A 57,671-nucleotide genomic window follows, 5' to 3' on the forward strand; every position below is an offset into this window, starting at 1 on the left:
CCACCGCTTGGACCGCGCCGTCATCGATGAGCAGCGCGCCGCGACTGTCGGCCGCGTGCCGGACCCAGAATTTGCGGGCGGACAACCGGACCGGGCGGGCAGCGAACGCGGTGCCGACCGTACCGGTGGTCAGTGCGGTGGCGGCCGAAGACGCGGCGGCCAACAGAACAGGTACGCCCGCGTCGGCCGCCAAACGGGCCGCGGACAATTTGGACGCCATCCCACCGGTACCGAGCGCACCACCGCTGCCAGCGATCACACCGTCCAAATCCGCACTACTGCGGACCTCGGGAATAAGCGTGGCCGCGCCCTTACGTGGGTCGCCGTCGTAGAGGCCGGCCACATCGGACAGCAGCACGAGGGCATCGGCGCCGACCAGATGCGCGACCAGCGCCGCGAGCCGGTCGTTATCGCCGAAACGGATCTCTTCCGTCGCGACAGTGTCATTTTCGTTCACCACCGCGATCGCACCGAGTGAACGCAGGCGATCCAGTGTGCGCTGCGCGTTGCGGTGGTGCTCACGGCGGGCGAAGTCGTCGGCGCTCAGCAGCACCTGCCCGACCGTACGACCGTACCGGGCGAACGACGTTCCCCAGGCATGGGCGAGAGCCAGCTGACCGACACTCGCAGCAGCCTGCTTGGTAGCCAGATCACGTGGACGGCTACTCAGCCCGAGCGGCGCGATCCCCGCGCCGATCGCTCCCGAGGACACCACGACCACATCCGAGCCCGCACGCATGCGCGCCTCGACCGCGTCCGCGAGCTGATCCAGTCGCGCGGTATCCAAACCGCCCTTCAGACTGGTCAAAGCGGACGAGCCGATCTTGACCACGACGCGTCGCGCCGAGGAAATCGCCTGCCGGGCCGCGCTGGAGCCGAGAGAATCCGCTTCCGCGGTAATCGAATTCACCTGCATGCCCACCCAACTCCCTGCAGCACGAACAGAACCATAGTAGCCGGGCCGGATACCAGGACCGAAGCGCACGATCCAGCCCACCGAGCGGGCCCACACCGTGGCACCGGAGCTGCTCGATCGCCGAACACCCGCTATTGCCTATCTTCTCGATCTTCTCGGTCTTCGGCCACCAGTCCGCGCCGCACCCGAGAAGCGTGCTTGCGTTCGGCCGCACTCACCCGATCGGACTGCTCCAACCGGATATCGGTACCACGCCCGGTAGGCACCATGTCGATCCCCGCTGAGATCTGTGGCTCCCACTCGAAAGTAACCTCACCGATCGTGACCGGCGCTCCTGGTTCGGCACCGAGTCGCACCAGCTCGTCCTCGACCCCGAGCCGGGCAAGGCGGTCGGCCAGATAGCCGACGGCCTCGTCGTTGTCGAATTGAGTCTGCCGCACCCAGCGCTCGGGCCGGGGACCGCGGACAAGGAAGCCGCCTGGCTCAGTCGGGTCGGCGACCACGCTGAATCCGGCCTCGTCCACCGCGATCGGACGGATGACCGGGCGCTTGGGCGCCGCCTTCGGATGCTCCTCGCGGTACCTGCGCACCAGATCGGCGAGGGCGAAGGTCAAGGTGCGCAGGCCGGCCCGGCTCACCGCGGAGATCTCGAACACCGGCCAGCCCCGCTCGGTGAATTCCGGGGTTACCATCTCGGCCAGCTCGGCGGCATCGGGTACGTCGATCTTGTTCAAGATCACCACCCGTGGGCGCTCGGCCAGATCACCGAGTCCGGCGTCGGCACTCAGCGCCGGAGTATAGGAGGCGAGTTCGGCCTCCAGCGCATCCACATCGGATACCGGATCACGACCGGGCTCCAAGGTGGCACAGTCCACCACATGGGCGAGCACCGCGCAGCGCTCCAGATGCCGCAGAAAGTCCAGTCCCAGTCCCCGGCCCTCGCTCGCACCGGGGATCAAACCGGGCACGTCGGCGACGGTGAACGTGGTATCGCCGCTGGCGACTACACCGAGATTGGGCACCAGTGTGGTGAACGGGTAGTCCGCGATCTTCGGCTTGGCCGCCGACAGCACCGAGACCAGCGACGACTTACCCGCCGAAGGGAAACCGACAAGCCCGACATCGGCGACCGATTTCAGCTCCAGCACCAGTTCGAGCTCTTCACCGTCAGAACCGAGCAGTGCGAAACCCGGTGCTTTGCGTGCCTTCGAAGCCAGCGCTGCGTTGCCGAGACCACCGCGCCCACCGCGGGCGACGATGAAGCGGTTACCCGCACCGACCAGATCGACGAGCACCGCACCGTCGTTGTCGAGCACCATGGTGCCGTCCGGCACTTTCAGCACGAGTTCGGCACCCCGCTTACCGTCCCGGTGGCCACCCTCCCCTGGCTTGCCGTTGCCCGCCTTGGCGTGCGGATGGAAATGGAAATCCAGCAGAGTGTGCACATTGGGATCGACCTCGAGGATGACGTCTCCGCCATGACCACCGTTGCCGCCGTCAGGACCACCGAGTGGCTTGAACTTCTCGCGATGCACCGAAGCGCACCCGTGGCCGCCTTTACCCGCACGCACATGCAGTACGACACGGTCGATGAACTTGGACATACGCCGGATCATCCTCCTTCAGGACTGGTCGTACTCGGCAGCCAGTTGTTCGGAAACACGAAAACGGGCCAGGGTTTCGAGACCCTGACCCGCTCTTTGTTGCCCGGAAGTGGTTAGGCGGTCAGGCCTGAACCGGCTCCGGAACCACGATGTTGACGGTCTTGCGTCCACGCTTGGTGCCGAACTCGACCGCGCCCGCCGCCAAGGCGAACAGGGTGTCGTCGCCGCCACGGCCGACGTTCACGCCGGGGTGGAAGTGAGTGCCGCGCTGCCGCACCAGGATCTCGCCCGACTTGACCGTCTGGCCGCCGAAGCGCTTGACGCCGAGTCGCTGGGCGTTGGAATCGCGTCCGTTCCTGGAACTGGACGCACCCTTCTTGTGTGCCATGGCTGGTTCTCCTCGGGGTGTCTTACTTGATGCCGGTGACCTTCAGGACCGTCAGCGGCTGACGGTGACCCTGGCGCTTGTGGTAGCCGGTCTTGTTCTTGAACTTGTGGATGCGGATCTTCGGGCCCTTGGTCTGCTCGACCACCTCGGCGGCCACGGAGACCTCGGCCAGCTTCGCGGCATCGGTGGTCAGCTCGGCGCCATCGACGACGAGAACCGGATCCAGCGCCACAGCGGTGCCCGGCGCACCCTCGATCTTCTCGACCTTCACCAGGTCACCGACCGCGACCTTGTACTGCTTTCCGCCGGTCTTGACGATCGCGTACGTTGCCATCGGTCGGCTACCCTTCTTCCTGTAGTGCTCGGCACATGTTCACATGGCAGTTGTTCCGGTCTGATACCACCGGAAGCCGCCATATGACTGGTCTGGTGACGCCACTGCCTCGGTACCCGATAAGCCTCGGTACCTCATGGCTCTCGGTATCCGATGACTCTTTATCGAGCTGTCCAGAACCGGGCCACGAAGACAAACACGTTGTCACCGGGCAGCGACTGTCCAAGATTACAGGACTGATACCGCCACGACCAAACCGGCATCCCGGCGCATACTGTGCCCGCGCCACCGGATACAGCCGTGGCCCCCGCTGGGCGAACCAGCGGGGGCCACGGCTCCGAACCATCCGATCAGTTCGACGTGTCCGGCGCACCCGCGGGCCTGCCGACCGCTCGCCGCCGCGGCCGATTGCGCAGTGGCACCTCCACCGGCTCCGGCTGGGAGTAGTCGAGGGCGGCCGCGGGCACAGGCTCCTCGGCGGACAACACGAACACCGCTCCCGCACTATCGGCGGAAGGCGCGGCGGCCGACCGGGCGACCCGACGGCGCCGGGCAGGCAGGGTGGACGCACCATTGCTCGTCGCCGAAGTACCGGATTCGGCAGCCGGGGCAGGCTCTTTCACCGGTTCCTCCGCGGTCGGCTCGACAGGCTCGGCCCGCTCGGCGGACGCAGTCACCGGCTCCTCGGCAAGCGGCGGTGTCCCGACTCCGCCCGCCTGCTCCGCGCCCGTGTCCCCCTTATCGGCTGGAGCACCGGAATCGGGTTCACCGGCGACCTCGGCCGCGGCAGTCCGTGCGGCCGATGGTTCGGCGACCGCCACCGCAGCGACCTCGTCCGCTGTGTCCACTGCCTGTTGCGTCTGCTCGTCCGCCTCCTCGGACTGGTGCGCGGCCATCGCCAGCGCTACCGGATGGGCCCGCTTGACGGCGGCATCCTCATCGGGGTGCTCGACCGTGGCTGCGGTCCCATTCGATTGCTGCGCCTGTGCCGCCGCCCCTTTGTCCCGGCCACGCCGCCTGCGCGAACCACCTTCCCTTGTCCGTCCCGCGGACTCCTCGCCAGCGCCTGGATCGACCGGATGGGAGTGCACGAGGATGCCGCGACCGTGGCAGTGCTCGCACGTGGTGGAGAAAGCTTCGACCAGTCCGGTACCGAGCTTCTTGCGCGTCATCTGGACCAGCCCCAGCGAGGTGACCTCGGAGACCTGATGCCGGGTGCGGTCACGCCCGAGTGCCTCCGTCAAGCGGCGCAGCACCAAGTCCCGATTGGACTCCAGCACCATATCGATGAAATCGACGACGATCATGCCGCCGAGATCACGCAGCCGCATCTGCCGCACGATCTCCTCGGCCGCCTCCAGGTTGTTCCTGGTGACCGTCTCCTCCAAGTTTCCGCCGCCGGAACCGGTGAACTTACCGGTATTCACATCGATCACGGTCATGGCCTCGGTGCGGTCGATCACCAAGGTGCCACCGGAGGGCAGCCATACCTTGCGATCCATCGCCTTGGCCAGCTGCTCATCGATCCGATAGGTCTCGAACACGTCGACACCGTTGTTCTCATGGCGAGAGACCCGGGCGAGCAGGTCCGGCGCGACCGTGCCGATGTACTTCTCGACCGTGCTCCATGCCCGGCCTCCCTCGATGACCAACCGGGAGAAGTCCTCGTTGAACAAGTCCCGGATGACCTTGACCAGCAGATCGGGCTCCTCGTACAGCACTTTGGGCGCACCGCTGTTCACGCTGGTCTGCTCCTGGATCGTGCGCCAGGTCGCCTGCAGACGTTCCACGTCCCTGGCCAGCTCGGCCTCGCTGACACCTTCGGAAGCGGTGCGAATGATCACACCCGCGTCGGCGGGAACGATATCCCGCAAAATCTCCTTCAGGCGTTTGCGCTCGGTATCGGGCAGTTTGCGGCTGATCCCGGTGGAAGTACCACCGGGCACATAGACGAGGAAGCGACCGGCCAAACTGATCTGTGTGGTCAAGCGGGCGCCCTTGTGCCCGACCGGATCCTTGCTCACCTGGACGAGCACCTGGTCACCCGGCTTGAGCGCTTGCTCGATCTTGCGCTCCTTGCCACCGAGCCCGGCAGCCTCCCAGTTCACCTCACCCGCGTACAGCACCCCATTGCGACCGCGGCCGATATCGACGAACGCCGCCTCCATACTGGGCAATACATTCTGCACCTTGCCCAGGTAGACGTTACCGACCATCGACGCGGAGCCGGTGCTCGTCACGAAGTGCTCCACCAGGACGTCGTCTTCGAGCACCGCGACCTGGGTCGCGGTCGGATGGTCGGGGAAAGATTTCTCCCGTACGACCATGACCCGATCCACCGCCTCACGCCGGGCCAGGAACTCGGACTCGGTCAGGATCGGCGGGCGCCTGCGGCCTGCCTCACGACCGTCACGCCGCCGTTGCCGCTTGGCCTCCAGCCGAGTGGAACCGGTAATGCCTTGCACCTCGTCGGCCGCGGCGCGGCCACGGCTCTTATTACGCGGTTCACGCTCATGCACGACCGTATTCGGCGGATCGTCATCGGCGGCCTCGTTCTCACCGGACTCACCGGCCACCTTGCGGCGCCTGCGGCGCCTGCGACGACGACTCACCCCCTCCGACTCGTCCTCTTCGTTCTCGGCATCAGTAGCGGGCTCGGCGGACTCCGTTGCTTCGGTGGAGTCGGCAGTCGCGGAATCCGCTCGCTCGTCGGTGTCGTCCTCGGATTCCGTGTTCTCGCTATCGGAATCGGGCTGTTGTTCGCCACGACCACGCCCACGTCCGCGACGACCACGACGCCTGCGGCGCGGCTGATCCTCCGCATCACCCTGCTGGTCGGATGATTCGCGCTCGTCCTCGGTGACCCCGGTCTCGGCTTCCGTCTGCTCCGGTGCCGCCTCCTCGCCACGCCGCGCCGCGCGTTCAGCGCGCCGCTGCCTATGTGCTTCCTGGGCGGCCGTGGCGTCCGGTGGCAGGAACAGCGGTGCTTGGACAGCGGCGGCGGATTCGAACACCACCGGGGCGACCGGCTCCGGAGGCTGCTGGGCCGAATGCGTGAACAGTTGCGCCTGCTCAGCCGTCGCATCGGCGATCGGCGCCTGCTGTCCTGGACTCGACGCGTCGGGTGCGGAGAAGAGGACACCGGCGCCAGAGAAGGGTGCCGCGGACTCCGATCGGGTGATTTCCGGTTGTTCGGCTACGGCGGGGGCGGGTTCCTCACCTACCGGTTCCGCAACGGGAGCCTGCGCTACCGAGGTCTCACCCGCAGATTCCGCGGCGGGAGGATCCGGCTGCTCTGCCACAGGCTGCTCGACCGGGGCCGGGGGCTCGACTGTCACCAGGGCGTCACGGACCGACTCCGCGACAGCTCGATCGACGTTCGATTGCGCGCTGCGCGCGTCTGCCCCCATCTCGGCCAGTTTGGCCAGGATGCGCTTGCTCGTTACTCCCAGCAACTTGGCAAGTGCGTGAACTCGGATTCGCTCCGGCAATTGTTCGGCATCCTGTGATGTTGTTCCCAGCGGCTCTTGATCGGCCACGAAGTCTCCTCGGGCCCCCGGGCGCGTCCCTCCTTGCGGAGTGACGCGGCCGACGCGGGGGCACTGTCCGTTCGACTCACGCCCGGTAGGCGCGAGGTCATGTGGTCTCGCCCCGCGTGCCCGGTTATCTCCTTGGTCGTTCGCTATTCGGACTAACTGGTCACGCGGCGCCTGGCTGTATGGCTGAACTCCACGGATCGAGCGCTCATCCAGCGTGCCTATATGAACAGCAGACCCGGATAACCAGGCCTTTTGCTCATGACAGCGATGATCGGCATCGAACCGCAGTATCATCCGGCCGCGCTCGCTACCTCTCGTTCCCGCACTCGCGCGAACAATCGGTACCGAAAGCAGCCGATGTCAGTATCCCACACCGCGCTGCTGACGTCCGCCATCGGCGCTCGGCTACGTCCTGCCCGTGGTTGGGCAGGACAGCGGCAGGCACTCGGTCAGTCCGACGACTCCGGGAACCACAGGGCGATCTCACGCTTGGCCGATTCCGGCGAATCGGACCCGTGCACCAAGTTCTCCTGCGTCTGCATAGCGAAGTCTCCGCGAATACTGCCGGGCACGGCCTTCTCGACCGGATCGGTGCCACCGGCTATCTGCCGGAATGCCGCGATGGCGCGCGGGCCCTCCACGATGGCCGCGACGACCGGTCCCGATGTGATGAAATCGATCAGAGAATCGAAGAACGGCCTCTTGGCGTGCTCGGCATAATGGCTCTCGGCCAGTCTCCTGGATACGTGCTTCAGCTCGAGGGCGACGATTCGCAGGCCCTTGCGCTCGATTCGTGCCAGCACCTCACCGACAAGGCCACGGGCCACACTGTCCGGCTTGATAAGCACCAACGTCTGTTCAGTCACGGCGCACAGCCTATCCGGCGTCGTGTCGCGCCGGATCAGCGGTCGGCGATCCGCGCCACACACCACAGCACGGCGCGCACTGCTACAACGCGGATAGCGCCGAAACCACTCCCGTCATTCGCCTGGTCCACGAGGGCGAACTCAGGAGCGCCGGACACGCTGGCTCGGTAGCAATCCCTTCTCCATCCGGCCGCGCACATCGGCTCGCAACATCACGATGAAGCCCCAGACCAGGGCGAATACCACACCGATGAAACCGATAGACAGATGGATCAGCGCACCGAGCAGTACCAGCACCTGCAATCCCAGGTTGAACGGCAACGCCCAGGACCGCCGCTGCAACCCGGCACCGAGGAACATCACCACCGCGAGAACTACGAGATAGCTACCGGACCACCAGGTCACCCCACCGGCGACATCGGCGACCACCGGCAATGCGAGCAGCACCACGATCGCCTCCAGCACCAAAGTACCTGCCATCACCCCGCGGAAACCCTTCCACGGGTCGGTGGCAGGTGGCGGCACCGGATGCTGATCGGAGTCGGTCGGTTCACTCATGCTGTAATCCTCGCAGCACGAGCGGAGCCCTCCATGGCCACGCTCCGCTGCCGCCTCCGGGCTTGACCGCTCATGCTGTAATCCTCGCAGCACGAGCGGAGCCCTCCATGGCCACGCTCCGCTGCCGCCTCCGGGCTTGACCGCTCATGCTGGATCCTTTCCGAATAGTGCGCGGGTCGCGCCTGCCGTCACCACCGAACCGGTGACCACGACGCCTGCGCCGGAAATCATCTCACCTTGTTCACCGGCCTCTTCGGCGAGCGCGATCGCGGTCTCCACTGCATCCGGCAGGGTCGAGGCGGTAACCACCCGCTCATCACCGAACCGTTGTACCGCGAGATCGGCGAGCGTCTCCACATCCAGTGCCCGGGGGGAGCCGTTGCTGGTGACGACGATCTCGTCGAATACCGGTTCCAGGGCGGCGAGGATACCGTCGGCATCCTTGTCGCCGAGCACCGCGACCACACCGACCAGCTTGCGGAAGTCGAATTCCGTAGTGAGGGTCTGCGCAAGTGCCATGGCACCCGCCGGGTTGTGCGCGGCGTCGATGAAGATGGTCGGCGCGCTGCGGAGGCGCTCCAGCCTGCCCGGGCTGGTCACACTCGCGAAACCGGCGCGCACGGCCTCGATATCGAGCTGCCGCTGGGCACCGGCACCGAAGAACGCCTCTACCGCCGCGAGCGCGAGCACCGCATTGCGCGCCTGGTGTTCGCCGTGCAGTGGCAGGAAGATCTCGTCGTACACCCCGCCGAGGCCCTGCAATTCGAGCTGCTGGCCACCGACCGCGATCTGCCTGGCGAGCACGCGGAATTCGGAGCCCTCCCGCGCGACTACCGCGTCCACCTCCACGGCTCGGCGCAGCAGCACCTCCATCGCCTCCGGCTCCTGCTCCGCGAGCACCGCGATATTGTCGCGCGGGACGAGGCTGTCGGGAGCACGCTTGATGATCCCTGCCTTCTCCCGCGCGATCGAGGCCAAGTCGGGGCCGAGGTAGTCCATATGATCCAAGCCGATCGGGGTGATCACCGCGACCTGCCCATCGATCACGTTGGTGGCGTCCCAGGTGCCGCCCATCCCCGTTTCGACGACCGCGACATCGACCGGCGCCTCGGCGAAGGCGGCGAACGCCATACCGGTGAGCACCTCGAACTTGCTCATGGCCGGCCCGCCCGCGGCTTCCGACTGCTTATCGATCATCTCGACGTAGGGCAGCAGTTCCCGATAGGTCCGGGTGTACCAGGCCGGGGAGATCGGCGCATTGTCGATGCTGATCCGCTCGGTGGCCAGCTGCAGATGCGGACTGGTGATCCGGCCGGTACGCCGGTGCAGTGCGGTGAGCAGCGCGTCGATCATCCTGGTCACCGAGGTCTTGCCGTTGGTGCCCGCGACGTGGATGGCCGGATAGCCCTGCTGCGGCGAACCGAGCAGATCCATCAGAGTGGCGATCCTGGTGAGCGAGGGCTCGATCTTGGTCTCCGGCCAGCGCCGGTCGAGTTCCGCTTCGGCCAGCGCCATTTCGGCCAGGTCCACCGGAGAAGGCCCGGAGCCGAGCGGCGCACCGCCACGGCGCTCCTCGTCACCGTCCTGTGGCGGCAGCTCGTGGTTCACTTGCCGCTCAGCTCCGCCAACCGGGTCTCGATACGCGCCACTTCCGCGGCGGCGGCCTGCTGTCTGCTCCTGATCTTATCGACCACCGGTTCCGGCGCCTTGGCCAAGAAGGCCGCATTACCCAGCTTGGCCTCGGTGCCTTGAAGTTCCTTCTGCGCGGCGGCGAGATCCTTTTCCAGGCGGCGGCGTTGGGCATCCATATCGATCGCACCGGAGGTGTCCAGTTCCACGGTCACCGTCGCCGTGCTCAAACGCACCTCTACCGATGCGGTCGCGGCGAAATCGGCGCCCGGTTCGGTGAGCCTGGCCAGATTCAGCACCGACTCCGTCAGCTCGCCGAGCCCTGCGGCCTCCACGCCCATCAGTGTGGCCGCCACCTTCTGCTTATCGGCCAGGCCTTGGTCGCTGCGGAAGCGGCGAACCTCCGTGATCAACCGCTGTGCATCCGAAATACGTTGGGCGGCAGCCTGATCCGCAGGCACTCCGGAGGGCTGTGGCCACGGTGCGACCACTATCGATTCACCACCGGTCAGTGCTTGCCACAGCGCCTCGGTGACGAAAGGGACAACCGGGTGTAGCAGGCGCAGCACAGCATCGAGCACGGTGCCGAGTACCAGTTGCGTCGCCTCTGCGCGGGCACCCCCGGCAGCGAACTGTACTTTGGCCAATTCCAGATACCAATCGCACAGTTCGTCCCAGGCGAAGTGGTAGAGCGCCTCACATGCTTTACCGAACTCATAGGCATCGAATGCCGCGTCCGTTTCGGCACGTACCGCGTCCAGCCGATCCACGATCCAGCGATCGGCGTCGGAAAGCTGCGCGCGGTCGGGCAGTTCACCGACGCGAGCGCCGTTCATCAGCGCGAACTTGGTGGCGTTGAACAGTTTGGTCACGAAGCTGCGGGCGGCGAGCACATGCGGCTCACCGACCGAGAGATCACCGCCTGGCTGCGCGCCGCGCGCGAGGGTGAATCGCGTGGCATCGGCGCCGAAGGTATTGATCCAGTCCAGCGGGTCGATGCCGTTACCACGCGATTTGGACATCTTCTTGCCGAACTGATCACGGATCAGGCCGTGCAGGAACAAGTCCCGGAACGGCACCTGCCGCGCGCCGCCCTTACCCGCGGTCAGCGCCGCGTCCTCGGCGACGTACATGCCGAACATCATCATCCGCGCCACCCAGAAGAACAGGATGTCGTACCCGGTGACCAGCACACTGGTGGGATAGAACTTCTCCAGTTCAGCGGTGGCGTGCGGCCAGCCCATGGTGGAGAACGGCCACAGCGCCGAGGAGAACCAGGTGTCAAGGACATCCGGATCCTGCACCCAGCCCTCCGGCGCCTGCTCATCGGGGCCGACGCAGATCACTTCACCCTCTGGGCCGTACCAGATCGGGATGCGGTGCCCCCACCACAGCTGGCGCGAGATACACCAGTCGTGCATATCGTCGACCCAGTCGAACCAGCGCGGCTCCTGGCTCTTGGGATGGATGACGGTGTCGCCGTCGCGCACCGCGTCACCCGCGGCTTCGGCCAGCGACTCCACCTTCACCCACCACTGCATGGACAGGCGCGGCTCGATCGGCTCGCCACTGCGCTCCGAATGCCCGACACTGTGTAGGTACGGCCGCTTCTCCGCGACGACCCGACCTTCCTCCGCGAGCCGTTCACGCACTTTGACACGGGCTTCGAACCGGTCCATACCGTCGAACTCGGTGCCGGTACCGGTGATCCGGCCGCGCTCATCCATGATGGTCGGCATCGGCAGTCCGTGGCGCAGCCCCATCTCGAAGTCGTTGGGGTCGTGCGCCGGGGTGATCTTCACCGCACCGGAGCCGAATTCGGGATCGACATACTCATCGGCGATGATCGGGATCTGCCTGCCGGTGATCGGGTGCTCCAGGGTGGTGCCGAGCAGCGCCCGATAGCGCGGGTCCTCCGGGTGTACGGCCACCGCGGTATCGCCGAGCATGGTCTCCACCCGGGTGGTGGCCACGATCACATGTGGTTCGTTGTCGTCGAGCGAGCCATAGCGCAGCGAGACCAGCTCGCCTTCCACATCCTCGTACTTGACCTCGATATCGGAGATCGCGGTGCGCAGCTGCGGCGACCAGTTCACCAACCGCTCGGCGCGGTAGATCAGGCCGGCGTCGTAGAGCCGTTTGAAGATGGTCTGCACGGCGCGCGAGAGACCCTCGTCCATGGTGAAGCGGTCTCGGCTCCAATCGACACCATCGCCGAGCGCGCGCATCTGCCACTGAATGGCGCCGCCGGATTCGCGCTTCCAGTCCCACACCTTCTGCACGAACAGTTCGCGGCCGAAGTCTTCCTTCGTCTTGCCGTCCACCGCGAGCTGCTTCTCCACCACAGTCTGGGTGGCGATGCCCGCATGGTCCATCCCTGGCAGCCAGAGCACCTCGTAACCCTGCATGCGCTTGCGCCGGGACAACGTGTCCATCAGGGTGTGGTCGAGTGCGTGGCCCATATGCAGGGTGCCGGTGACATTCGGTGGCGGCAGCACCATCGAGTACGCGGGCTTGCCGCTGGCGGGGTCGGCGGTGAAATAGCCTGCGTCTACCCAGCGCTCGTACATCTCGGCCTCTACCTCGCCGGGAGTCCAGCTCTTGGGCAGAGCATCGGCACGATTACGCGTGTTGTCAGGGGCTGCGCTGGTCACCCCGCGATTCTAGAGCCCGGCGATTCACCGCTCCGTGTCGGTCGACCCGCCTGCCGTCGAGCGGGCCGGAACAACGCGGATCTACCGGGCAGGCTGTCGCCGAGATCGAGTTGTGCTACCGCGCGTCCGCCAGCCGGAACTGCCGGAGACCTGTACGGCAGGGACTCATACAGCCGTGACTCGCACAGCCGAGGAGCAGCATACGAAGGTAGGAACGTAAGAAGGCGGAGTGTTCGGTGGATGAGGGACACCGAACACTCCGCCTATGCCCTCAGCTTACCGGCGATCCGGAGCGCAACCCTGGATCCATAGGGATCCATATGTAATTCTCAGCTTCCGGCATTCATCACACCGGATATTTCCTCATGAGGCGGGTTCAGCGGCGGCGAAAACCAGGTCGGCGTTGATCGCCATCGCGGCGACCGAACCCGCACCCGCCGCGGCAATCACCTGAGCCGCCGGATCGCTGACATTGCCCGCGGCCCAGACACCCGCAACGCTGGTCCGCCCGGACTCATCGGTCACCACCCAGCCTTCGTCGTCGAACGCACAGCCCAGTGCCACCAGCACGTCGTCGTTGGCGTAGAAGGTCGGCGCGACGAATACCGCCGTCCGCTCCACCATCGACCCTTCGGACAGTTCCACGCCGCGCAGTACACCGTCTACTACGAGCCCGGCGACCGCACCCTCCAGTACTCGGACGCCCCGAGTGTCCAGGCGAACACGATCATCGTCCGACAGGGGCATACCACGTGGGAAAAAGATCACATCGGCTGACCACTGGGGCAGCAACAGCGCCTGTCGCACCGAATGAGCCAGCGCACCCGGTTCCGGGCCGCCGAGCACGCCGAGCGGCTGATCACGGACCTCATAACCTTCGCAGTACGGGCAGTGCAGCACATCGCTGCCCCAGCGCTCGCGAACCCCTGGCAGGTCGGGCAGTTCGTCACGCAGCCCCGTGGCGACGAGTACCCGGCGTCCCCGCACCACCCGGCCACTGCCGAGCCGCACGCTGTAGCCGTCCTGCGGCTCCGCACACGCACCGGTCGCCACCTCGTCGAGCAGTTCCGCGCCGTAGCGCATGACCTCACTCGTACCGGTCGCGAGCAGATCCGCCGGTGGCATCCCATCCCGAGACAGGAACCCGTGCATATGCTCAGCGGGCGCGTTCCGCGGCGCGCCGCCCTTGACCACGACAACTCGTCGCCTGGCTCTGGCCAAGACCAGCGCCGCGGAAAGTCCCGCCGCGCCCCCACCCACAATCACTACGTCATATACCTCACTCACCTGCGCTCACCTCCTTGTTCGCAGCGTCCCATCCAGCTGTGAATGTGGCAACAGACCGGGAGGTACACCAGGCGGTAAGGGCCGATGCGGGCAGGCGGGCCTGCCACCTCATGCGCGACAGGACGCACCGAGCGGCATACGCCGCTCGACCGGCTGAACTCCGGTCGAGCTCAGGGAACGAGCAGAGTCAGCGCCCCGGGAACCGCGCGGATCGTGATCGGCAGGCTACCCGCGGGTTCGCCGTCGGCGGTCGCGGGCGCGCCTGGCGCGGAGAGAGTGATCGCCGCGGCGCGGAACTGCTTGACCTCGGGATGCTCCTGCCGCTTACCCGCGGACAGCGCGGGCAGCAGGCGCAGCATCTCCCGCCGCGACAGCCCACCGACCACAGTCAGATCGAGCAGACCGTCGTCCATCACCGCATCCGGGCAGATCAGCATGCCGCCACCGTAGGTGCGGGTATTACCGACCGCGACCATGACCGCCTCGGTTTCCAGTACGGAACCCGTACCGGGATTGGCCAGTCCGCTGGTGACCGCGCCGGTCAGCTCGACCCGATAGGGCACGGTGAGGTGCCCGGAGATCTCGGCCAGTGCCGCGACGGTGTAGCGCATCCGGCCTTTCGGCCAGCGCATCTCGTTGGCGCGCAGGGTGACCCGTGCGTCGAACCCGGTACCGATGACGGTGGCGAACCACATCGGCGGCGTACCGGAGGCAGCGGATTCGATCCGGCCGAGATCGATCGTCCTGGTTCGCCCGCGCAGCATCACATCGGCCGCGGCGATCGGATCGTTCGTCGGAATACCGAGTTCCCTGGCCAAATCGTTGCCGGTTCCCGCGGGAATCACACCGAGCGCGACTCCGGTCTGCGCGACGGCCTCTAGAGTCACATTCATCAGGCCGTCACCACCGATACAGACCACCGCATCGGGTTTCGCGGTGCTCGCGATCGCCTCCCGCACGCGCCGAACCGATTCGGCGGCCGAGGTGGTCCGTACCTCGGTCACCTCGGCACCATGGGCGCGGAATCGGTCGATAGCGACACTCGCGACATTGCCTCCGCTGCCCTGCCCCGAGCGCGGATTGGTCACGACCGTGATCGCCCGTACTGGCGAATATTCTTTCACGGCAACAGCTTTCCAGGGTTGAGCACACCCGTCGGATCGATTTCGGCTTTTACCGCGCGCAGAATTCGTACCCCGAGCTCACCGACCTCATCCGGTAGCCAGGGCCGATGGTCGATACCGACCGCGTGATGATGGGTGATGGTGCCGCCCGCGGCGACGATGGCGTCACCAACGGCGCGCTTGGCGGCCGACCACTGGGCCAGCGGATCATCGGACTGCTTGGCGACGACAGTGAAATACAGCGAAGCGCCGGTCGAGTAGGTATGCGAGATATGGCACATGACCAGCGCCGGGGTGCCCTGACCACCGAGTGCGTCGGTGAGCGCCGTCGTCACCTTCTCCTTCAGTGCCGCCAGGTTCGACCACGTGGTCGCGGTCTCCAGGGTCTCGCACAGCACACCGACATCCAGCAGGGCGTCACGTAGATACGGTGCGGCGAAACGGCCGTGCTCCCACTCTTCGGCGGGTGTCGCCCCCAGCTCGGTACCACCTGCGGCGGACAGCACCGCACCTGCCTCGGCGCTGCGCGCCGCGACATGCGCCGCACTGCCCTCGAATGTGGTGACGGCCAAACAGCCGGCTACGGCGTTACCGCCGATATCACCGGAACGAGCCAGGTTCATCCCGGTCTCCACCTCATCGGACAATCGGAGCACGGTCGGCGCCGCCCCGGCCTGCACCACCGCGCGCAGCGCGGCGGCTCCGACTTCGAAATCGGGAAACGACCAGGCTCGGTGAACGACCGTCTCGGGGACAGGATGCACTCGAACCGTGACTTCGGTGATCACCCCGAGCGTTCCCTCCGAGCCGACGAACAGCTCGCGGAGATCGGGTCCGGCAGCCGAAGCGGGGGCGCGGCCGAGTTCGAGGGTGCCACTCGGGGTGGCGACCTTCAGTCGTTGCACCATATCGTCGAAGCGGCCATATCCCGCCGAGGCCTGGCCGGAGGATCGCGTCGCCGCGAAACCACCGATCGTGGCGAATTCGAAACTCTGCGGGAAGTGACCGAGCGAAAGCCCGTCGGCACCGAGCAGCGCCTCCGCGCGCGGGCCGGTGAGTCCCGCGCCGAGTGTGGCGGTACCGCTGATCGGATCGACCTCCCGCACCTGGTCGAGCCGGTACAGGTTCAACACGATCACGGCGGAGAAGCGGCCGCGCACGGGCTCGACACCACCGACAACACTGGTGCCGCCACCGAAGGGAACCACCGCGAGCCCCTGCTCCGCGCAGTAGGTCAGTATCGCGAGGACTTGGTCGTGGTCGGCGGGGCAGACGATAGCGTCGGGCGCCTCCTGCGGACCTTCGGCACGGCGACGCAACAGATCGGGCGTGCTCTTGCCACCCGCGTGCCGCAAACGGTCGCGGTGGTCGGTCGACACATACCCCTCGCCGACCACCGCGACCAGCCCGGCTCGCTGCGCGGACGTCAATGCCGATTCGCGCAGTGGCACGTCACCCTCATCGCGGCGCGCCACCGGATCACCGGACACCCCGAACACCTGCGTCAGCAAGGCCCGGATCCGCTCCGAAAGTGGCTGATGTCCGGCCGGAATGCCCCAAGCATCCCAGACCATACTCGCCACGGGCCCGTTCGCGGTCCGCTTTGCCGCGATAGCCGGATCACTGCCGGTGCGCTGCGTTTCCTCCATACGTTACAGTTTGACATATACTGTCAATAAGTAACGATGGATCGACCTCTCATCCCTCTGTCGATGGCACTGCCATCGACACCGCGACCACTGGTGGTGACACCTTGCCCGCTCCCGGCACACCCGCCGAGAACCCGCTCTCGACGATCGATCTGGCGATTCTCGACGCGGCTCGCGCATGTGTACAGGAGTTCGGCGTACGGAAAACCACACTCACCGAGGTGGCCCGACGGGCAGGCATCAGCAGGCCGACGGTCTACCGGCGCTGGCCGGATACCGGCGCCCTGGTAGCCGAACTGCTGGTGCGCGAGCTGCGCGATATCGTCGCGACGGCCATGCCCTCGGTAGGCGACGGACGCACCAAACTGGTCGAGGGCGTGGTTGCCGGCGCGGCGACGATCCGGTCGAATCCGTTGTTCGGCAAAATCTTTCGTACCGACACCGATCTGATGCTCACCTACGTGTTCGGTCGGCTCGGACGCAATCAGCGCGCGCTGATCGAACTGTTCGCGGCGAGCATCAGAGAAGGCCAGGCAGACGGCTCCGTACGCGACGGTGATCCGGACCAGATGGCCACCATGCTGCTATTGATCGCCCAGTCCGCAGTGCAATCCGCAGGCACCGTCGCACCGCTACTGACGGGCGAGCAGCTCGACACCGAACTCCGTCGCGCACTCGACGGATATCTCGGCGACCAGAAGCCACCCCGGTGACATCGGGAAGGCTCGACACGGATCTCTAGGCTTGAAAAGTCCGGAAAGGTATGCCATGACCACGAACTCGGCACCTACAACAGGCTCCGCGCTCAACGCCGCCCGGCGCACCGCGGATCTGTCCCGGCTCGGCGACGGCGCCGAAATCGATGTACTTGTGATCGGCGGTGGCGTCACCGGGGCAGGCGCCGCGTTGGACGCCGCCACCCGTGGGCTGCGGACCGTGCTGGTCGAACGCCACGATCTGGCCTTCGGCACCAGTCGCTGGAGCTCCAAGCTTGTCCACGGCGGCCTGCGCTATCTGGCCGGTGGCCGAGTGGGTATCGCTCATGAAAGCGCGGTGGAACGCGGCATCCTGATGCGCACCACAGCCCCGCATCTGGTACGCCCGCTGCCACAACTGGTGCCATTGCTGCCCGCTATCGGCACGGCACAGGCCGCGCTGGTGCGAGCCGGTTTCCTGGCGGGCGATCTACTGCGACGCGGCGCGGGAACTCCAACGGCGATACTGCCCCGCTCCCGGCGTGCCGCTGCCGCGGAAGCGGTGCGGCTGGCACCGACCGTGCGCCGCGCCGGACTACGCGGCGGACTGCTGGCCTGGGACGGCCAACTCGTCGACGACGCGCGCCTGGTCGTCGCGCTGGCCCGGACCGCGGCCGCGCACGGCGCGCGAGTCCTCACTCGCACCGAGGCGCTCGAGGTAACCGGGAATTCGGCGACGCTGCGCGACACCATGACCGGTGAAACCCTCACCGTACGTCCCCGTATCGTGGTGAACGCCACCGGAGTCTGGGCCGACCAAGTAGATCCGAGTATCCACTTGCGCCCCAGCCGTGGCACTCATCTGGTGTTCCCGGCCGAGGCCTTCGGCAACCTCACCGCCGCGCTGACCGTGCCGGTGCCCGGCAGTATCAGCCGGTTCGTCTTCGCCTTCCCCGCCGCACACGGCCGGGTCTACCTCGGCCTGACCGACGAGGACGCACCGGGACCGGTACCCGACGAACCGAAACCGGCCGATACCGAAATCGATTTCCTGCTCGACACCATCAATCCCGCCCTGCGCGAACCGTTGACCCGCGACGATATTCTCGGCTCGTACGCCGGGCTACGCCCACTGTTGCAGACCGACGAGAACAGCACGGCCGATATCTCGCGCGAACACGCGGTCCTGCACTCCCCCACCGGGATCGTCACGATCGTCGGCGGCAAGCTGACCACCTATCGGAAGATGGCCGAAGACGCCATCGATGCGGCTATCGCGCACGGCGGACTCACCGCAGGACCGTGCCGCACCAAGCAGCTCCCCCTGGTCGGCGCGGTCTCCGGAGCGGCACGCGATCACCTGAGCGCCCCACCGGTATTGATCGAGCGCTACGGCACCGAGGCAGCTGCCGTAGCGGCCGCGGCACAGCGCGATCCCGCACTCGCCGAACCGGTTGCGCCGGGAAGCGATGTACTCGGAGCCGAATTCGCGTTCGCGATAACCCATGAGGGCGCTCTTGATGCCGACGACCTGCTGGACCGGCGTACCCGCATCGGCTTGGTCGCCGAGGACCGGGCGGCGGCCGCCCCGGCCGCCGCTGCCGCACTCGCCATGATCACATAGCCCACATCAGTCCAGCGCCGCGAAGATCGTGGACACATACCCGGCTGTCCGTTCAGAGCCGAGCAAGCCCGACCCCATCTTGTTCATGACATAGGAAATGGTGACCCGACGCTCGGTATCGACCACAATCGCCGAGCCACCCCAACCACCCCAGAAACAGATTCGTCCCGCTGGGATATACGTCGCCGCAGGTGAAGGAAGGGCGTAACCGATACCGAAGTGCACCTGCTCGCCGAGAACCAGATCGATACCGTCGGACTGCTGCTCGAAGATGAGCTCGATGGTTTCCTGTGACAGCAGCCGCACACCGTCGACCCGGCCGCCGCAGGCCACGGCAGACTGGATTCTCGCGACCGACCGCGCATTGCCATGACCATTCGCGGCGCCGATCTCCGCGCGACGCCATGCTGGTGTCCACGACACGGTGGCATCCGGTAAGGGGCCGGTGAGGGCCTTCACCATGATGCTGTCCGGATCAAGCTGGGTGACATCGATCGGCAAGGGCGGCGGCGGAACGACGTTGGAAACCCGGCCGAACTCCGACGACGGCAGACCGATGTGGAAGTCGGCGTGCAGCGGTTGCGCGATCTCCTCGGCCACGAACCGGCCGAGTGTCCGCCCGTCCACCCGGCGGACCAGCTCGCCGATCAGATGCCCGAAATTCAACGGGTGGTAGCCGGACGCGGTTCCTGGCGCCCACCACGGTGCTTGTCCGGCCAGACGAGCCGTCGAAGCCGACCAGTCGTACATGTCTTCCATCGTCATGGGTTGTTCCCACCCCGCGACACCAGAAGTATGCGATAAGAGATGCCGCACCTCGACACCTTCTTTACCGGCTGCCGCGAACTCCGGCCAGTATCGGCACACGGGCGCGTCGATCTCGAGTAGACCACGGTCGACCAGCATCAACGCCGCGAGCGCTGTCACCGTTTTCGTAGTCGACCACACATTGGTGATCGTGTCCCGCTCCCACGGCTTCGCATGCTCCGTATCGGCCCAGCCACCCCAGATATCGACTACGGGTACACCACCGACGGTGACCGCGATCGACGCGCCGAGTTCGGCGCCCGAATTCAGGTTCTCGGCCAGTAGCGCTCGCACACCGGAGAATCGGTCATCACAGACGCCGGCGACTTCGGACACGGTTGTCTCCATGTGGTACTACCTCTCGGACCATGCGAGTACGAAAACATCGGAACCCGAATTCGTACTCGAATAGCCGCCGAATGGCAGCACTCTCGCTGTCGACATCGGGGCCCGAACTTCTCATCGACTGTGCCACCGGTCACATGGATACGTCAATCACTGAGCCACTGGGAAACAGGAACTTTCGGAGCGGTTCAGTCCATCGACCACGCCACCAGTTCCGCACGCATGCACGCCCGGGGCCAGCGATCGAGTCCGTGCGCGTGTTCCGTTGCGCGCACCGCGCGCAGGCCCGGCGTCTCCTCCTCCACCGAGAGATAGCGAAAGCCGAGCCGCTCATAATACGGCCCGTTCCAGGGCACTTCGGTGAACGTGGTCAGCGTGATCGCCCGCATCCCCGCATCGGTGGCCCACCGGACGGCGTGGTCGATGAGATGCTTGCCGATTCGCCGACCGGCATGATCGGGGTGCACCGAAACCTGGTCGATATGCGCGTTACCGTCGACCACGTCGATGAGTAGATAGCCGACCGGGCGATCGGCGCAGGTCCAGACCCAGGCCCGTCCGGCCCGCTGGAACGCGCGCAACGTTTCCAGTGAGGGCGGTTCGTCCTCGGCAACCATCGCCATACCGATCTCCGCGAAGGGCGTGCCCGCCGCGCGTTCGATGTCTTGGAGCACGGGCAGATCATGTGTTGTCGCGAACCGGATCACCGGGTCATTGTGCTCCGGCAGCCACCGGGCGCACCGGCGGCGGATATCGATCAGACCACCGTCAGCGGCACAGTTGGGTCGAGGGCACGCAGGTCGTCAGGATCGGAGGTGACGACCTTGCGAGCGCGGGTAAGGTGGGCGCACACGATCACGTGGGCGTCGACCACATCAACGGCCCCCGTGGCCGCCAGGAGTGCTCCGACAGCCTGCGCTCCGCGTTGGTCGAGGTCGATGACCTGCACTCCGGCGGTGGAAAGCAGACGGGCGAGTGGGTGTTGGCGAGGACTGTCGCGCCACACCTGCGCGAGCACGGGGGCAGGTACGAGAAGTTGTACCCGAATCTCCATGGCGCGCTTGATCAATGCGGCGACGCGAGCGTTTCGCTTCTCCAGGCCGATAAGCGCTCCCGCGTCGAGGACCACGGTCATGCCGCACCACCGAGCACCGGGTCGTCCGGGCCGAGTACCTCATCGGCCCAGATCAGCTCCGCATCACCGACGCCTGCCGCAACGGCCAGCTGGTCGGCGATCTCGCGGGCGGTGACCCAGTCGGGTTCGCGGCGGGCGATATCGGAGAACCAGGCCGACACCGAAGTGGCCTCGCCGTGTTCGACAGCGAACTCGGCCTTGGCGGCCACATCGTCGGGAATGCTGATCGTAATGCGCTTCATACTTTTATCATACTCTCGAGCAGCGTTTCGAGCCTCGATGAGACCGACGCCCGACACTCTATGCTGGCTCTGGTATGCCGGTAGTGCGCCGGGAAGGAGGGCGCAGGTGCGCAGAAAACCGTTCACCGTGGGTGTTGTCGCGGGCGAAGGACTCATCGCCCGTTTCGGGGCGGTGGTCGCCTACCTCGGCGCGGAAACCGCCTCCACGGATCGCATACTCGGCACCATCGAAGCTGTGGCCGAAGAGGAATACCCCGGCGCCGCACTGGCCACCCGCCTTGCCACAGTCATCTTCGGCGGTACGGCGCAGCCACCGCCGTTCGGTATCGTCGCGCCGACCGCCGACGGCACAGTGATCCTGCTGCGCGGCCCCGTGCTCGCCGAGATCCAGGGTGCGGAAGGCACCCGGCGACTCGTCGGCGGGCGCGCGTTCACCTGGGTGGACGAGATCGTGCGCGAACCGGTGCGTCGCATCACCATCGGCGCGGACACCGGCGCACCGATGCGCGCACTGCCCCGCACCGATCTGCGCGCGGGCGTGGTACCCGGCGGCGGCTTCGTACAGAACATAGCGCCGCGGCGCACCGAAAAGACCAGCACCGGCCGGCCTGCGTCCCCACGGCCCGTCGAGCGATCCGCGCAGGCCGAACCGGAGCCCACCGCCGCAACCGGTTTCGCGGCACAGCCGGAACCCACCGGCGCGTCCGATGCCGTCGCCCCCGCGGCACCTACCGCACAACCGACCGGAGCAGCGCGTCTGCTTGCCACCCCCAGGCAGACCCGACCGGCGACCGATCACGTACTCGCCTGGTCACGGCGGCAACCGACCACACACCAGCCGATCGCCCTGCAGGAAGCACCCGAACACGGTAAGACGCGCACCGCACCTCCGGCGTCCGCTACCGCAGAAACGGTGGCAGGGGCATTGGTCACCGCTGACGGTACGACGTATCCGCTGGACCGCCCCTACGTCCTCGGGCGCGGGCCGCAGATCGACGAATCGGTCCGCACCGCGACCGCTGCCCCGCTCGTCATCCAGCGTGATCGCCACGTCTCCCGCGTGCACGCTTATGTATCGATCGCCGAGGGCAAAGTCTATGTCCGCGACGCCGCCACCACCTCAGGCACCTTCATCGCCGCCCCCGGTAGCGACCAGTGGATCCGGATCACGACCGCTCCCACGGAATTACCACCGGGCTGGCGGGTCCGCATCAGCGAACGAATCCTCACGCACCGCGGCGAGGACCAGCACAGAAACACGACCGATAGCGCAAGCCCGCGACACACCTGAGCGCCGACGACCCTGCCATCGGCGGCGGACCCGGCAACCCGAACCGATCCCCCACCGGCTCGGGCACTGCGGAGAGGACAATAACGGCATGCACCGAAACGGACCGAGCCGCGATGTCGACGAGTCCGAGCTGACCGTGACACCACCTGAGGAGCAGGCTGCTGGCGTCACCGCCGTGGCCGTGGCGCTGAAGCGCTCGGTCGAGGAGATGGGCGTGATCCGCACCGTGCGCACTCTGGCCCGGGTCAACCAGGTGCACGGCTTCGACTGCCCCGGCTGCGCTTGGCCCGAGCCGACCGACCATCGCAGACCCGCCGAATTCTGTGAGAACGGCGCGAAAGCGGTCGCCGAGGAAGCCACGCTGCGCACGGTCACTCCGGAGTTCTTCGCCACGCATTCGATCGCCCAGCTCAGCACCAAATCCGGGTATTGGCTCGGGCAACAGGGCAGGCTGACCCACCCGATGGTGCTGCGCCCCGGCGACACCCACTACCGCGCCATCGCCTGGGACGAGGCGTATCAGCTGATCGCCGAGCAGCTGAACGCCTTGGCCTCGCCCGATGAAGCCGTCTTCTACACTTCCGGCCGCACCGCCAACGAGACCGCGTTCCTCTATCAACTGCTTGTGCGCAGCTACGGCACCAATAACCTGCCGGACTGCTCGAATATGTGTCACGAGTCCTCCGGCGCCGCACTGTCGAGTTCGATCGGGATCGGTAAGGGCTCGGTGTCGATCGACGATTTCCAGGCAGCGGATCTGATCATCGTCGCGGGGCAGAATCCTGGCACCAACCATCCGCGCATGCTGAGCGCGTTGGCGGCGGCGAAGGCCGGTGGCGCCAGAATTATCGCGGTGAATCCGCTGCCGGAGACCGGACTGCTCGGCTTCCGCGATCCACAGACCGTCAAGGGCGTTACCACCGGCGTGACCATCGCCGACGATTTCTTGCAGATCCGCCTCGGCGGTGATCTGGCGTTGTTCCAAGCGCTCGGCAGGCTGCTGCTGGAAGCCGAGGATCGCGCGCCGGGAACCGTGATCGACCGGGAATTCGTCGACACCCATTGCGCAGGCTACGCCGAATACGAGAAGAACATCCGTACGGTCGATTTCGCCACTGTGCTGGCCGCGACCGGCCTGAACATGGCCGAACTGGAGCACACCGCCGAGTTGTTCGCCCGATCGCGCACCATCATCATCTGCTGGGCGATGGGCCTCACCCAGCAGTCGCACGCCGTGGCCACCATCGAGGAGGCTACGAACCTGCTCCTGCTGCGCGGCATGATCGGCAAACCAGGTGCTGGGGTCTGTCCGGTGCGCGGGCACTCGAATGTCCAAGGCGACCGCACCATGGGGATCTGGGAGAAGATGCCCGACACCTTCCTCGATGCCCTCGACCGCGAATTCGGTATCACCAGTCCGCGCGCACACGGCCTCGACACCGTGGCGGCCATCGGGGCCATGCGCGCGGGCCGCGCGAAAGTCTTCGTCGGCATGGGTGGCAATTTCGTTTCCGCCACTCCGGATACGACGGTGACCGAGGCCGCGCTGCGCAGCTGTGCGCTCACCGTGCAGATCTCCACCAAGCTCAACCGCAGCCATGTGGTGCACGGCCGGACGGCGCTGATCCTGCCCACGCTCGGCCGTACCGACGCGGATATCCGCTCCGGGGTGCGACAACAGGTGTCGGTGGAGGATTCGATGTCGATGGTGCACTTGTCGACCGGGCGTCTGAAACCGGTCAGCGATCAGCTCCGCAGTGAGGTGGCGATCGTCTGCGAACTCGCGCAACGGTTGCTCGGTGCGGACCATCCCGTCCCGTGGGCGCGGTTCGCGCAGGATTACGACACCATTCGCGATGCCATCGCTCTGGTCGTACCAGGCTGCGCGGACTACAACAGGAAAGTCAGACAGCGCAACGGCTTCCAGCTACCGCACCCGCCACGCGATCGCCGGGAATTCCGCACCGCCACCGGTAAGGCCAACTTCGCCGTTAACGCCCTGACCTGGACCCCGGTGCCGGAGGGCAGGCTGGTCCTGCAGACCCTGCGCAGCCACGACCAGTACAACACCACCATCTACGGCCTCGACGACCGTTACCGCGGGGTACACGGCGGCCGCAAGGTGGTGCTCGTCCACCCCGACGATATCGCCGCTTTCGGTTTCGCCGACGGCGAGCTGGTGGATGTGATCTCCGAATGGACCGACGGCACCGAACGCCGTGTCACCGGCTTCCGCCTGGTGTCCTATCCGACCCCACGCGGCAATGCCGCCGCCTACTATCCCGAGACCAATCCCTTGGTGCCGCTGGAGCATGTCGCGGCCAGATCGAATACCCCGGTCTCCAAGGCGGTCACCGTCCGGCTAGAGCCGAGCACAGCATGAGCCGGGTCACCGCGCGCCGCCGGATGCGCCGGATCTCGTCCACCGCAGAGATCCGACGCCCGGACACGCTCGCTGTCGAAGAGCCGCTGGAAATTCGCCTCGGCGGGCAATCGCTGGTAGTCACCATGCGCACACCGGGCAGTGACATCGATCTGGCGCACGGATTCCTTTTGAGCGAGGGCATGGTCGGCACCGCGACGGATATCGTGGCCGCCCGCTATTGTGCGGGCACCGACGACCAAGGCCGCAACACCTACAACGTCCTCGACATCACCCTGCGTACCCCGATACCGGTGCCGCCACGCGCCTTCCCGAGTACCGGCGCCTGTGGCCTGTGTGGCAAAACAGCTCTGGACCAGGTCCGTACCCGTACCAGATTCCCGCTGTCCTGCGACGGCCCGATAGTGGACACCCGAACCCTGATGGCCATGCCCCCCGCGCTACGCGACCGCCAATCGGTATTCGACAGCACCGGTGGGTTACATGCCGCGGGGCTGTTCACCACCGAGGGCACGGTGCTGGCAGTACGCGAGGATATCGGCAGGCACAACGCGGTGGACAAGGTAATCGGCTGGGCGCTGCGGGAAAACCGTATCCCCGCTCACGATCTGGTCCTGATCGTGAGCGGGCGCGCCTCGTTCGAGCTGGTGCAGAAGGCCGTCATGGCAGGTATACCGATACTCGGCGCGGTCTCGGCGCCGAGTTCACTCGCCGTCGATCTCGCCGCCGAAGCCGGGCTCACGCTGGCGGGCTTCCTCCGTGGCGACACCATGAACGTCTACACCGTCGACGAGCGGATCCGCACCGGTCAGCTCTTCAACGCTTCGAGCAGCGCCGCACGCTGACGCGCGCCGAGGCCACCGATCCGGCGATCCTCCGGGATCTCCGCCTGATCCATCAGCTTCGCCGCCTTCACCGGACCGACACCGGGCAGAGCTTTGATCACGGCAGCTACCTTGGTCTTCTTGACCAGTTCGTCGGAGTCCGCCTTCTTCAGCAGATCCGCGACCGAAACCTTGCCCTCTTTCACTTTGCCGATCAGTTCGGAGCGTGCCTTGCGGACCGCAGCCGCCTTGGCCAACGCTTCGGTGCGCTGCTCTGCGGTCATGGTAGGCAGTGCCATGTCTCCTCCGCTTCCACTCGTCACTCGGACATCTGGTTGACCGGACCGAGTAAACATCACAGCGCCGGGAGCCGAAGCACGACACACCGGGCACGAGCAGCGGAAATAGCGAAGGGTTACACACCCATCCTGCCCTGGTGCACGGAGTCACCCCCGACCGGCCGCGATACGGCCACAGAGCGGGTATCGCAACGCCGCGATACCGCGTCCTCGGCAGTGCCGCAGCCATGGCAGAACCGTGTCGCGCCGATCGTACGGAGCTGAACAGCGCCAGCTCTGGAAGATCGCCGTTGACCTCCCTGATTCATCACCGAACCCGTCCCTTGCACTAACGCTGACACCAGGTATTTCGAAGAAAGCGCGGTCGGTGTTAACCCGTGGACGGCTGCCAGGGTCCGAAAGGATCGATCCAGGCCCGCGAACTTGCTAGTCTCAGCACTAGAACACGTTTCATTTCAGAGGAGGCTCGGTGACCAAGCAGATCCGCGATGTGGTCGAGCAATACGTCAAGCTGGTCGGCACCGGCCCTACCGAGGACATCGTCCAGCTATACGCACCCGATGCGACCGTGGAGGACCCGGTCGGCACCCCGGTCAAGCGCGGCCATGCGGCCATCCGTGAGTTCTACGAGGTGATCGCCGCACTGGATCGGGAGACCCAGCTGCGGCCAGAAGACATCCGGATCGCAGGCAACCAGGCCGCATTCCCTTTCACACTGGTTACCAAGGCGGGTGGGCAGCGCTTCACGCTGTCGCCGATCGATGTGATGGAGTTCGACGCCGAAGGCCGGATCACCACTATGCGCGCCTTCTGGGGCCAAGAGGACATGCGGGCCGAGCCCGAGTAATCCGAAACTCCGCGATGCGAGCCGGGTGGCGCTGTGGCCACAGCGCCTACGCGGTCTTCTCCCTGCGCTCCGCCCGCTGCGCCTTACGCGGCACAATGGTCGGCAGAACGTTGTCGTTGACGGTATCCGCATCGACGACCACCCTGGCGACATCGTCGCGGCTGGGAATGTCGTACATCGTGGACTGCAGGACTTCCTCCATGATCGCCCGCAGACCACGCGCGCCGGTACCGCGCAGGATGGCCTGGTCGGCGACGGCCTCCAGCGCGTCGTCGGTGAACTCGAGATCGACCCCATCCATCTCGAAAAGCCGAACATACTGTTTGACCAGTGCGTTCTTCGGCTCGGAGAGAATCTTGACAAGCGATTCCTTGTCCAGATTGGTCACCGAGGCAACCACCGGAAGACGACCGATGAACTCGGGGATCAGACCGAACTTGATCAGGTCCTCCGGCATGACATCGGCGAAGTGATCGGTGGTGTCGATCTCGGCCTTGGACTTGACTTCGGCGCCGAAGCCGATACCGCGATGACCGGTACGGTCGGAGATGATCTTCTCCAAGCCCGCGAACGCACCCGCCACGATGAACAGCACATTGGTGGTATCGATCTGGATGAACTCCTGATGCGGGTGCTTACGCCCGCCCTGCGGGGGCACGCTCGCCTGGGTTCCCTCCAAGATCTTCAGCAGCGCCTGCTGCACGCCTTCACCGGAGACATCACGGGTGATCGAAGGGTTTTCGCTCTTACGAGCGATCTTGTCGACCTCATCGATGTAGATGATGCCGGTCTCGGCGCGTTTGACGTCGTAGTCGGCGGCCTGGATCAGCTTCAGCAGGATGTTCTCGACATCCTCACCGACATATCCGGCCTCGGTGAGCGCGGTGGCGTCGGCGATGGCGAACGGTACGTTCAGCATTTTCGCCAGGGTCTGCGCCAGATAGGTCTTGCCACAGCCGGTGGGGCCGAGCATCAAGATATTCGACTTGGCCAGCTCGACGGTTTCGCCGCGACTGTCGCGGCCCTTGTCCCCGGCCTGGATGCGCTTGTAATGGTTGTAGACGGCCACCGCGAGCGTGCGCTTGGCGGTGTCCTGCCCGATGACGTAATTCTCCAGGAAGTCCCGGATCTCCGCAGGCTTGGGCAGTTCATCGAGCTTGACCTCGCTGGATTCGGCGAGCTCCTCTTCGATGATCTCGTTACAGAGATCGATGCACTCGTCGCAGATGTATACCCCTGGTCCCGCAATGAGCTTCTTGACCTGCTTCTGGCTCTTTCCGCAGAATGAGCACTTCAGCAGATCGCCACCATCTCCGATGCGCGCCATCTCGTGGGTCCCTACTTCCTTGTCCGCGTGCAACCGTCCGTCCAGGTTGCCAGCTGTCCGTCGCTTTCGCAGCCACACCCGCGTCAACCGTTTCGAAAACATCTGTTTCGAAACTGGTGGACAGTGCCGTCAACCGGGAGCACAGGCCCCTAGATCGACCGTACCCGGTGTGCCGGATAGAGGTCGACAACTCGCGCATGTTTCTCGTGCGAGTTGTCACCACCGCGGGCGAGTCGCCACCGTCCCCGCTCACCTGCCCCGCCTGCGGCCAGGATCGCTCTCCGGACCGCGGGCGATGCGAACCGGCCGGGCAGCGCGCCCTCGATACGGCATACCCGTTCACACGCATGCCGCCCGGCCGGAGTTCCCTGTCGCGGAGCACGGCAGGAGCGAAATACCGCCGGAAATCGGCAACTCACCCCTGCCATCAGGAAACGGCTAGTACCCGCATTACTTCCTGGCGCTGAGTTTGCGATAGTCGAATACCGTATCGATGATCCCGTATTCCTTGGCATCCTCGGCCGTCAGGATCTTGTCCCGATCGGTGTCCTTGCGAATGGTGTCGGCGTCCTTGCCGGTGTGTCGCGCGAGCGTGGTCTCCATCAGGCGGCGCATCCGCTCGATCTCGGCGGCCTGGATCTCCAGATCCGACACCTGCCCCTGGATACCGCCCTCCAGCGACGGCTGGTGGATGAGCACCCTGGCATTGGGCAGGCAGGCCCGCTTACCCGGGGTACCTGCTGCCAGCAGTACGGCGGCAGCGGAGGCCGCCTGACCGAGGCACACCGTGGCGACATCGGCGCGCACATACTGCATGGTGTCGTAGATGGCCATCAACGAGGTGAACGAGCCACCGGGGGAGTTGATGTACATGGTGATATCCCGGTCGGGATCCAGTGACTCCAGCACCAGCAGCTGCGCCATGATGTCGTTCGCCGAGGCATCGTCCACCTGGACACCGAGGAAGATGATGCGCTCCTCGAACAGCTTGTTGTACGGGTTGGACTCCTTGACGCCGAAGCTCGAGTGCTCGATGAACGACGGCAGAATGTAGCGCGCCTGCGGGCTCTGCGCAGCGGTGCCGGACAGGCCGGCGCGCGGGTCGATCAGATTGGCCATCTTCGTCTCCAAAATCGGTGCGGCGGGTGGACGTTCGACCGTCCGGGGCCTGTGGATGATCCGGTGCGTTATTTCTTGGCGCCGTTGGCCTGATTCGCGTGGCTGATCACATGATCGATGAAGCCGTACTCCTTGGCCTCGGCCGCGGTGAACCAGCGGTCCCGGTCGGCGTCGGCGGTGACCTGCTCCACGGACTTGCCGGTGTGCTTTGCCTGCAACTCGTTCAGCTCGCGCTTGGTATGCGCGAACTGCTCGGCCATGATCGCGATATCGGCCGCCGACCCGCCGATACCCGCCGAGGGCTGGTGCATCATGATCCGCGCGTGCGGCAGCGCGAACCGCTTGCCCTTGGTGCCCGCGGTGAGCAGGAATTGCCCCATCGAGGCAGCCAGGCCCATGCCGTAGGTGGCGATATCGCATTCGGCGAACTGCATCGTGTCGTAGATGGCCATGCCCGCGGTCACCGAACCACCCGGCGAGTTGATGTAGAGCGCGATGTCCTTGGTGGGGTCCTCTGCGGACAGCAGCAGGATCTGCGCGCACAGCTTGTTCGCGATGTCGTCGTCCACCTGGGTGCCGAGGAAGATGATGCGCTCACGCAGCAGGCGCTCGTATACCGAATCACTGAGGTTGAGACCAGCAGTCGCGGTTGTCATGACCCCTGCCTGATTGATTGTCACGGATACCTGCCTTCTCTCGCCGGCTCGTTGCGGATTACCACATAGCCATCACTGGTCGGATACGCAGTGCCCTGCGAAACAGGGCGTATCCAACTTGCCGTCACAAACATTAACGAAGCAGGGCGGCACCGAACTCCCGGTACCGCCCTTTCTTCGCTCACAGCGCAATCAGTGCACCCCTCGGGCGCCGATCACACCGCCGTTCCATGAAATTATTCCGCGCTCGGCGTGCCCGCCACAGCCGCCTGCTCGGCATTGTCCTCATCCGCGGAATCCTCCGGCGCACCGAACATTTCGGCAGTATCCACCGGGTTGCCCGCCGAATCGGTGACGGTCACCTTACCGACCACACCCGCCAGCGCCTTGCCGCGACGCACGTCGGCGAACACCGCGCCGAGCTGCCCCGCCTGCTGTACCTGCTGGATGAACTGTTCCGGCGGCATACCGTAGCGCTGTGCTTGGAACAGGATCCGCTCGGTGAGCTCGTCCTGACCGACCTGGGTGCCCTCCGCCTCGGCGATCGCGTCCAGCAGCAGCTGGGTCCGCACCGACTTCTCGGCGGACTCCTTGGTCTCGGCGTCGAACTCCTCACGGGAGCTGCCCTGCGCCGCGAGCGCCTCGGCGAACTTGGCCTCATCGTGGTCGAAGCCGTGCACGGCGTCATGGGTCACCGCGTCGATCTCGGCGCGCACCACGGCCTCCGGCAGCGGCACCTCGACCTGCTCCAGCAGAGTCTCCAGGACCTTATCGCGGATCTCCCCGGCCTGCTGTACCTTCTTGACCCGCTCGGCACGGGTACGCAGATCGGCCTTCAGCTCCTCCAACGTATCGAATTCGCTGGCCAGCTGAGCGAACTCGTCATCGGCCTCTGGCAGCTCCCGCTCCTTGACCGACTGCACCGTTACGGTGATGACCGCTTCTTTATCCGCGTACTCGCCCGCGACCAGCTTCGAGGTGAAGTCCTTCGACTCACCGGCCGACAAGCCGATCAGCGCCTCGTCCAGCCCTTCGATGAGCTGACCGGAGCCGACCTCATGGGACAGGCCGGTGGTGGAGGCCTCCGGCACCTCGGCACCGTCCACGGTCGCCGCGAGATCGATGGAGACGAAATCGCCCTCGCCCACCGGCCGCTCCACACCGGTCAGGGTGCCGAAGCGCTGGCGCAGCGACTGCAGCTGCTCCTCGATGTCCTCGTCGCCGACGGTGAAGGCGTCGACGGTGACCTCGATGCTCGCGTAGTCCGGCAGCGCGAGCTCCGGCCGCACATCGACCTCGGCGGTGAAGGCCAGCTCCTGACCATCCTCGATCTTGGTGATCTCGATCTCGGGCTGCCCGATGACCTTCACCTCAGCGGTAGTGACGGCCTCGCTGTAGCGACCTGGCAGCGCGTCGTTGACGACCTGCTCCAGAATCGCGCCGCGGCCGAGGCGGGCCTCCAGCAGCTTCGCAGGCGCCTTACCCGGACGGAAGCCGGGGATGCGGACCTGCTTGGCCAGTGCCTTGTACGCCCGGTCGAAATCCGGCTTCAGCTCCTCGAAGGGCACCTCGACATTGATCCGGACCCTGGTCGGGCTCAGCTGCTCGACGGTGCTCTTCACGGACATGCTCCTTGTTCGTCGTTCGTATCGGTTGATGTTCGGTGTGCCCGCCGCGCCCCGGAGACCGGAGCGGCAGGCGAAGCTGACCTACGCCGGCGCCACACTCCCCACCGGTACTGATCCGAACCGGGTCCAGGCCGCGGCCGGGACGATGAGGTATGCGACGCATGCCACGCATCCCGACCAGGTTAGTTGACCGACCGAGCGGGCTTGCACCCGGCAGTGGCTGCGGTGGCCGTCGCAGTCGTCGTTACTCCCCGACCGCGACCGCGTCGGTGACGAAGACCAGCGTCTCGTACGGCGCGATACCGTTCCCGCCCGCGCCGTAGCCCAGCTCGGGAGGCACGACCAGCAGCCTGCGCGAGCCCTGCTGAACGCCGACCAGACCCTCGTCCCAGCCCTCGATGACCCGGCCCGCACCGAGGGTGAGCTCGAACGGCGTGCCACGCTCGAACGAGCTGTCCGCCGTCTTCCGGTCCGACCAGGTGACCAGTGCGTAGTTCATGGTCAGCTGCTGGCCCGGCTCTGCGCCGGGCCCGCTGCCCACAGTCAGATCCTTGACGATCAGCTGCCGAGGCGGATCGCAGTCATCCGGAATGGTGATCGTCGGCGCGGTGCCGAAGTCGCCGGTCACCTGGATGTCCTCGGCGACGCATTCGCGGCCCTTGCTCGGCGTATCCGGCCGCTGCGCCACGGAAGGAGCCGCCGACACGCCGATCTTCGTCCCGGTGGTCGCCGTGTCCGGTGTCTCGTCATCCGAACCACACGCCACCAACGCGATAGTCGTCGCGGTGAGGGCGCCGATTCCTATGATCCTTCCGAAAATATGCATGCGCGGACCCTAGACCACGGATGTCCGCAGACCACGTGTGCCCATGGGATGAGACATGATCTCGCAGGGCGCTCGCACACCGCGCGCAGCGACGGATCTACCACTACGCTGGCTGTGAATCCTCCCTTCGGCGTTGCCGATTCCGCTCAGAAACCACACACCAGAGACAACGTCCGAGCTGCGGCGCTGTCCCTTATGCCATGAACTTCGAAATGCCATGAACGTGAGGAGAGCCTGCGCATGACCCACACGGCGAGCGCGAGTGGTGATACTTCAGCCGACAATGTCGGCAGCAGCGGCGGGGAAACCGTCGCCCCACGTCCCTATCGGCTCACCGACATACCCGGGCCCTTGGCAATCGATGAGCTGACCGCGATCGATGCCTGGTGGCGGGCTGCCAACTATCTCGCGGTCGGCCAGATCTATCTGCGGGCGAATCCCCTGTTACGGACACCCCTGCGACCGGAGCACATCAAACCACGTCTACTGGGCCACTTCGGCACCGTGCCCGGCTTGAACCTGGTGTGGGCACATGCCAATCGCGCGATCCGGCAGCGTGGCCTCAACGCGACCTTCGTCGCAGGCCCAGGACATGGCGGACCTGGGCCGAACGCGTGCGCGTGGCTGGAGGGCACCTACTCCGAGCTCTACAGCCACACTCCACAGGACGCCACCGGTATGGGCGCGCTGTTCCACCAGTTCTCCTTCCCCGGCGGCGTACCGAGCCATTGCGCCCCGGAGACGCCGGGTTCCTTCCATGAGGGCGGTGAGCTCGGCTACTCGCTGCTGCACGCCTTCGGCGCCGCGCTGGACAATCCGGACCTCACCGTGTTCTGTGTGGTCGGCGACGGCGAAGCGGAGACAGGGCCGCTGGCGACCAGCTGGCATGCGAACAAATTCCTCAACCCGGCGCGCGACGGCGCTGTGTTGCCCATCCTGGCGTTGAACGAGTACAAGATCGCCAATCCGACCATTCTGGCGCGTATCCCGGAATCGGAGCTGCTCGCGCTGCTGCGCGGATACGGATACGAGCCGATCGTCGTCGCAGGCGACGATCCCACCGCGGTGCATCAAGCCATGGCCGCCGCGATGGACACCGCGCTGGAGCTCATCGCGCAGGCTCAGCGCACCGCACGCGGCGGCTCCGACGGAACGCGGCCCGCGTGGCCGATGATCGTGCTGCGCACCCCGAAGGGCTGGACCTGCCCGCCGCTGGTGGACGGCGACCAGGTCGAGGGCACCTTCCGCGCGCACCAGGTCCCGCTACCCGCCGCGCGCACCGATCCGGATCATCTCGAAGTCCTGGAACAATGGCTACGGTCCTATCGGCCGGAAGAGCTGTTCGACCCGACCGGCAAGCCGGTGGCCCAGCTGCTCGACCAGATACCCGACGGCAACCTGCGGATGAGCGCGAACCCGGTCGCCAACGGCGGTGCACTGGTTCGTGATCTGCGCCTGCCGGACTGGCGCGAGTTCGGTGTCGAGGTGAGCGCGCCCGGCGCGACCCAACACGAGGCCACGAGGGTACTCGGTGGCTGGCTGCGTGAGGTCACCCGGAACAACCCGGACAATTTCCTCACCTTCGCGCCCGATGAGCTGGCCAGTAATCGCTTACAGGACATCCTGGAGGTCACCGGCCGCGACTGGCAGGCCGATATCGACTCCCGCGATGTGAAACTCGACCGCACCGGCCGGGTGATCGAGGTGCTGTCCGAACATATGTGCCAGGGTCTGCTCGAGGGCTATCTGCTCACCGGCAGGCACGGCGTGTTCACCTGCTACGAGGCGTTCATCCACATCGTGGACGCCATGTTCAATCAGCATGCCAAGTGGCTGGATGCCAGTGCGGCTGTACCGTGGCGCAGGCCGATCGCCAGCCTGAACTATCTGCTCTCCTCGCATGTCTGGCGCCAGGACCACAACGGATTCACCCACCAGGACCCCGGTTTCCTTGACGTGGTGCTGAACAAGAAAGCCTCCATCGTGCGGGTGTACCTGCCACCGGATGCCAATACCCTGCTGTCCACCTACGACCACTGCCTACGGTCACGGCACTACGTGAACGTCGTGGTCGCGGGCAAGCAGCCGCAGGCCGACTGGCTGTCGGTGGAAGAAGCGGCCCAGCACTGCGCACGCGGCATCAGTATCTGGGAGTGGGCTGGCCATCGAGACGACATCGGCACCACCCCGGACGTGGTACTCGCCTGCGCGGGCGACGTACCAACGCTCGAAACCCTCGCCGCAGCGGCGATTCTGCGGGAACGACTGCCCGAACTGCGCGTTCGCGTCATCAACATCGTCGACTTGATGCGGTTACAACCCCACGACGAGCACCCGCACGGGTTACCGGGCAGGGAATTCGACACCCTGTTCACCCGCGACCGGCCGGTGATCTTCGCCTTCCACGGCTACCCGTGGTTGATCCACCGGTTGACCTACCGGCGCACCAACCACGCGGGGCTGCATGTGCGCGGCTACAAAGAGCGCGGCACCACGACCACGCCATTCGACATGGTGATGCTCAACGACCTGGATCGCTACCACTTGGTGATGGATGTGATCGACCGCGTGCCGGACCTGGGTGAGCGCGCCGCGGGGCTGCGCCAGGAGATGGTCGACGCGCGCTGGACCGCGCGCGCGTGGACCAGAGAGCACGGCGCCGATATCCCCGAGGTCGCGAACTGGACCTGGCCACACCCGCGCGCCTGAGCGCACATACTGCGCGCTGACGCCCGCGCTGCCCGCACACCGCCCTGCACAACACAGCACCCGGCAAGCTGCCACATCCGCTTGCCGGGTGCTCTCATCGGTACCGCAGGACCGACAATTCGATGCCTGACAAACCGTCAATTGATATGCCGTTATAACGGCACGATAGATAGGGATTATTGATCAGGCTCCACCAGCCTGCCCTTGACCCTCCCGGTGACGAGATAACCGGAAAGCACACGACAACCGGCATCCCGAGACCACAGCGACGGACACCTACCCGACTCGTCCGTCCATATCGTGAGTGCGACAGCGGCTATTCCGGGCGACACAGGCGCCGATCGAAGCACCGGACGGACCCGATATGGCATCGTGTTCACGCGCTCCGCGTACCCGGTCCGCCACGGATCCGAGGGGCTGGGCTCCACTCCTCCCGACAACTGGGATCGAGCCGATCGGCACCGCCCCACGGCCGACATGATCACGACAGACGCCGCCCGATCGCTTTTCACCGCACTACGGACGGCACCCCAGGCTAACGACGTTCGACATATCCGCACCACCGCGCACTGATACCCACGTGCACAACCGAATTCGAACGGAGACCCACCATGAATGCCTGCACCACTCATGCCATCGCCCGACGCCTGCTCGCCGGTATCGCGATCGCCTGCGCACTTGCCATAAGCGGCACGGGCCTCACATCCGCCGAAGCGCATGCATCGAACCCACGCAAGGGCTCGGGCGACACCACCGGCTGGCACCATATCGACCCCATGGGCTTCCACCACCGGGACCGCAACCAGTTGGACACCCGTGAGCACGATACCGCTTTCCGGGAATACCACCGGCGCAACAACCAGTCCACACCGGGCAACACAGCCACCGGAGACAATTCCGGCAACCCGATCTGGAAGCCCGTGCCCCGCCCTGACGGCAACGGATACACCGTGTGCCGCCCCCATGCCTCCTGGTGCTGATCAGGAGCACACCCGTGCTCCTGCACAGCGCAGTGCGACTTCCCGGTGCTCATCGAATCCGCAGGTCCACGAGCCGCTGTTCGCGTCCCGAGAATGGTAGAGCACAGAAGATTTCACATCCTTCTGTTTCCGCGCCAACACCCGCTGCGCTCCGGTCCATCGGCTGTGGTCCTATCGCAGATCACGGACAGCATCACTTGTATCACCGCACTAGCGTCAGGGGCACTGTCCATCCGGATTCGGGCTCAACCCCACACCACATAGATGTCCTTACCGGTCCGCTTGGATTCACGCAGCCAACCGACATGGCATTCCACATCTTTGAGCACGGCCGGGTCCAAAGCGGCACGGACAGCAGGATCAGACGCCTCCCACTGCTCCAACGCCTTGGCGCATTCCTCCTTGGTCCAACAACCATCACCTCCCCAATCCGGGGCAGGAAAAACACAGGTGCACGCCCCGCCGAAAAGGAGATGGTTCATGCTCAGCTCCATTCCCAGCTCGGCGAACGCCTCGTTGACCTTGGGCTGCCAGCCCAAGTGGAAAGTTATATCGCAGAAATACTCGCCGAAATGATCACAAATGCTCTCGTACGCCTCCAGGTAACTACGCCCGTACTCCTCCTCGAACGGTCCTCCATCGATCAAGGCGCGCAGCGCGATCTCGGGATCAAGGTCCTCGCCCTCATCGTCCCAATCCTCGTCGTCCCCATCGCTCTCGTTACCGCTACTCTCGTCATCCCCGTCATCGTCCGACCAATCTGCGATGATCGCCTCGAAGAGCTCCGTGTCCTCCGAGTAGATCGCCTCCTCGATTACGTCCGAATCAACCAGATACACATGCATGATGCAGCCCACGGCACAAGACATTACGTACTAGCACCGACACACCAACCTCCTGAAAACCCGAATCCATCACCCTGACAGCGGGGACTCTGCGCGACCTTCGGCCGCGTGTTCCTACTGGATGGCGGCCTGCATTGTGTTCCCGCGTCAAGAGCGCCTACGGCGTCACTCCGTGATGGCTACGCCACTCTTGACCCCGGAGCCTCTACGCGAGAAGGGCAGGCCCTACAGGGCAGGCGGGAAGCCAGCCCCCGGTGTGCGCCGCCCACCATCCAGCAGGGCCAACCTGGTTCCGGACATACACGGAAGTAGCGGATAAGCAATCTGTCCGCGTGCGATCTACGTGCAACAGCTGTCGGAGAAAGACGGTCGATCCCGGTATCGCGAGGCGATCCAGCCAAGTTGCCTAACCTCGATGCAAAGCCCCTGACCAGGGAAAAAGAGAGAATTTGATTGTCGGGGTGACAGGATTTGAACCTGCGACCCTCCGCTCCCAAAGCGGATGCGCTACCAAGCTGCGCTACACCCCGTTGTTCCTCCGTTATGCCACGCGGCACTTTAGCACAGCCGATGTGGCCAGAAACGTTCGCGGCATGGACACCTCGACGGTCACCTCCGGCGATCGCGCTCGCGCTGTAGTCCATCGAGCAGGAGATCGAGCACAAAGGTGAACTCGTCGCCATAGTCCTGTGCCCCGAGATGGGCGCGGACATGCGCGGCCAGGTGAGGCAAGTCCGCGTTGGTGAGCGAATCGAGGAAGCCTGCCGCCAGGTCGTCGAGGCTCGTGTCACCGCCGGCTGTCTGATAACCGAGTTCCTGAATGGTGAATCCCACGATGTGCATTGTGATCGCGTGATAGCCCCGGTAGACCAAACTCTCGTCGAGCCCCGCTCTGGTCAGAGTCGCCAAAATCGCCTCCATGAACCGCAGTCGAGCCGGGCCCGGCATCCGCTTGGTCCACTCTCCGGCCACCCAGGGATGGGCAAGCAGCACCCGATGCGCGGACCCGGCGCTGGCACAGATCGCCTGGCGCCAATCCCCTTCGCCCACAGGTATATCGATCTCCTGCATCACCACGTCGACAATCCCTTCGATGAGGTCGTCTTTGTTCGCCACGTGGGTGTACAGCGACATCGTGCCGACACCCATCCGGTCGGCCAGTTTGCGCATCGAGAGCGCGTCGACACCGAGTTCGTCGGCAAAGGCGACCGCCTCGGCGAGGATTCGTGATCGAAGAAGAATGCGCTTGGAAGCGACCGGGCGAGGTGACATGGGTTCATAGTGGCCTGAATCGGCATAGGGGTTGACGGCAGTACCTGTTGAGCTTATCGTACAACGTACGGCCTTATCCGTACAGCGTACTGAAAACAGACAAAACGCCCATGCTTGTGTACGGCGGGCCGACGAAACGGCGTCATCCGAACCGATTCCAGCGAGGTCACCATGAGCCCATCCGGCACCCCCGAGACCCGTCCGAATGCGCGCCCGAACGGCGACGCGACCAGCGCGGCAGATACCACAGCGACCCCGACGACCATGCGGGCCGTAACCCGGCACCACTATGGCGACAGCGACATGCTGGAGATCACCGAAGCGCCGGTCCCATCCCCCGCGCCCGGCCACGTACTCGTCGCGGTCGAGGCGGCCGCATTGAATCCCCTCGACTGGTACGCGATGATCGGTCTGCCGTGGCTGACCCGCCCGCAGGCGGGAATACGCAAGCCCACAGTGCCGGTCATCGGATCGGACTTCGCCGGGCGGGTCGTCGCGGTCGGCGAAGGGGTCTCCGCGTTCCGGCCCGGTGACGAGGTCTTCGGCTCGGCATCACAGGCGTATGCCGAATACGTCGTCGCTCCGGCCGAACACCTGGCGCCCAAGCCCGCGGCGATCAGCTTCGCCGAGGCCGCCGGCCTCAGCATCACCGGCGTCACCGCCCTACAAGCACTGCGCGACAAGGGCGAACTACGACAGGGCCAGTCCGTACTCATCAACGGCGCCGCAGGCGGGGTCGGCACTGCGGCGGTCCAGATCGCGAAATGGCTCGGCGCCGAGGTGACCGCAGTCTGCAGTTCCAGGAATGCGGAACTGGTCAGATCACTCGGCGCAGACCATGTCATCGACTACACCACCACCGACTTCACCGAGACCGAGACACGATACGACGTCATGCTCGACAACCACGGCAATCGCGCACTCGCCGGGTGCCGCCGCATTCTCACATCAACCGGCACCTATGTCCTGGTCGGTGGCTCGAAGAGCAACACGATCCTCGGACCGCTCGCGCGCATGCTGGAGACGCTGCTCTACTTCGGTGTCACTCCCCAACGAGGGCGGCCGTTCCTCGCCGACATACGGCAAGCAGACCTGGCGCTGCTGGCCGAGCTCGTGACGTCAGGACAGCTGCGGACTGTCATAGACACCATCTACCCGATCGCCGACATTCGAGCGGCGATGGACCACCTCGCTTCCGGGCACGCCCGCGGCAAGATCATCGTCGAACTGAACACCACCAAAAGGCAATCCCGGCGTCGGCTCGATACATAACGATTCCCCCTGGAATCCAAGGGCTGGTTCCAGACCGTGCTACGCGGTGGTCCGCCGCGGCTTCCCGGAATGGGATGGCGCGCAACGGATCAGCATCCGCTGAGCTAGGGCTGTGTGCCGGTTTCGACAGAGATTCCACAACCGGGGCGCATAGGCTGCGGTTCTGGGTTCAGCATCCAGAACCGCAGCTCGGCCGAAATCGCATTCGCCTTGTTCGGAGCGGACTTCCCGTGGAGCGGGTGACGGGAATCGAACCCGCACCATCAGCTTGGAAGGCTGAGGTTCTACCATTGAACTACACCCGCAAGCAAACGACATCGATGGGATCGCCACGATGCCGGATGCGATCCGACTCTACCCAACCGGGCACCCGAAATGCCAATCGGCCGGTGAGCGGCATGCGCTTGCCGGTACACAGACAGCACGGACCTGGCATCACCGCGCCGGGTGTCGCACGGCGGGATCGCCGCAAAACAGGCGGCGCGCCCGGCGTTCGGCGCACAATCCTGAGCGCAGCGGAGCAGCGGGTGCAACAATCCGGCACACCAGGACATTGCGACGAAACGGATTCGGGTGTATCACCGGACCAGCGGACCGCCACAGGCCCGACGCACTGTTCATAAGAACTCGATAACCGTTGTGAAACGCCACTTTTGGATGTCGATCGGCTTGCTAGGATCCTTTATGCCGGACGGGGGGTATCTGGAAAGGGGGCGGTGAGGGTGCACCGAAGCGGGTGGACACGACCGCGTGGCAATGAGAATGAACAAGGTGACGCCCGCACCTGTGTCAGCACAGGACATCTGGGTACCGACGGCATCAACGCCGGGTGAGTCCGATGCCGGCCGATATCGAGCCCCCGGTCGCCCGCATGGCTCGCGCATGGGCCCGCGCAGTCTGCGCGGAGCCCGGTTCGGGCGTGGCGCCGCAACAGCTGGAGCCTGCGCTGCTCGAGATCGTCCAACGTCTGCTCATGCTCGCCCGGTCCGAGCCGTTCCCGGTGCCAGAAGCGCGGATGCTCGGGGCCAGGCTCGCCGAAACGCCGTTCGACCGGATCAGAATGCTGGCTCAGGCCACCCGATGGCTCCTCGGGTTCCCGTCCGGCGCGCCCGGCTCACTTGTGGCTACTCGGTGGCCTTTCATCGCAGGCCACGCCATCGACAGTTACGCACAGGCACTGCAGGAGCGCGCGCTGGCACAGCAGGAACAGAACCTCTCGGCCAAGGTATCGCTGCGGGTGCAGGAGATCGCCGCGCTACAGCACCGATTGCGCCACGAGGCTACCCACGACGCGCTCACCGACCTGGCCAACCGGACGCTACTGCAGGACAAGGTGCGGCTGATGGCCACCGACCCGGTTCACGGGGTCGGGCTACTGCTGATCGACTTGGACCGGTTCAAGCAGATCAACGATGGATACGGACATGCGATCGGCGACGAGGTACTGGTCGAAATGGCCGACCGGCTCCGCGAAGCCTGCCCGCCGGATACCGTGATCTGCCGGTATGGCGGCGACGAGTTCGTGCTGGCGACCCACCCGCGCCGCGGCACGCTCGATGAGCTCGCCCGCCGGATCATCGCCGCGCTGCGTGATCCGGTCTGGTCCTCAGCGGGCCCGGTTCCGGTGTCGGCGAGTATCGGTACCGCCTACCATCCACCCGGCGCCCCGTTCGATTTCACCGAACTGCTCCGCCGCGCCGACCAAGCCATGTACTCCGCGAAAACCGCAGGTGGGCGCCGGTTCGCCCTCGCGGATAAACCGGATATCGGTACCGCCGTCGCAGGCTGATGAACATACGGATGGTCTGTGCCGAGGGGCGTATCCGGTCAGCTCGGTTGGCAGGTCGGACACCAGAAGAGATTTCTGGCCTGCATGAGCTGATGAGCGATCGGCGTACCACACAGCCGGCACGGCGCGCCCTGTCGACGGTAGACATAGGTACGCGGACGATCGGGCGCGTACGCGGGTTCACCGTGATCGTGTTCCGGCCGCACCACGACCATCTTCCCGACCCGCACTCCCACTCGCATCAGCTCGACGAGATCGGTCCACATGGCCGTCCACTCGTCCGCCGTCAGCCCGGTACCAGGGCGATGCGGGGAGATACCGTGCCGGAACAGCACTTCCGCTCGGTAGACGTTCCCGATCCCGGCGACGACCTTTTGGTCGAGCAGGAGCGCGCCGATCGGCCTGCGCGAGCGGTGTACGCGCTGCCAGGCCCGATCCGGATCGGCGCCACGGCGCAGCGGATCCGGGCCGAGCCGCTCGGTGAGCGCGGTAACCTCCGGTGCGAGCAGGACCTCGCATACCGTCGGGCCACGCAGATCGGTGCCGAATCCTGGCTGCGGGCCCGGTTGCCCGATCATGCGCATGCGGACCTGCCCCACCGGTTCCGGCATCGGTAGCCCGGATTCGGTGAACGTGCCGTACAGACCCAGGTGCACATGCACGACCAGACCCGAATCGTAATGGTGCAGCAGATGTTTGCCCCACGCCTCGGCCTTGGTCAGCACCCGGCCGTCCACCTGGGCCGCTCCCGCGGCGAACTTACCCTGTGGACTGGATACCCGCACCACACCGCCCGCGAGGCGACGCTGATGCAGCCGCGCGAGGCGGTGCAGTGTATGTCCTTCCGGCACGACCGGCTACCGCCGCGGGGTACTTCAGTACGCGGGGACCGCGGGCGCGACGCCGGTCCGCTCGTATTCGGCGAGGATATCGATGCGCCGCTGGTGGCGTTCCTCGCCCGACCACGAGGTGGCCAGAAATGCGTCCACGATGGCAAGCGCCTCCTCGGTGGAATGCATCCGGCCACCGATACCGATCAGTTGCGCGTTGTTGTGTTCTCTGGCGAGCTTCGCGGTCTCGACACTCCAGGCCAGCGCGCAGCGGGCGCCGGGAACCTTGTTCGCCGCGATCTGCTCACCGTTGCCGCTGCCACCGAATACCAGGCCCAAGCTGCCGGGATCGGCGACAGTACGGCGGGCCGCCTCGACGCAGAACGCGGGGTAATCGTCGAGTGCGTCGTATTCGAGCGCGCCACAGTCGACGACCTCGTGGCCCGCCTGCTCCAGATGAGCCTTGACATGATTCTTCAATTCGAAACCGGCGTGATCGGCACCCAGGTATACGCGCATGGCAGGCATTGTGTCAGGTCATCATGGTCGTCCCGGCAACCGGGCAGCCACACTGCGCGCACCACGGCCGACCTACACGAATCGGCATATCCCCCGGCTGTGCGCCCGGTCACTCGGCGGCGGTGCCCTCGGCAGCCCCTGACCACGGTCCGGCAACTGAATAGAGTTCATATCATGCAGCCGTACGAACCCCAACCGCACGACACACCGGGACGACCGGCCGATCCCGCTGCCCAGCAGGGCGGGTGGGGCACTCCCGCCGCACCCTATGAACAGCCACATCTCTCGGGCGCGTATCCGGCGGCTCCCTCGCACACCGCTCCGATGCCGTACAACACCTATCCCGGCGCACCTGCCCCGCCCCTGGCACCGCGACAACAGCCGCGCGGCCTATCGCCATTCGGCCTGCCCGCCCGGCACAGCTGGGAAATCCCGCTGCTCGTCTTCGTGATCGTGCTGACCGTATTCGCCTACCCCTACGCGTTGTGGTTGCTCACGCTCGGCGCCGCCAATGTGTATCTCCTCATGTTCGCGGCCGCCCCGTTGCTGCTGTGGGCAGGCCGCGGTATCAACTACGCCACCCAGCGGGTGAACGGCGTGAAGATGTCGCCGACCCAGTTCCCCGAGGGCTATCAGATGGTGGTGGAAGCAGCCGCCCGGTTCGGGATGAAGACCGTGCCGGACGCGTACGTCGTACTCGGCAACGGCCAGATCAACGCATTCGCCAGCGGGCACGGCTTCCGGCGCTTCGTTGTGGTCTACAGCGATCTGTTCGAGATCGGCGGCGCCGCACGCGAACCCGATGCGCTGGCGTTCATCATCGGCCACGAGGTCGGTCATATCGCGGCCGGGCACACCTCGTACTGGCGGCAGCTGGGTATGTTCCTGGTTCCGTTTCTGCCGATCATCGGCAGCAGCCTGATCCGCGCGCAGGAGTACACCGCCGACAACCATGGTTACTGCAACCGGCACACCGGCGCACCCGCCGCGATGGGCACCCTGGCCGGAGGCAAGTACCTGAACAAACTGGTCGGCTTCGATGAGATGGCCGACCGGGCGGCATTCGAGAAGGGCTTCTTCGTCTGGATGGTGAACGCCCTGTCCAGCCACCCGGTGCTCACCTGGCGCATGTGGGCACTGCGCGACCGCAGCAGGCACGGCAAACTGTTCCTGCGCCCGGAACCACCCGCGGGTATGCCGCCACAGGGCGGCTACCCGAGTTCTTACGGCCGGACACCGGCACAGCCACCCGAATCCGTCCCGTGACCGAGGAGAATGCCGTACTGCCACGACACTCTCCTTCCGGTACTCAGTCGAACACCGGATCCTCGGTTCTGGTGCGCTTCAGCTCGAAGAAGTGCGGATAGGACGCCAATGCCACAGCGCCATCCCAGAGCTTGCCCGCTTCCTCACCACGCGGAATGCGGGACAGCACCGGGCCGAAGAAAGCGGTCCCGTTGATATGGATGGTCGGGGTGCCGACATCCGCTCCCACCTTGTCCATACCCGCATGGTGGCTCGTGCGCAACGCCTCGTCGTAGTCGGCGTTCGTGGCGGCCGCGGCCAGTTCGGCGGGTAAGCCGACCTCGGCCAGCGAGTCGGCGATCACCGCGGCGAGCGATTCCGCGCTGCTCGGCCGTTCGTACTCGGCGCGACGGTTGTGTATGCGGGTGCCCATCGCCGTGTACAGCGGCGCAAGCACCTTGTCGCCGTGCTGCTGTGCCGCAGCGATCGCGACGCGGACCGGCCCCCAAGCGCCGGCGAGCAGCTCCTGATAGTCGGGAGGCAGATCCTTGCCCTCATTGAGCACCGCGAGGCTCATCACGTGGAACCGGACGTCGATATCCCGGACCTGCTCGACCTCGAGGATCCAGCGTGAGGTAATCCAGCACCAAGGACAGAGCGGGTCGAACCAGAAATCGGCGACATCTTTTTCGATGGATTCGTCAGGCATGGATAGCTCCCTCTCGATCGCATGGCCGCAGACGGCGCATACCTCGCCGTCCCTCTCGGGTAACCACAGTGGCATGCGATTCGTTCCCATCCAGCGTGCCGAATTCCCGAGCCGCGCGCGTCGCTGCCAGTAGGGTTGGTCGGCAGGAGCCTGGTTCCCTTCGACGAAGGAGTCCGTGATGAGTTCTGCTCAGCGTTTCGTCATCGTCGGCGGTGGGCTGGCCGCGGCCAAAATCGCGGAAGCGTTGCGGTCCATGGATTTCGACGGATATGTGACGCTGCTCAGCGCTGAGGAACACCTGCCGTACGAGCTTCCACCACTGTCGAAGGAACACCTCGCCGGCAAGAAATCGCTCACCGAGTTCACCGTAGCTCCCGCACAGTGGTACCGGGATCATCACATCGAGGTCCGCCTGGGTACCACGGTCGTCGGGGTCGACGCCGCGGCGAAGACGATCACTCTGCCGGACAATTCCACACTGTCCTACGACAAACTCGCCCTCGCCACCGGTTCCACGCCGCGCACGCTACCCATTCCCGGCGCCGAGGCACCCAATGTGTACACCTTGCGCACCATCGAGGACTCCGACACTTTGCTCGAGCTGTTCGACCACCTGAGCAGGCTCGTCATCATCGGCGCTGGCTGGATCGGCCTTGAGGTCGCTGCGGCGGCCCGCGCGGCCGGGGTCGAGGTGACCATCGTCGAATACGCGGAACTGCCGTTGCAGGGGGTGCTCGGCCCCGAGATGGGCGAGGTGTTCGCCGAGCTGCATCGAGCCAACGGGGTGGATTTCCGGTTCGGCACCCAGGTCGAGGCGATCACCTTCGAAGAAGGCGCTGTCACGGTCGCCAATGGTGTCCGGCTCGCCGACGGCAGCACCGTCGAAGCCGACGCGGTGCTGGTCGCGGTCGGCGCACACCCGAATGTGGAGCTGGCCATCGGCGCGGGGCTCGCAGTGGACAACGGCGTGCTCGTCGACGAACGTCTGGTCACGAGCGATCCGGATATCGTCGCGGCAGGCGATATCGCCGCGCAGTGGCATCCACTCCTACGTAAGCGCATCCGGGTGGAGCATTGGGCGAACGCGCTCAACCAGCCTGCGGTCGCGGCCGCGACCATGCTCGGCAAAGACGCCGTATACGACCGGCTGCCCTACTTCTTCACCGACCAGTACGACCTCGGCATGGAGTACACCGGCTACGCCACCGCGAGCGACACCGCCAGGGTGGTTATCCGCGGCGACTCGGCGGCACGCGAGTTCGTGGCGTTCTGGCTCGATGCGAACAACCGAGTACTCGCGGGCATGAATGTGAACGTATGGGACGTGACCGACCGGATCAAAGAACTGATCCACGCGGCCGAACCGGTGGACCCGGAGTGGCTGGCCGATACCGCGACATCATTGTGATGTAGATCACTCACAAAATCCATCGAATCCGTGCTCCCGGCTCCGACCTCGATATGGACGCCACAGCGGCGCACCACATGATCACCGGCCGGAGCATAGGAGAAGAAATATGAAGTACATGCTGCTGAAGAACTATGGGCACACCTCATTCTGCGACGCACCGATCACTACCTGGTCACCGGAAGAGATCCAGGCGCATATGGACTTCCAGCACGCGCTGGGTGCACAGCTGGCCGAGTCAGGCGAACTGGTGGACGCGCAGGGGCTGGCCGGACCGAGCGAGGCGCGGATAGTCAGCTCGGACGGCCGGTCGGCGCCGGTGATCACCGACGGACCTTTTCCGGAAACCAAGGAGTTTCTGGCCGGGTACTGGATGGTCGACGTGGACAGCCCCGAACGGGCCTACGAGATCGCCGCGCAGGCATCGGCCGCACCCGGCCCCGGCGGTAAGCCGATCGGCGAATACATCGAGGTCCGTGCGGTGATGGGCGCCTCGGAGCACTGAGCGCTCGACACACGATGCCCGGCGATATACCGGCCCCGGCGAGCACCGAGGACCTGCTACGCACCTTGACACCGCAGGTCCTCGGATCGCTTATGCACCGGTTCGGCGATTTCGATACCGCGGAAGATGCCCTGCAGGAAGCCCTGCTCGCGGCCGCGACCCAGTGGCAGACGCAAGGCCTGCCGGACGATCCGCTGGCCTGGCTGATCCGGGTCGCGCACCGGCGCATGGTCGATATGGTGCGCGCGGAAGCGGCGCGGCGGCGCCGCGAGATCGCCGTGGCCGACCGCGATGTGGCCGATGCCGCCCCGAGTGATCACGACGACACGCTCACCCTGCTGTTCTTGTGCTGCCACCCGATACTGTCACCCGCCGCCGCCATCGCACTCACCCTGCGTGCGGTGGGCGGACTCGGCACCGCGCAGATCGCACACGCCTTCCTGCTACCAGAATCGACTGTGGCGCAACGGATCACGCGAGCGAAGAAGAAGCTGGCCACCCTGGACCACCCCTTCGCGCAACCGGATGACCGGCAATGGCGCGAACGGCTCGGCGCTGCCCTCCGGGTGCTGTACTTGATCTTCACCGAGGGGCATACCACCAGCACGGGGCCTGCTCTGCAGCGCACGGATCTGTCCGATGAAGCGATCCGGCTCACCAGGACGGTGCACCGGCTACTACCAGAGGATCCCGAGGTCACCGGTTTGCTCGCGCTGATGTTGCTCACCGATGCCCGCCGCGCGGCACGCACCGGCGAGCACGGTGAGTTGATCCCGCTGGCCGAGCAGAACCGCGCACTGTGGGATCGCACGCTGATCACCGAAGGGACCACGCTGATCACCGGCACATTGGCCGCGGGCCTGCGCGGGCCCTATCAGATCCAGGCGGCCATCGCGGTGCTGCACGCTCAGGCCACCCGCACCGAAAACACCGAATGGAGTACGGTCCTGGCGCTCTACGAACGGCTGGAGCGCTACGAGGACAATCCGATGGTGACCCTCAACCGGGCGGTGGCCACCTCCATGATTTCCGGACCCGAGGCCGGACTGGCACTTGTCGAGACACTCGACAAGCGGCTGGCGGGCACGCACCGGCTCGACGCCGTACGCGGTCATCTCCACGAGATGGCGGGAGATCTCGATACTGCGGCCGCCTGTTATGTCAGGGCCGCTGCCCACACGACGAACACTCCTGAACGCGATTACCTGACCATCCGCGCCGCGCGGTTGCGCCGCAGCGGACCGAGATAGAACTCGATCAACCGCGGCCGACCTCGCGTACGAGACCACTGTTTGCCCGCCGCGCTGAGCCACTACCCGAGTTTCCTGCCGCCACAGAACGGATCCGGAACACGGCGACGCGATCAACAGACACACCCCACAAGAAGGGGGAACCAAGTCACAAATCGGTTGCCGGCGGAACCGTTCCTTCACCAGCGCCGTCCAACACCATTGACGGACAACAACTCCGGATTCATCCCCAGAGGAGGTGGACGAGTTCGGCGACTGTCGCTGTGTTGGAGAGCAAGACCTGCCGCCCGACGAACTCAGTCGTGGCGGAGGCCGAACCGAGGGGATGACATGAGAAATACGCGGAAGGCATCGACGATCGGCTTCATGCTGGCCGGGTCGTTGATTGCCGGGGTCACCGGCGCGACGGTAGCGACTGCGGCACCGAGCTACCCTATGCAGGTAGCAGCCGCCGCTACCGAGCAGCCCGTCCTGATGGAATGGGCACTGGCACAGCAGAAGCCGAAGAAGGTCACCGTGCGCGTACGGTGCGACAAGGTCAAGAACGGTACGCCCGCCGGTGGACACTCGGAGGAGAAAATCGTAGGAGTCGGCCGCGCCTTCGACCGCAAGAAAGCCGAGAAGGAAGCCGAGAAGGATGTCGATCGTCAGATGCCGCCGGGCTACCACAAGCGGCACTGCCATCCCATCAAATGAGAGGATAAGACTGATCAACCGTGAGTAGCTATCTTGTTGTCGATCTCTACTGCACACCCGCGGAAGCGGAGACGATCCGTTCGATACTGGCGGATGAGATCGCAAAGTTTCCTGAGTTCGCCGCTGCGCGGATCCAGCTCGAACAGACGGCAGATGATGGCTCCGAGATGCATCTGCATTGGGCTGGAGAACATCCGGGGCAGGATGCCGCCGACCGTGCGTACTTCGAGTTGGAGGTGACCTCCGCGATGGATATCCCGGAGCCGATACTGCGGGAAGTGGAGGACACGATCATCGATTGGATCAATTCGACCTACAACGACAACCCTGACGATATCGTCGAAGTTCCTTGGGGAAGTTACGCCGGGACAAAACTCCCGGACTGAATGAGTCGCGCACGGAAGGGGTGCCACCGCACACGGTGACAGCCCTTCCGGCTCGGCGACAAGCTCGGCCGATGAGCCCGAACGCTACACTCGACGCCCCTGATTATCGTGCATAAGTTGTTTCACTTGCCCGTGATCACGGCTGGCCGGTGACGAACGCCTGTACCGCGTCGAGGAACTCCGGGCCACCCATGATGTACCCACCGACGGTTCCACCGATCAACGCACCAACAGGGATACTGACCCCCCATATCAGGAAAAGAGTCGCCCCGAGGAGACCGCCCACGATGGCACCGCCGACGACACCGGGCAAGTTCTTGTCGATCTGCTCCCTGAGCCGGTCATAGGAACTGATGTCCTTCAGTTCCGCGATATCTTCCGCCGTCATGGTCGGCGTCAGCGTCAGCGTGCGGCCATCCGCACCGATCTGCTGCGCAATCCCGATCGAACGCCCACCGACGGCGTACCGTCGCGGCACTTCGGCCACCACGCTTCCGTCGCCGGACTCGAGCACCACCGCACCGCTGCGCGTGATCTCGAACGTGCCGTTCTCGACAGCGGTGACAACAACCCTGTCGACCGGTGAAACGGTGATCTGGTAGTTGATTCCGTGATCCACACCCCGAGTCGTGTACCCCGCAGTCGGATGCTCCGTGACAGCCGGCTCTGCGTAAGCGGTTGCCGCAGTGATACCCACAGCCGAAATGGCCATGAAAACGGCAGCGGTGATCTTCTCGAACTTCATTCTTCGAATCCCTTCACTCAGCTGCCCCTGATGGGCGGACCGAGTCAGACCTTAGGCGGCGTCGAATTCGATGGTGGGTAGCCGACACACAGTTCGAAGGATTGTTCTCCTGTTTCCCATGCGACCGGTGGGATAGCGGTACTCCTCACATGCCATCCGAACCCCGATACCCGCTGCCGGGCAACAACTATCACCTCCTGGAACCGGCCGGGCGCAGATCCGGTGCCGAGATGAAAACCGGCCGGGAAATTCGTTGCGCAACCGCGACCAGGGATATGTTGCGGAACCGCCACCGCTGATGAATTACTGGATACAGCGGTATCTCGACCAAATCGACATCCGTTGCAGGACAATCCCTTTTACTGTTGAGAGGCTCCGAGATGGCGCCGACACTCACTTCGCTCGACCCGAGTTTCGGTCCCCCGGCCGGGGGAAACACGGTGCAGATCTTCGGTAGCGGATTCGCTGCCGCCGGCCCGTTGACCGTGCGATTCGGGACGACAGCGACCACGTTCACCATCGTCTCCGACACCCGGATCGATGCCATCGCCCCACCAGGCACCGGCACCGTCGAGGTCACCGTCGCCGCCCTGCTGAACGGCACCAGCAATCCCCTGCCCTACACCTACGGCGGCGCCGGCCTGCTGTTCTTCACCGATCTCGGCACCAATGTGTATTCGGTACCGCAGACCGGGGGCACACCGACCCTGCTGGCAACCGGCCTGAGCAGTTCCGACGGTCTCGTCCGGATCGGTGACCTCCTCTACATCTGCGAGGCCGGGGGCGATCGGGTGGTGACGGTGCCGGCCACCGGTGGTACACCGACACCCCTGGTAACCGGGCTGTCGACCCCCAGAGGTATCACCGCCTCCGGAAGCACCCTGTTCATCGCCAACCGGGACACAGATCAGGTGGTGGCGGCGCCGATCACCGGCACCGCCACCCCCACCGTGGTCGCCACCAGCCCCACCGGCGTCTTCGGGATCACCGATGGGGTGTCGACTCGATCGGGGCTCGCGCCGGTCGCGGCGCCCCTCCTGGCCACACCCGCACTCACCTCGCTCAACCCGATTTCCGGTCCCGAATCCGGCGGCAACACAGTGGAGATCTTCGGCAGCGGGTTCACCGGCCCGTTGACCGTGATGTTCGGGGCGACGGCGACCACCTTCACCATCGTCTCCGATACCCAGATCAATGCCATCGCCCCACCCGGCACCGGCACCGTCGGCGTCACCGTCACCTCTGTGGAGGGCACCAGCAACGCGCTGCCATACACCTATGGCGGCCTGCTGTTCTTCACCGATTCCGTCGGCTCGGGCAGTGTGTATTCGGTGCCGCGGACCGGCGGCACACCGACCCTGCTGGCGACCGGCCTGAGTGCGCCCCGCGGTCTCGTCCGGGTCGGTGGCCTCCTCTACATTTGCGAGACCGGGGCGAGCCGGGTGGTGACGGTGCCGGTCACCGGTGGTACACCAGCCCCCTTGGTGACCGGTCTGTTGTTCCCCGCTGGTATCACCGCCTCCGGCAGCACCTTGTACATCGCCAACTCGGGTACCTTTCAGTTGGTGTCGGCGCCGATCACCGGCACTGCCACTCCCACCGTGCTCGTCACCAGCCCCACCGACGTATTCGATATCACGACATGAGCACCGGCTCGACCGCTGGACCGCGTGTCACGTCGGATACAGGCAATTGTCGTGCCCGCACGGATAGCAACGCTGTTCACCCACCCGAAATCCGGTGAAAGCAGGATTCAGTCGTGGCCGACCAGGCACTCTCCACCGCTACTATGCCGCCCCCGCCCAGGCCCGGCCGGTGATGAGTTGGTAAGCCTCGACATACTTCTGGCGAGTGGCCGCGACGATATCGGCGGGGATCTCCGGCCCAGGCGGCTGTTTGTCCCAACCGGTCGAAGTGGCCCAGTCCCGGACGAACTGCTTGTCGAACGAGCGCTGTGCCCGACCCGGCTCCCATTCGTCGGCGGGCCAGAAACGCGAGGAATCCGAGGTGAGTACTTCGTCTCCGAGGGTGAGAACATCACCGTCCCAGCCGAACTCGACTTTGGTGTCGGCGACGATGACACCACACTCCGCGGCATGTGCCGCACCACGGGTGTAGATGTGCAGCGTCAGCTCACGCAATCGCTCGGCGACCGCACGCCCTTCCTGATTCACCACATCGGCGAAGGTGATCAGTTCGTCATGCCCGGTGGCGGCCTTGGTCGACGGCGTGAAGATCGGCTCGGGCAGCCGGTCGCCCTCGCGCAGCCCCGGCGGCAACGCTACTCCGGACACCGAGCCCATCCGCCGGTATTCCGCCAGACCCGATCCGGTCAGATAGCCGCGGGCGATGCACTCCACCCGAAGCATCGTCAAGGGTTTGACCCGAACACCGCGGCCTGCGAACTCGGCGGGCACGTCGGCGGTGGAGATCACGTGATTGGGTACCTCGGGGAAGTAATCGAACCACCAGCTCGAAAGCTGCGTCAGCAGCGCGCCCTTGTCCGGAATCGGAGTCGGCAGCACCACGTCGTACACCGATACCCGGTCGGAGGCGACCAGCAACAGCGTGTCGCCGTCCTCATACAGGTCACGCACCTTCCCGGCGTGCACATGCTTCAACGTCGAGCCTCCGAATCCATGGGGTGAGCCTGCACTGCACCAGGCACAATACCGCCGACGCCCGGTCCGGCTGCCACCGTCCTCCACACCCGGCACCGGCCCACCACAACGGAGCCCGCGGGCAAACCTCCGCGCGGTCTGCCACTGCGAAGTGGCATTGTGGGGTGACGCCCGTGCCAGTTCTTCGACCATGAAGGAGCCTTATGTCCGCACCCAATCTCACTCGCGACCAGGCGATCGAACGAGCCTCGACAATATCGGCCGAGAACTACCGCATCGAACTGGATCTGACCGACGGGGCAGGCAATCCGGGTGAGCAGACCTTCTTTTCCCGCAGCACCGTATCCTTCACCGCGACGCCTGGCGCGAGCACGTTCATCGACATCGTGGCGCGCGGTGTCCGTTCGGCGGTACTCAACGGTGTCGCGCTCGACGTCTCCGGCTACGACGAATCGACCGGAATCGCGCTGCCCGAGCTGGCCGAGCGCAATGAACTGGTGGTGGAAGCCGATTGCGAGTACTCGCATACCGGCGAGGGCCTGCATCGGTTCGTCGATCCCGCCGACGCGGCGGTGTATCTGTACTCGCAGTTCGAGACCGCCGATGCCAAGCGGATGTTCGCCTGCTTCGACCAGCCCGATCTGAAGGCCACCTTCGACCTCAGTGTCACCGCGCCTACCGACTGGCGAGTCATCTCCAACAGCGCGGTCGTGGAGACACCGGCACCGGGCCCGGGTAAGCATGTCTTCCGCACCACCCCGAAGATGAGCACCTACTTGGTCGCCCTCATCGCGGGCCCCTACGCACAATGGACCGACGTCTACACCGATGAGCACGGCAGTATCCCGCTCGGCATCTACTGCCGCTCCTCGCTGGCCGAGTACATGGACGCCGAGCGACTGTTCACCGAGACCAAGCAGGGTTTCGGTTTCTACCACGGGAACTTCGGCATCCCGTACGCGTTCGGCAAGTACGACCAGTTGTTCGTACCGGAGTTCAATGCGGGCGCGATGGAGAACGCGGGTGCGGTGACCTTCCTGGAGGACTACGTTTTCCGCTCCAAGGTGACCCGGGCGTCCTATGAGCGCCGCGCCGAAACCGTGCTGCACGAGATGGCGCATATGTGGTTCGGTGATCTGGTCACCATGAAGTGGTGGGACGACCTGTGGCTGAACGAGTCGTTCGCCACCTTCGCCTCGGTGCTGTGCCAAGCCGAGGCCACCGAGTACGCCAGCGCCTGGACCACGTTCGCGAACGTGGAGAAATCCTGGGCCTATCGGCAGGACCAGCTGCCCTCCACCCATCCGATCGCCGCGGACATCCCCGATCTCGCCGCCGTCGAGGTGAACTTCGACGGCATCACCTATGCCAAGGGCGCCAGTGTCCTGAAACAACTGGTCGCCTATGTGGGTCTGGCGCCGTTCCTGGCCGGGCTGCGCGCGTACTTCGCCGAACACGCCTACGGCAACGCCACCTTCGACGATCTGCTGGCGGCGCTGGAGCAGGCGTCCGGACGCGATCTGTCCACCTGGGGCACGCAATGGCTCAAGACCACCGGCCTGAATATTCTGCGTCCGGAATTCGAAGTGGACGCCGAAGGCCGGTTCAGTTCGTTCGCCGTCATCCAGGAAGGCGCTGCGCCGGGTGCGGGTGAGCGGCGCGTGCACCGCCTCGCCATCGGCATCTATGACGATCAGGACGGGAAACTGGTGCGCACCGAGCGCGTCGAACTCGATCTGGCGGCCGCCGAACGCACCGAGGTGCCCGCCTTGATCGGGGTCCCGCGCGGCCGGTTCGTTCTGGTCAACGACGACGACCTCACCTATTGCTCGGTACGGCTGGATGCCGAATCGCTCGATGTACTGGTCAACCGCATCGCCGATATCGCTGAACCACTGCCACGCACCCTGGCCTGGTCGGCAGCCTGGGAGATGACCCGCCAAGCCGAGTTCCGCGCCCGCGACTTCATCGCGCTGGTCGCGCGCGGTGTCGGCGCCGAAAGCGAGATCGGGGTGGTGCAGCGGCTCCTCATGCAGGCCAACACCGCGTTGAGCAGCTATGCCGATCCGGAATGGGCGGAGACCACCGGCTGGACGGATTACGCGAACCGGCTGCTGGAGCTGGCCCGCGAAGCCGAGCCGGGCTCGGATCATCAGCTGGCCTTCGTCAATGGGCTGACCGGCGCGAAACTGCGCGCCTGGCACACCGAGGTGCTGCGCGAACTGCTCGACGGCGACCCGGCGAAAGTCGGCCTGGCCGGTCTGGTGATCGACACCGATCTGCGCTGGCGGATCGTCTCCGCGCTCGCGGCGGCGGGCGAGATCGATGCGGACGGACTGAACACCCCGGTCATCGATCAGGAGCTGGCCAATGATCCGACGGCAGCGGGCAAGCGCCAAGCTGCCGCCGCGGCGGCGGCACGACCGATCGCCGAGGTGAAGGAGCGGGCATGGGCAACGGTGATAGGTGACGACTCGGTACCCAATATCACCGCTCGCTCGATTGTCGGCGGCTTCGCGCCCCCCGGCCAGGGTGAACTGCTCGCCCCCTATGTGGAGCGGTATTTCGCGGAGATTCCCGGCGTCTGGGAACGCCGTTCCAGTGAGGTTGCCCAGACCGTGGTGATCGGCCTCTACCCCCATTGGGCGATCAGTGAGGACGCGGTGGCTGTCGCCGACAAGTTCCTCGCGGGAGAGCACCCGCCCGCATTGCGCCGACTGGTCAGCGAAGGCAAGGCCGGTATCGAACGCTCCCTGCGGGCCAGGGCATTCGACATCCGGTCCTGAACGAAACCGGCGCGGCCACCCTCTTCGAAGAGGACGGCCGCGCCGGTTCGGCAGTACCGCGGGCCGCGTACCGGAGGCAGGCGCACCCGCTGCGAAAAACTAGCGCCCGATCGCCGCGGCCATCACCCGGACCGCGGAGACCAGTCCGTCGATCAGCTGACCCTGCCGGAACGAGCTCAGCGCGGCGGTGACGCCGAGCTGGCAGACACGATCGTTCGCGCGGTCGGCGACCTCCCGGCCCGAACGCACCTCGATCGCCTTCTGGTTGGGCGAAACGGCGATGAGTACCGAACGCTCCGCCTCCGGCGTGTCGGGGAAGAGCTCATCCGCGCCAGCGGCCGGATCCCCACCCAGATCGCCGATGTAGACGTTGAAACGCACCTTGGTCGCGCGCGTCGCCTCGGTGAGCACATTGTCCATCGCGAGCCGTTCGTCATCGTTGAACGGCGCTTCCTTGAACACATCGCCCGCCTCGTGCACACCGGAGACACGCCCGCTGCTCATGAGCGCGTATCCGTGCGGCAACTCGGCCTCGACCACCGCGGGCCACTTAGAACTTGCCACTTGCCCGTCCTCCGATCAGCTCCACCGCGGTGGACTCGATTGCCGCATGCTGCCCGTGCGGCGCCTCTGCGATGTGGTGACCCGAGATGGTCACCTCGTCGGTGGCACTCCACAGCACCGGCGACTGGGTCCACTTCTGCCCGAGGGCGAAGTGCACCGGCTTTTCACCAGGTAGTGGCTTACCGAGAAACGACAATCCGGCGATCACGCCGTAGATCACCAGCGGGATGCCGACGAAGATCAGCACTGTCTCGAGAATGCTCACGGATCAACGGTAGACGATCGTCTGTAGTAGTTCCGCGCCCGGTCGGATCAGTAGCCGGTCCGCGGCGGCCACGACCACCGGCGAACCAGGTTTTCCAGCCGGTCAGACCAACCATGCCGCCGCGTTCGGTGGCAGCTCGCGTCCTCGCACCGGTGCGCTGGCCAGCAGCACATCCCCTGGCGGCAGCTGGATGGGTGCGGCAGCGGCATTGAGCACGCAGACCAGCCCCCCTCGGCGTCGGAAATGGAGGCTGTCCGGCGCGGCCGCGCACCACTCGATCCGATCACCCGCGAACTCCGGGCGCAGCGCGCGCAGCTCCAGCGCCGTGCGGTACAGCGAAAGGGTCGAGTCGGCGTCCTCCAGTTGCGCCTCGACAGTCGACTCCACCCACTCCGGTGGAATCGGCAGCCAAGGCGTGGCCGTGCTGAACCCGAACGGCGGCACGGCACCCTGCCACGGCAGCGGCACCCGGCAGCCATCGCGCCCACGCCGGGTGTGACCGGAACGCTCCCATACCGGGTCCTGCAGCACCTCGTCGGGCAGATCGTCCACATTCGGCAACCCCAGCTCGGCACCGTTGTAGATGAACACCGTGCCGGGCAAAGCCAGCTCCAGCAGAATCATCGCCCTTGCCCGCGCGACACCCACCGCGCCACCGCCGTAGCGGGTGACCTCACGATCGATGTCATGGTTGGACAACGTCCAGGTAGGTACAGCGGAGACCGGCATAACGGCGGCGAGCGAGTTGTCGATCGCCGCGCGCACCGCCTCGGCGCTGAACGCGGCCTCGGCTAGGCGGAAGTTGAACGCCAGATGTAGTTCGTCAGGACGTACGTACTCACCGAAGCGAGTGTTGTCGTGCACCCACACTTCCCCGATGGTCACCGCGTCCGGATACTCCGCGACCACCTTGCGAATCCGGCGGTGGATCTCGTGCACGGCGGGATTGTTGAATCTCGGATCGCTGTCATCATGTTCGAGCAGCGCCGAGACCGCGAGCTCCGGCATATCCGGCAGGCCCTCCGGCTTGGCCATACCGTGGGCGACATCGAGCCGGAATCCGTCGACGCCGCGGTCGAGCCAGAACCTCAGCGTCTGCTCGAAATCGGCGACCACCTCTTGGTTCGTCCAGTTCAGATCGGGTTGCTCAGGAGCGAAGAGGTGCAGATACCACTGGCCGGGCCTGCCATCGGGTTCGGTGACCCTGGTCCAGGCCGGTCCCCCGAAGATACTCGGCCAATTGTTGGGTGGCCGGGCACCGTCGGGCCCGCGGCCGTCGCGGAAGATGTACCGATCGCGTTCCGGGCTGCCAGGGGCCGCCCGCAATGCCGCGCGGAACCACGAATGCTGATCACTGGTGTGGTTGGGCACCAGATCCATCGTGACCTTGATCTGCCTGGTATGCGCTTCGGCGATCAGTGCGTCCAGCGCGGGGAGACCACCGAAGAGCTGATCGATATCGCGCGGATCGGCGACGTCGTAACCACCGTCGGCCATCGGGGAACGCATGACCGGGCAGATCCACAGCGCATCGACACCGAGCAGTTCGAGGTAACCGAGTTTGTCCCGGACACCCCCGAGATCACCGATCCCGTCACCGTCCGAATCCGCGAAGGATCTCGGATAGACCTGGTAGAACACGGCCGACCGCCACCAGGGTTGAGTGAGATCTGTCACAA

At 65.5% G+C, this 57,671-nt stretch carries 50 protein-coding genes and 2 tRNA genes (2 of these 52 running past the window's edge); 18 read left to right on the forward strand and 34 right to left on the reverse strand.

Annotated features, from left to right (window positions below; translation table 11 throughout):
• The 12 genes from proB to ACL02S_RS11235 all read right to left on the reverse strand — a co-directional run.
• A protein-coding gene (gene proB / locus ACL02S_RS11180) for a glutamate 5-kinase (RefSeq protein ID WP_412802473.1) crosses the window boundary here: on the reverse strand, nucleotides 1–916 show its 5' portion. 227 nt of this gene lie to the left of the window's left edge; the window shows 916 of its 1,143 coding nt (coding positions 1–916); its start codon is at nucleotides 914–916; the stop codon falls past the left edge of the window.
• 131 nt (nucleotides 917–1,047) lie between these two features.
• Nucleotides 1,048–2,520: a GTPase ObgE gene (obgE, locus tag ACL02S_RS11185; protein WP_412802297.1), complete on the reverse strand. Its 1,473-nt coding sequence runs from the start codon at nucleotides 2,518–2,520 to the stop codon at nucleotides 1,048–1,050.
• Between the two features lie 121 nt (nucleotides 2,521–2,641).
• On the reverse strand, nucleotides 2,642–2,908 hold the full coding sequence (gene rpmA / locus ACL02S_RS11190) for a 50S ribosomal protein L27 (RefSeq protein ID WP_412802298.1): 267 nt from the start codon (nucleotides 2,906–2,908) through the stop codon (nucleotides 2,642–2,644).
• Between the two features lie 22 nt (nucleotides 2,909–2,930).
• Nucleotides 2,931–3,242, reverse strand: coding sequence for a 50S ribosomal protein L21 (gene rplU / locus ACL02S_RS11195; protein ID WP_043688633.1), 312 nt, complete (start codon nucleotides 3,240–3,242; stop codon nucleotides 2,931–2,933).
• A gap of 350 nt (nucleotides 3,243–3,592) precedes the next feature.
• Nucleotides 3,593–6,781, reverse strand: coding sequence for a translation initiation factor IF-2 N-terminal domain-containing protein (locus ACL02S_RS11200; protein WP_412802299.1), 3,189 nt, complete (start codon nucleotides 6,779–6,781; stop codon nucleotides 3,593–3,595).
• A 449-nt stretch (nucleotides 6,782–7,230) separates the two neighbouring features.
• Entirely contained in the window at nucleotides 7,231–7,647 is a 417-nt protein-coding gene (gene ndk / locus ACL02S_RS11205; protein WP_412802300.1) for a nucleoside-diphosphate kinase, read from the reverse strand.
• Nucleotides 7,648–7,788: 141 nt separating this feature from the next.
• The gene (locus ACL02S_RS11210; protein ID WP_412802301.1) at nucleotides 7,789–8,205 is read right to left on the reverse strand and encodes a DUF4233 domain-containing protein; all 417 of its coding nucleotides are present in this window, start codon (nucleotides 8,203–8,205) and stop codon (nucleotides 7,789–7,791) included.
• A gap of 144 nt (nucleotides 8,206–8,349) precedes the next feature.
• A complete protein-coding gene (gene folC / locus ACL02S_RS11215; protein WP_412802474.1) occupies nucleotides 8,350–9,801 on the reverse strand; it encodes a bifunctional tetrahydrofolate synthase/dihydrofolate synthase in 1,452 nt (483 codons plus the stop codon).
• An 8-nt stretch (nucleotides 9,802–9,809) separates the two neighbouring features.
• The gene (locus tag ACL02S_RS11220) at nucleotides 9,810–12,488 is read right to left on the reverse strand and encodes a valine--tRNA ligase (protein ID WP_412802302.1); all 2,679 of its coding nucleotides are present in this window, start codon (nucleotides 12,486–12,488) and stop codon (nucleotides 9,810–9,812) included.
• A 363-nt stretch (nucleotides 12,489–12,851) separates the two neighbouring features.
• Nucleotides 12,852–13,775, reverse strand: a complete 924-nt coding sequence (locus ACL02S_RS11225) for an NAD(P)/FAD-dependent oxidoreductase (RefSeq protein ID WP_412802303.1) — start codon at nucleotides 13,773–13,775, stop codon at nucleotides 12,852–12,854.
• Between the two features lie 170 nt (nucleotides 13,776–13,945).
• Nucleotides 13,946–14,899 (reverse strand): diacylglycerol kinase, encoded by a 954-nt coding sequence (locus ACL02S_RS11230; RefSeq protein WP_412802304.1) that lies wholly within the window; start codon nucleotides 14,897–14,899, stop codon nucleotides 13,946–13,948.
• Entirely contained in the window at nucleotides 14,896–16,473 is a 1,578-nt protein-coding gene (locus ACL02S_RS11235; protein WP_412802475.1) for an FAD-binding oxidoreductase, read from the reverse strand. The genes ACL02S_RS11230 and ACL02S_RS11235 overlap by 4 nt, the downstream gene beginning before the upstream one ends.
• A gap of 179 nt (nucleotides 16,474–16,652) precedes the next feature.
• Between ACL02S_RS11235 and ACL02S_RS11240 the strand changes: the two genes are divergently transcribed.
• A complete protein-coding gene (locus ACL02S_RS11240) occupies nucleotides 16,653–17,261 on the forward strand; it encodes a TetR/AcrR family transcriptional regulator (RefSeq protein WP_412802305.1) in 609 nt (202 codons plus the stop codon).
• Nucleotides 17,262–17,316: 55 nt separating this feature from the next.
• A complete protein-coding gene (locus ACL02S_RS11245; protein ID WP_412802306.1) occupies nucleotides 17,317–18,867 on the forward strand; it encodes a glycerol-3-phosphate dehydrogenase/oxidase in 1,551 nt (516 codons plus the stop codon).
• A 6-nt stretch (nucleotides 18,868–18,873) separates the two neighbouring features.
• Here the strand turns inward: ACL02S_RS11245 and ACL02S_RS11250 are convergent, their stop codons facing one another.
• The 4 genes from ACL02S_RS11250 to ACL02S_RS11265 all read right to left on the reverse strand — a co-directional run bounded on the left by ACL02S_RS11250 (nucleotide 18,874) and on the right by ACL02S_RS11265 (nucleotide 21,396).
• A complete protein-coding gene (locus ACL02S_RS11250; protein ID WP_412802307.1) occupies nucleotides 18,874–20,010 on the reverse strand; it encodes a serine hydrolase domain-containing protein in 1,137 nt (378 codons plus the stop codon).
• A 197-nt stretch (nucleotides 20,011–20,207) separates the two neighbouring features.
• The gene (locus ACL02S_RS11255) at nucleotides 20,208–20,726 is read right to left on the reverse strand and encodes a GNAT family N-acetyltransferase (protein WP_503129054.1); all 519 of its coding nucleotides are present in this window, start codon (nucleotides 20,724–20,726) and stop codon (nucleotides 20,208–20,210) included.
• Nucleotides 20,727–20,776: 50 nt separating this feature from the next.
• Nucleotides 20,777–21,154 (reverse strand): PIN domain-containing protein, encoded by a 378-nt coding sequence (locus tag ACL02S_RS11260; protein ID WP_412802308.1) that lies wholly within the window; start codon nucleotides 21,152–21,154, stop codon nucleotides 20,777–20,779.
• On the reverse strand, nucleotides 21,151–21,396 hold the full coding sequence (locus tag ACL02S_RS11265; protein WP_412802309.1) for a hypothetical protein: 246 nt from the start codon (nucleotides 21,394–21,396) through the stop codon (nucleotides 21,151–21,153). The genes ACL02S_RS11260 and ACL02S_RS11265 overlap by 4 nt, the downstream gene beginning before the upstream one ends.
• Nucleotides 21,397–21,502: 106 nt before the next feature.
• Between ACL02S_RS11265 and ACL02S_RS11270 the strand changes: the two genes are divergently transcribed.
• The 3 genes from ACL02S_RS11270 to fdhD all read left to right on the forward strand — a co-directional run bounded on the left by ACL02S_RS11270 (nucleotide 21,503) and on the right by fdhD (nucleotide 25,915).
• The gene (locus ACL02S_RS11270) at nucleotides 21,503–22,687 is read left to right on the forward strand and encodes an FHA domain-containing protein (protein ID WP_412802310.1); all 1,185 of its coding nucleotides are present in this window, start codon (nucleotides 21,503–21,505) and stop codon (nucleotides 22,685–22,687) included.
• An 88-nt stretch (nucleotides 22,688–22,775) separates the two neighbouring features.
• The gene (locus ACL02S_RS11275) at nucleotides 22,776–25,070 is read left to right on the forward strand and encodes an FdhF/YdeP family oxidoreductase (protein ID WP_412802311.1); all 2,295 of its coding nucleotides are present in this window, start codon (nucleotides 22,776–22,778) and stop codon (nucleotides 25,068–25,070) included.
• Nucleotides 25,067–25,915: a formate dehydrogenase accessory sulfurtransferase FdhD gene (gene fdhD / locus ACL02S_RS11280; protein ID WP_412802312.1), complete on the forward strand. Its 849-nt coding sequence runs from the start codon at nucleotides 25,067–25,069 to the stop codon at nucleotides 25,913–25,915. The genes ACL02S_RS11275 and fdhD overlap by 4 nt, the downstream gene beginning before the upstream one ends.
• On the opposite strand, the gene mihF is transcribed toward fdhD, so the two are convergent.
• A complete protein-coding gene (mihF, locus tag ACL02S_RS11285) occupies nucleotides 25,879–26,193 on the reverse strand; it encodes an integration host factor, actinobacterial type (RefSeq protein WP_412802313.1) in 315 nt (104 codons plus the stop codon). The genes fdhD and mihF overlap by 37 nt on opposite strands.
• 469 nt (nucleotides 26,194–26,662) lie before the next feature.
• Between mihF and ACL02S_RS11290 the strand changes: the two genes are divergently transcribed.
• Entirely contained in the window at nucleotides 26,663–27,040 is a 378-nt protein-coding gene (locus tag ACL02S_RS11290; protein ID WP_412802314.1) for a nuclear transport factor 2 family protein, read from the forward strand.
• 46 nt (nucleotides 27,041–27,086) lie between these two features.
• Here ACL02S_RS11290 and clpX read toward each other — a convergent pair whose 3' ends face one another.
• The 5 genes from clpX to ACL02S_RS11315 form a co-directional block, all read right to left on the reverse strand.
• A complete protein-coding gene (clpX, locus tag ACL02S_RS11295; protein WP_412802315.1) occupies nucleotides 27,087–28,367 on the reverse strand; it encodes an ATP-dependent Clp protease ATP-binding subunit ClpX in 1,281 nt (426 codons plus the stop codon).
• A 450-nt stretch (nucleotides 28,368–28,817) separates the two neighbouring features.
• Entirely contained in the window at nucleotides 28,818–29,486 is a 669-nt protein-coding gene (locus tag ACL02S_RS11300) for an ATP-dependent Clp protease proteolytic subunit (protein WP_412802316.1), read from the reverse strand.
• 68 nt (nucleotides 29,487–29,554) lie between these two features.
• Entirely contained in the window at nucleotides 29,555–30,142 is a 588-nt protein-coding gene (locus ACL02S_RS11305; protein ID WP_412802317.1) for an ATP-dependent Clp protease proteolytic subunit, read from the reverse strand.
• Between the two features lie 236 nt (nucleotides 30,143–30,378).
• The gene (gene tig / locus ACL02S_RS11310) at nucleotides 30,379–31,764 is read right to left on the reverse strand and encodes a trigger factor (protein WP_412802318.1); all 1,386 of its coding nucleotides are present in this window, start codon (nucleotides 31,762–31,764) and stop codon (nucleotides 30,379–30,381) included.
• Between the two features lie 250 nt (nucleotides 31,765–32,014).
• Complete coding sequence (locus ACL02S_RS11315) at nucleotides 32,015–32,596, reverse strand: FKBP-type peptidyl-prolyl cis-trans isomerase (protein ID WP_412802319.1); 582 nt, start codon at nucleotides 32,594–32,596, stop codon at nucleotides 32,015–32,017.
• Between the two features lie 240 nt (nucleotides 32,597–32,836).
• On the opposite strand from ACL02S_RS11315, the gene ACL02S_RS11320 reads away from it, so the two are divergent.
• Nucleotides 32,837–35,305, forward strand: a complete 2,469-nt coding sequence (locus ACL02S_RS11320; protein WP_412802320.1) for a phosphoketolase family protein — start codon at nucleotides 32,837–32,839, stop codon at nucleotides 35,303–35,305.
• 611 nt (nucleotides 35,306–35,916) lie between these two features.
• Nucleotides 35,917–36,285 carry a hypothetical protein gene (locus ACL02S_RS11325; RefSeq protein ID WP_412802321.1) on the forward strand — a complete coding sequence of 123 codons (369 nt, stop codon included), beginning with the start codon at nucleotides 35,917–35,919 and terminating at the stop codon, nucleotides 36,283–36,285.
• 245 nt (nucleotides 36,286–36,530) lie between these two features.
• Here the strand turns inward: ACL02S_RS11325 and ACL02S_RS11330 are convergent, their stop codons facing one another.
• The 3 genes from ACL02S_RS11330 to ACL02S_RS11340 all read right to left on the reverse strand — a co-directional run bounded on the left by ACL02S_RS11330 (nucleotide 36,531) and on the right by ACL02S_RS11340 (nucleotide 38,402).
• Nucleotides 36,531–37,142 (reverse strand): DUF7691 family protein, encoded by a 612-nt coding sequence (locus ACL02S_RS11330; protein ID WP_412802322.1) that lies wholly within the window; start codon nucleotides 37,140–37,142, stop codon nucleotides 36,531–36,533.
• 444 nt (nucleotides 37,143–37,586) lie between these two features.
• Nucleotides 37,587–37,660, reverse strand: a tRNA-Pro gene (locus ACL02S_RS11335).
• Between the two features lie 79 nt (nucleotides 37,661–37,739).
• Entirely contained in the window at nucleotides 37,740–38,402 is a 663-nt protein-coding gene (locus ACL02S_RS11340) for a TetR/AcrR family transcriptional regulator (RefSeq protein WP_412802323.1), read from the reverse strand.
• 171 nt (nucleotides 38,403–38,573) lie between these two features.
• On the opposite strand from ACL02S_RS11340, the gene ACL02S_RS11345 reads away from it, so the two are divergent.
• The gene (locus ACL02S_RS11345) at nucleotides 38,574–39,674 is read left to right on the forward strand and encodes an NAD(P)-dependent alcohol dehydrogenase (protein WP_412802324.1); all 1,101 of its coding nucleotides are present in this window, start codon (nucleotides 38,574–38,576) and stop codon (nucleotides 39,672–39,674) included.
• A 231-nt stretch (nucleotides 39,675–39,905) separates the two neighbouring features.
• Here ACL02S_RS11345 and ACL02S_RS11350 read toward each other — a convergent pair.
• Nucleotides 39,906–39,979, reverse strand: a tRNA-Gly gene (locus ACL02S_RS11350).
• Between the two features lie 533 nt (nucleotides 39,980–40,512).
• Between ACL02S_RS11350 and ACL02S_RS11355 the strand changes: the two genes are divergently transcribed.
• A complete protein-coding gene (locus ACL02S_RS11355; RefSeq protein WP_412802477.1) occupies nucleotides 40,513–41,463 on the forward strand; it encodes a diguanylate cyclase domain-containing protein in 951 nt (316 codons plus the stop codon).
• A 38-nt stretch (nucleotides 41,464–41,501) separates the two neighbouring features.
• Here ACL02S_RS11355 and ACL02S_RS11360 read toward each other — a convergent pair whose 3' ends face one another.
• Nucleotides 41,502–42,314 (reverse strand): Fpg/Nei family DNA glycosylase, encoded by an 813-nt coding sequence (locus ACL02S_RS11360; protein ID WP_412802325.1) that lies wholly within the window; start codon nucleotides 42,312–42,314, stop codon nucleotides 41,502–41,504.
• A gap of 24 nt (nucleotides 42,315–42,338) precedes the next feature.
• On the reverse strand, nucleotides 42,339–42,812 hold the full coding sequence (locus ACL02S_RS11365; protein WP_412802326.1) for a ribose-5-phosphate isomerase: 474 nt from the start codon (nucleotides 42,810–42,812) through the stop codon (nucleotides 42,339–42,341).
• 324 nt (nucleotides 42,813–43,136) lie between these two features.
• Here ACL02S_RS11365 and ACL02S_RS11370 point away from each other — a divergent pair, with 324 nt between their 5' ends.
• A complete protein-coding gene (locus ACL02S_RS11370; protein ID WP_412802478.1) occupies nucleotides 43,137–44,078 on the forward strand; it encodes a M48 family metallopeptidase in 942 nt (313 codons plus the stop codon).
• Between the two features lie 43 nt (nucleotides 44,079–44,121).
• Here the strand turns inward: ACL02S_RS11370 and ACL02S_RS11375 are convergent, their stop codons facing one another.
• Nucleotides 44,122–44,766: a mycothiol-dependent nitroreductase Rv2466c family protein gene (locus tag ACL02S_RS11375; protein WP_412802327.1), complete on the reverse strand. Its 645-nt coding sequence runs from the start codon at nucleotides 44,764–44,766 to the stop codon at nucleotides 44,122–44,124.
• Between the two features lie 178 nt (nucleotides 44,767–44,944).
• On the opposite strand from ACL02S_RS11375, the gene ACL02S_RS11380 reads away from it, so the two are divergent.
• The 5 genes from ACL02S_RS11380 (at nucleotide 44,945) to ACL02S_RS11400 (ending at nucleotide 49,011) form a co-directional block, all read left to right on the forward strand.
• On the forward strand, nucleotides 44,945–46,174 hold the full coding sequence (locus tag ACL02S_RS11380) for an NAD(P)/FAD-dependent oxidoreductase (protein WP_412802328.1): 1,230 nt from the start codon (nucleotides 44,945–44,947) through the stop codon (nucleotides 46,172–46,174).
• A gap of 109 nt (nucleotides 46,175–46,283) precedes the next feature.
• Nucleotides 46,284–46,679, forward strand: a complete 396-nt coding sequence (locus ACL02S_RS11385) for a YciI family protein (protein WP_412802329.1) — start codon at nucleotides 46,284–46,286, stop codon at nucleotides 46,677–46,679.
• A 14-nt stretch (nucleotides 46,680–46,693) separates the two neighbouring features.
• Nucleotides 46,694–47,929 carry an RNA polymerase sigma factor gene (locus ACL02S_RS11390; RefSeq protein WP_412802330.1) on the forward strand — a complete coding sequence of 412 codons (1,236 nt, stop codon included), beginning with the start codon at nucleotides 46,694–46,696 and terminating at the stop codon, nucleotides 47,927–47,929.
• A 330-nt stretch (nucleotides 47,930–48,259) separates the two neighbouring features.
• Nucleotides 48,260–48,625 (forward strand): hypothetical protein, encoded by a 366-nt coding sequence (locus ACL02S_RS11395; protein WP_412802331.1) that lies wholly within the window; start codon nucleotides 48,260–48,262, stop codon nucleotides 48,623–48,625.
• A gap of 20 nt (nucleotides 48,626–48,645) precedes the next feature.
• The gene (locus ACL02S_RS11400; protein ID WP_412802332.1) at nucleotides 48,646–49,011 is read left to right on the forward strand and encodes a hypothetical protein; all 366 of its coding nucleotides are present in this window, start codon (nucleotides 48,646–48,648) and stop codon (nucleotides 49,009–49,011) included.
• Between the two features lie 136 nt (nucleotides 49,012–49,147).
• Here the strand turns inward: ACL02S_RS11400 and ACL02S_RS11405 are convergent, their stop codons facing one another.
• On the reverse strand, nucleotides 49,148–49,756 hold the full coding sequence (locus tag ACL02S_RS11405) for a DUF8020 domain-containing protein (protein ID WP_412802333.1): 609 nt from the start codon (nucleotides 49,754–49,756) through the stop codon (nucleotides 49,148–49,150).
• A 380-nt stretch (nucleotides 49,757–50,136) separates the two neighbouring features.
• Between ACL02S_RS11405 and ACL02S_RS11410 the strand changes: the two genes are divergently transcribed.
• Nucleotides 50,137–51,402, forward strand: a complete 1,266-nt coding sequence (locus ACL02S_RS11410) for an IPT/TIG domain-containing protein (RefSeq protein WP_412802334.1) — start codon at nucleotides 50,137–50,139, stop codon at nucleotides 51,400–51,402.
• A 141-nt stretch (nucleotides 51,403–51,543) separates the two neighbouring features.
• Here ACL02S_RS11410 and ACL02S_RS11415 read toward each other — a convergent pair whose 3' ends face one another.
• Complete coding sequence (locus ACL02S_RS11415) at nucleotides 51,544–52,377, reverse strand: phosphoribosylaminoimidazolesuccinocarboxamide synthase (RefSeq protein WP_412802335.1); 834 nt, start codon at nucleotides 52,375–52,377, stop codon at nucleotides 51,544–51,546.
• A 203-nt stretch (nucleotides 52,378–52,580) separates the two neighbouring features.
• Here ACL02S_RS11415 and pepN point away from each other — a divergent pair, with 203 nt between their 5' ends.
• Nucleotides 52,581–55,163: an aminopeptidase N gene (pepN, locus tag ACL02S_RS11420; RefSeq protein ID WP_412802336.1), complete on the forward strand. Its 2,583-nt coding sequence runs from the start codon at nucleotides 52,581–52,583 to the stop codon at nucleotides 55,161–55,163.
• A 99-nt stretch (nucleotides 55,164–55,262) separates the two neighbouring features.
• Here the strand turns inward: pepN and ACL02S_RS11425 are convergent, their stop codons facing one another.
• The 3 genes from ACL02S_RS11425 to ACL02S_RS11435 form a co-directional block, all read right to left on the reverse strand.
• Nucleotides 55,263–55,727, reverse strand: coding sequence for a DUF5130 domain-containing protein (locus tag ACL02S_RS11425; protein WP_412802337.1), 465 nt, complete (start codon nucleotides 55,725–55,727; stop codon nucleotides 55,263–55,265).
• Entirely contained in the window at nucleotides 55,714–55,992 is a 279-nt protein-coding gene (gene ctaJ / locus ACL02S_RS11430; RefSeq protein WP_412802338.1) for an aa3-type cytochrome oxidase subunit CtaJ, read from the reverse strand. Before ctaJ ends, ACL02S_RS11425 begins: the two co-directional genes overlap by 14 nt.
• A 102-nt stretch (nucleotides 55,993–56,094) precedes the next feature.
• Nucleotides 56,095–57,671, reverse strand: the 3' portion of a protein-coding gene (locus ACL02S_RS11435; protein WP_412802479.1) for a glycoside hydrolase family 13 protein. The gene runs 25 nt beyond the window's last position; the window shows 1,577 of its 1,602 coding nt (coding positions 26–1,602); its start codon lies off the right edge, out of view; the stop codon is at nucleotides 56,095–56,097.

It is taken from the genome of Nocardia spongicola (assembly GCF_047200775.1).
Classification (GTDB): domain Bacteria; phylum Actinomycetota; class Actinomycetes; order Mycobacteriales; family Mycobacteriaceae; genus Nocardia.

Bases quoted from the DNA above. Each gene is read 5' to 3' on its own strand.
- obgE (WP_412802297.1), bottom strand. From the start codon at position 2,520: ATGTCCAAGTTCATCGACCGTGTCGTACTGCATGTGCGTGCGGGTAAA.
- rpmA (WP_412802298.1), bottom strand. From the start codon at position 2,908: ATGGCACACAAGAAGGGTGCGTCCAGTTCCAGGAACGGACGCGATTCC.
- rplU (WP_043688633.1), bottom strand. From the start codon at position 3,242: ATGGCAACGTACGCGATCGTCAAGACCGGCGGAAAGCAGTACAAGGTC.
- ACL02S_RS11210 (WP_412802301.1), bottom strand. From the start codon at position 8,205: ATGAGTGAACCGACCGACTCCGATCAGCATCCGGTGCCGCCACCTGCC.
- ACL02S_RS11235 (WP_412802475.1), bottom strand. From the start codon at position 16,473: ATGGTCTGGGATGCTTGGGGCATTCCGGCCGGACATCAGCCACTTTCG.
- ACL02S_RS11245 (WP_412802306.1), top strand. From the start codon at position 17,317: ATGACCACGAACTCGGCACCTACAACAGGCTCCGCGCTCAACGCCGCC.
- ACL02S_RS11260 (WP_412802308.1), bottom strand. From the start codon at position 21,154: ATGACCGTGGTCCTCGACGCGGGAGCGCTTATCGGCCTGGAGAAGCGA.
- ACL02S_RS11265 (WP_412802309.1), bottom strand. From the start codon at position 21,396: ATGAAGCGCATTACGATCAGCATTCCCGACGATGTGGCCGCCAAGGCC.
- ACL02S_RS11275 (WP_412802311.1), top strand. From the start codon at position 22,776: ATGCACCGAAACGGACCGAGCCGCGATGTCGACGAGTCCGAGCTGACC.
- fdhD (WP_412802312.1), top strand. From the start codon at position 25,067: ATGAGCCGGGTCACCGCGCGCCGCCGGATGCGCCGGATCTCGTCCACC.
- mihF (WP_412802313.1), bottom strand. From the start codon at position 26,193: ATGGCACTGCCTACCATGACCGCAGAGCAGCGCACCGAAGCGTTGGCC.
- clpX (WP_412802315.1), bottom strand. From the start codon at position 28,367: ATGGCGCGCATCGGAGATGGTGGCGATCTGCTGAAGTGCTCATTCTGC.
- ACL02S_RS11300 (WP_412802316.1), bottom strand. From the start codon at position 29,486: ATGGCCAATCTGATCGACCCGCGCGCCGGCCTGTCCGGCACCGCTGCG.
- ACL02S_RS11305 (WP_412802317.1), bottom strand. From the start codon at position 30,142: ATGACAACCGCGACTGCTGGTCTCAACCTCAGTGATTCGGTATACGAG.
- ACL02S_RS11315 (WP_412802319.1), bottom strand. From the start codon at position 32,596: ATGCATATTTTCGGAAGGATCATAGGAATCGGCGCCCTCACCGCGACG.
- ACL02S_RS11320 (WP_412802320.1), top strand. From the start codon at position 32,837: ATGACCCACACGGCGAGCGCGAGTGGTGATACTTCAGCCGACAATGTC.
- ACL02S_RS11325 (WP_412802321.1), top strand. From the start codon at position 35,917: ATGAATGCCTGCACCACTCATGCCATCGCCCGACGCCTGCTCGCCGGT.
- ACL02S_RS11340 (WP_412802323.1), bottom strand. From the start codon at position 38,402: ATGTCACCTCGCCCGGTCGCTTCCAAGCGCATTCTTCTTCGATCACGA.
- ACL02S_RS11345 (WP_412802324.1), top strand. From the start codon at position 38,574: ATGAGCCCATCCGGCACCCCCGAGACCCGTCCGAATGCGCGCCCGAAC.
- ACL02S_RS11355 (WP_412802477.1), top strand. From the start codon at position 40,513: ATGCCGGCCGATATCGAGCCCCCGGTCGCCCGCATGGCTCGCGCATGG.
- ACL02S_RS11365 (WP_412802326.1), bottom strand. From the start codon at position 42,812: ATGCGCGTATACCTGGGTGCCGATCACGCCGGTTTCGAATTGAAGAAT.
- ACL02S_RS11370 (WP_412802478.1), top strand. From the start codon at position 43,137: ATGCCGTACAACACCTATCCCGGCGCACCTGCCCCGCCCCTGGCACCG.
- ACL02S_RS11375 (WP_412802327.1), bottom strand. From the start codon at position 44,766: ATGCCTGACGAATCCATCGAAAAAGATGTCGCCGATTTCTGGTTCGAC.
- ACL02S_RS11380 (WP_412802328.1), top strand. From the start codon at position 44,945: ATGAGTTCTGCTCAGCGTTTCGTCATCGTCGGCGGTGGGCTGGCCGCG.
- ACL02S_RS11385 (WP_412802329.1), top strand. From the start codon at position 46,284: ATGAAGTACATGCTGCTGAAGAACTATGGGCACACCTCATTCTGCGAC.
- ACL02S_RS11390 (WP_412802330.1), top strand. From the start codon at position 46,694: ATGCCCGGCGATATACCGGCCCCGGCGAGCACCGAGGACCTGCTACGC.
- ACL02S_RS11395 (WP_412802331.1), top strand. From the start codon at position 48,260: ATGAGAAATACGCGGAAGGCATCGACGATCGGCTTCATGCTGGCCGGG.
- ACL02S_RS11405 (WP_412802333.1), bottom strand. From the start codon at position 49,756: ATGAAGTTCGAGAAGATCACCGCTGCCGTTTTCATGGCCATTTCGGCT.
- ACL02S_RS11410 (WP_412802334.1), top strand. From the start codon at position 50,137: ATGGCGCCGACACTCACTTCGCTCGACCCGAGTTTCGGTCCCCCGGCC.
- pepN (WP_412802336.1), top strand. From the start codon at position 52,581: ATGTCCGCACCCAATCTCACTCGCGACCAGGCGATCGAACGAGCCTCG.